The 57,434-nt window shown below is 60.7% G+C and carries 49 protein-coding genes and 1 riboswitch (1 of these 50 running past the window's edge); of the genes, 17 read left to right on the forward strand and 32 right to left on the reverse strand.

The window, feature by feature from the left end; translation table 11 throughout:
* Positions 1-160: 160 nt before the first annotated feature.
* From ACPYOP_RS19640 to ACPYOP_RS19665, 6 genes are all read right to left on the reverse strand, one after another.
* Positions 161-1,186 carry an aldose epimerase family protein gene (locus tag ACPYOP_RS19640; RefSeq protein ID WP_481412014.1) on the reverse strand — a complete coding sequence of 342 codons (1,026 nt, stop codon included), beginning with the start codon at positions 1,184-1,186 and terminating at the stop codon, positions 161-163.
* Positions 1,187-1,319: 133 nt separating this feature from the next.
* Positions 1,320-1,811, reverse strand: a complete 492-nt coding sequence (locus ACPYOP_RS19645; RefSeq protein WP_481412015.1) for a hypothetical protein — start codon at positions 1,809-1,811, stop codon at positions 1,320-1,322.
* A gap of 305 nt (positions 1,812-2,116) precedes the next feature.
* The gene (locus tag ACPYOP_RS19650; protein ID WP_481412016.1) at positions 2,117-2,977 is read right to left on the reverse strand and encodes a tetratricopeptide repeat protein; all 861 of its coding nucleotides are present in this window, start codon (positions 2,975-2,977) and stop codon (positions 2,117-2,119) included.
* Between the two features lie 130 nt (positions 2,978-3,107).
* Positions 3,108-4,301 (reverse strand): vWA domain-containing protein, encoded by a 1,194-nt coding sequence (locus tag ACPYOP_RS19655; RefSeq protein WP_481412017.1) that lies wholly within the window; start codon positions 4,299-4,301, stop codon positions 3,108-3,110.
* Between the two features lie 3 nt (positions 4,302-4,304).
* Entirely contained in the window at positions 4,305-5,231 is a 927-nt protein-coding gene (gene metA / locus ACPYOP_RS19660; protein WP_481412018.1) for a homoserine O-acetyltransferase MetA, read from the reverse strand.
* 49 nt (positions 5,232-5,280) lie between these two features.
* A riboswitch (SAM riboswitch) is annotated at positions 5,281-5,358 on the reverse strand.
* Between the two features lie 305 nt (positions 5,359-5,663).
* Complete coding sequence (locus ACPYOP_RS19665; protein ID WP_481412019.1) at positions 5,664-6,506, reverse strand: AAA family ATPase; 843 nt, start codon at positions 6,504-6,506, stop codon at positions 5,664-5,666.
* A 165-nt stretch (positions 6,507-6,671) separates the two neighbouring features.
* Here ACPYOP_RS19665 and ACPYOP_RS19670 point away from each other — a divergent pair, with 165 nt between their 5' ends.
* Positions 6,672-8,522: an ABC transporter ATP-binding protein/permease gene (locus tag ACPYOP_RS19670; RefSeq protein WP_481412020.1), complete on the forward strand. Its 1,851-nt coding sequence runs from the start codon at positions 6,672-6,674 to the stop codon at positions 8,520-8,522.
* Positions 8,523-8,677: 155 nt separating this feature from the next.
* Here the strand turns inward: ACPYOP_RS19670 and efp are convergent, their stop codons facing one another.
* Entirely contained in the window at positions 8,678-9,247 is a 570-nt protein-coding gene (gene efp / locus ACPYOP_RS19675) for an elongation factor P (RefSeq protein WP_430763542.1), read from the reverse strand.
* A 151-nt stretch (positions 9,248-9,398) separates the two neighbouring features.
* Between efp and epmA the strand changes: the two genes are divergently transcribed.
* The 7 genes from epmA (at position 9,399) to ACPYOP_RS19710 (ending at position 17,746) form a co-directional block, all read left to right on the forward strand.
* Entirely contained in the window at positions 9,399-10,463 is a 1,065-nt protein-coding gene (gene epmA, locus ACPYOP_RS19680; RefSeq protein ID WP_481412021.1) for an EF-P lysine aminoacylase EpmA, read from the forward strand.
* Entirely contained in the window at positions 10,460-11,512 is a 1,053-nt protein-coding gene (locus ACPYOP_RS19685; RefSeq protein WP_481412022.1) for a lysine-2,3-aminomutase-like protein, read from the forward strand. The genes epmA and ACPYOP_RS19685 overlap by 4 nt, the downstream gene beginning before the upstream one ends.
* A gap of 363 nt (positions 11,513-11,875) precedes the next feature.
* A complete protein-coding gene (locus ACPYOP_RS19690; protein ID WP_112336202.1) occupies positions 11,876-12,127 on the forward strand; it encodes an acyl carrier protein in 252 nt (83 codons plus the stop codon).
* The gene (locus tag ACPYOP_RS19695; RefSeq protein ID WP_481412079.1) at positions 12,127-13,320 is read left to right on the forward strand and encodes an acyl-CoA dehydrogenase family protein; all 1,194 of its coding nucleotides are present in this window, start codon (positions 12,127-12,129) and stop codon (positions 13,318-13,320) included. The genes ACPYOP_RS19690 and ACPYOP_RS19695 overlap by 1 nt, the downstream gene beginning before the upstream one ends.
* A gap of 5 nt (positions 13,321-13,325) precedes the next feature.
* On the forward strand, positions 13,326-14,234 hold the full coding sequence (locus tag ACPYOP_RS19700) for an amino acid--[acyl-carrier-protein] ligase (protein ID WP_481412023.1): 909 nt from the start codon (positions 13,326-13,328) through the stop codon (positions 14,232-14,234).
* Between the two features lie 8 nt (positions 14,235-14,242).
* Positions 14,243-15,202, forward strand: a complete 960-nt coding sequence (locus ACPYOP_RS19705; RefSeq protein WP_481412024.1) for a DUF1839 family protein — start codon at positions 14,243-14,245, stop codon at positions 15,200-15,202.
* A gap of 75 nt (positions 15,203-15,277) precedes the next feature.
* A complete protein-coding gene (locus ACPYOP_RS19710; protein WP_481412025.1) occupies positions 15,278-17,746 on the forward strand; it encodes a glycoside hydrolase family 2 protein in 2,469 nt (822 codons plus the stop codon).
* Positions 17,747-18,052: 306 nt separating this feature from the next.
* Here the strand turns inward: ACPYOP_RS19710 and ACPYOP_RS19715 are convergent, their stop codons facing one another.
* The 6 genes from ACPYOP_RS19715 to ACPYOP_RS19740 all read right to left on the reverse strand — a co-directional run bounded on the left by ACPYOP_RS19715 (position 18,053) and on the right by ACPYOP_RS19740 (position 24,488).
* The gene (locus tag ACPYOP_RS19715) at positions 18,053-19,132 is read right to left on the reverse strand and encodes an ABC transporter ATP-binding protein (RefSeq protein ID WP_481412026.1); all 1,080 of its coding nucleotides are present in this window, start codon (positions 19,130-19,132) and stop codon (positions 18,053-18,055) included.
* A 44-nt stretch (positions 19,133-19,176) separates the two neighbouring features.
* Positions 19,177-20,247: a Gfo/Idh/MocA family protein gene (locus tag ACPYOP_RS19720; RefSeq protein ID WP_481412027.1), complete on the reverse strand. Its 1,071-nt coding sequence runs from the start codon at positions 20,245-20,247 to the stop codon at positions 19,177-19,179.
* A gap of 7 nt (positions 20,248-20,254) precedes the next feature.
* A complete protein-coding gene (locus ACPYOP_RS19725) occupies positions 20,255-21,280 on the reverse strand; it encodes a Gfo/Idh/MocA family protein (RefSeq protein ID WP_481412028.1) in 1,026 nt (341 codons plus the stop codon).
* 74 nt (positions 21,281-21,354) lie between these two features.
* Complete coding sequence (locus tag ACPYOP_RS19730) at positions 21,355-22,239, reverse strand: carbohydrate ABC transporter permease (protein WP_481412029.1); 885 nt, start codon at positions 22,237-22,239, stop codon at positions 21,355-21,357.
* A complete protein-coding gene (locus tag ACPYOP_RS19735) occupies positions 22,232-23,143 on the reverse strand; it encodes a carbohydrate ABC transporter permease (RefSeq protein WP_481412080.1) in 912 nt (303 codons plus the stop codon). The genes ACPYOP_RS19730 and ACPYOP_RS19735 overlap by 8 nt, the downstream gene beginning before the upstream one ends.
* Before the next feature lie 61 nt (positions 23,144-23,204).
* Positions 23,205-24,488 (reverse strand): ABC transporter substrate-binding protein, encoded by a 1,284-nt coding sequence (locus ACPYOP_RS19740; protein ID WP_481412030.1) that lies wholly within the window; start codon positions 24,486-24,488, stop codon positions 23,205-23,207.
* Positions 24,489-24,667: 179 nt separating this feature from the next.
* Between ACPYOP_RS19740 and ACPYOP_RS19745 the strand changes: the two genes are divergently transcribed.
* The 3 genes from ACPYOP_RS19745 (at position 24,668) to ACPYOP_RS19755 (ending at position 28,721) form a co-directional block, all read left to right on the forward strand.
* Complete coding sequence (locus tag ACPYOP_RS19745; RefSeq protein ID WP_481412031.1) at positions 24,668-25,363, forward strand: TetR/AcrR family transcriptional regulator; 696 nt, start codon at positions 24,668-24,670, stop codon at positions 25,361-25,363.
* 431 nt (positions 25,364-25,794) lie between these two features.
* Positions 25,795-27,216 carry an enolase-like domain-containing protein gene (locus tag ACPYOP_RS19750; RefSeq protein ID WP_481412032.1) on the forward strand — a complete coding sequence of 474 codons (1,422 nt, stop codon included), beginning with the start codon at positions 25,795-25,797 and terminating at the stop codon, positions 27,214-27,216.
* Between the two features lie 239 nt (positions 27,217-27,455).
* The gene (locus ACPYOP_RS19755) at positions 27,456-28,721 is read left to right on the forward strand and encodes a Gfo/Idh/MocA family protein (protein WP_481412033.1); all 1,266 of its coding nucleotides are present in this window, start codon (positions 27,456-27,458) and stop codon (positions 28,719-28,721) included.
* A gap of 27 nt (positions 28,722-28,748) precedes the next feature.
* Here the strand turns inward: ACPYOP_RS19755 and ACPYOP_RS19760 are convergent, their stop codons facing one another.
* From ACPYOP_RS19760 to ACPYOP_RS19775, 4 genes are all read right to left on the reverse strand, one after another.
* Positions 28,749-29,336, reverse strand: coding sequence for a transglycosylase SLT domain-containing protein (locus tag ACPYOP_RS19760; protein ID WP_481412081.1), 588 nt, complete (start codon positions 29,334-29,336; stop codon positions 28,749-28,751).
* A 216-nt stretch (positions 29,337-29,552) separates the two neighbouring features.
* Positions 29,553-30,578 carry a hydroxyacid dehydrogenase gene (locus ACPYOP_RS19765; RefSeq protein ID WP_481412034.1) on the reverse strand — a complete coding sequence of 342 codons (1,026 nt, stop codon included), beginning with the start codon at positions 30,576-30,578 and terminating at the stop codon, positions 29,553-29,555.
* Positions 30,575-32,431 (reverse strand): DUF2264 domain-containing protein, encoded by a 1,857-nt coding sequence (locus ACPYOP_RS19770; protein ID WP_481412035.1) that lies wholly within the window; start codon positions 32,429-32,431, stop codon positions 30,575-30,577. Before ACPYOP_RS19770 ends, ACPYOP_RS19765 begins: the two co-directional genes overlap by 4 nt.
* 40 nt (positions 32,432-32,471) lie before the next feature.
* Positions 32,472-33,494 carry a LacI family DNA-binding transcriptional regulator gene (locus ACPYOP_RS19775; protein ID WP_481412036.1) on the reverse strand — a complete coding sequence of 341 codons (1,023 nt, stop codon included), beginning with the start codon at positions 33,492-33,494 and terminating at the stop codon, positions 32,472-32,474.
* Positions 33,495-33,644: 150 nt separating this feature from the next.
* On the opposite strand from ACPYOP_RS19775, the gene ACPYOP_RS19780 reads away from it, so the two are divergent.
* Positions 33,645-34,940 carry an ABC transporter substrate-binding protein gene (locus tag ACPYOP_RS19780; protein WP_481412037.1) on the forward strand — a complete coding sequence of 432 codons (1,296 nt, stop codon included), beginning with the start codon at positions 33,645-33,647 and terminating at the stop codon, positions 34,938-34,940.
* 241 nt (positions 34,941-35,181) lie between these two features.
* On the opposite strand, the gene ACPYOP_RS19785 is transcribed toward ACPYOP_RS19780, so the two are convergent.
* The 10 genes from ACPYOP_RS19785 to ACPYOP_RS19830 all read right to left on the reverse strand — a co-directional run bounded on the left by ACPYOP_RS19785 (position 35,182) and on the right by ACPYOP_RS19830 (position 46,081).
* A complete protein-coding gene (locus ACPYOP_RS19785) occupies positions 35,182-36,042 on the reverse strand; it encodes a 5'-nucleotidase, lipoprotein e(P4) family (RefSeq protein WP_481412038.1) in 861 nt (286 codons plus the stop codon).
* A gap of 207 nt (positions 36,043-36,249) precedes the next feature.
* A complete protein-coding gene (locus tag ACPYOP_RS19790; protein ID WP_481412039.1) occupies positions 36,250-37,980 on the reverse strand; it encodes an ABC transporter substrate-binding protein in 1,731 nt (576 codons plus the stop codon).
* A gap of 69 nt (positions 37,981-38,049) precedes the next feature.
* Complete coding sequence (locus ACPYOP_RS19795; RefSeq protein WP_481412040.1) at positions 38,050-38,337, reverse strand: DUF2160 domain-containing protein; 288 nt, start codon at positions 38,335-38,337, stop codon at positions 38,050-38,052.
* 12 nt (positions 38,338-38,349) lie between these two features.
* Entirely contained in the window at positions 38,350-39,222 is an 873-nt protein-coding gene (locus tag ACPYOP_RS19800; RefSeq protein ID WP_481412082.1) for a carbohydrate ABC transporter permease, read from the reverse strand.
* Between the two features lie 47 nt (positions 39,223-39,269).
* Complete coding sequence (locus ACPYOP_RS19805) at positions 39,270-40,142, reverse strand: carbohydrate ABC transporter permease (protein WP_481412041.1); 873 nt, start codon at positions 40,140-40,142, stop codon at positions 39,270-39,272.
* Between the two features lie 2 nt (positions 40,143-40,144).
* Positions 40,145-41,215 (reverse strand): ABC transporter ATP-binding protein, encoded by a 1,071-nt coding sequence (locus ACPYOP_RS19810; RefSeq protein ID WP_481412042.1) that lies wholly within the window; start codon positions 41,213-41,215, stop codon positions 40,145-40,147.
* Positions 41,216-41,224: 9 nt separating this feature from the next.
* Complete coding sequence (locus ACPYOP_RS19815; RefSeq protein ID WP_481412043.1) at positions 41,225-42,307, reverse strand: ABC transporter ATP-binding protein; 1,083 nt, start codon at positions 42,305-42,307, stop codon at positions 41,225-41,227.
* 759 nt (positions 42,308-43,066) lie between these two features.
* Positions 43,067-43,708, reverse strand: a complete 642-nt coding sequence (locus tag ACPYOP_RS19820) for a ThuA domain-containing protein (protein WP_481412044.1) — start codon at positions 43,706-43,708, stop codon at positions 43,067-43,069.
* A gap of 24 nt (positions 43,709-43,732) precedes the next feature.
* Positions 43,733-44,833 carry a Gfo/Idh/MocA family protein gene (locus ACPYOP_RS19825; protein WP_481412045.1) on the reverse strand — a complete coding sequence of 367 codons (1,101 nt, stop codon included), beginning with the start codon at positions 44,831-44,833 and terminating at the stop codon, positions 43,733-43,735.
* A 42-nt stretch (positions 44,834-44,875) separates the two neighbouring features.
* Positions 44,876-46,081: an ROK family protein gene (locus ACPYOP_RS19830; protein WP_481412046.1), complete on the reverse strand. Its 1,206-nt coding sequence runs from the start codon at positions 46,079-46,081 to the stop codon at positions 44,876-44,878.
* Positions 46,082-46,302: 221 nt separating this feature from the next.
* Between ACPYOP_RS19830 and ACPYOP_RS19835 the strand changes: the two genes are divergently transcribed.
* From ACPYOP_RS19835 to ACPYOP_RS19850, 4 genes are all read left to right on the forward strand, one after another.
* Entirely contained in the window at positions 46,303-47,604 is a 1,302-nt protein-coding gene (locus tag ACPYOP_RS19835; RefSeq protein ID WP_481412047.1) for an ABC transporter substrate-binding protein, read from the forward strand.
* 306 nt (positions 47,605-47,910) lie between these two features.
* Entirely contained in the window at positions 47,911-48,849 is a 939-nt protein-coding gene (locus ACPYOP_RS19840) for a carbohydrate ABC transporter permease (RefSeq protein ID WP_481412048.1), read from the forward strand.
* On the forward strand, positions 48,842-49,690 hold the full coding sequence (locus tag ACPYOP_RS19845; RefSeq protein ID WP_481412049.1) for a carbohydrate ABC transporter permease: 849 nt from the start codon (positions 48,842-48,844) through the stop codon (positions 49,688-49,690). Before ACPYOP_RS19840 ends, ACPYOP_RS19845 begins: the two co-directional genes overlap by 8 nt.
* Before the next feature lie 122 nt (positions 49,691-49,812).
* Positions 49,813-50,883: an ABC transporter ATP-binding protein gene (locus ACPYOP_RS19850; RefSeq protein WP_481412050.1), complete on the forward strand. Its 1,071-nt coding sequence runs from the start codon at positions 49,813-49,815 to the stop codon at positions 50,881-50,883.
* 53 nt (positions 50,884-50,936) lie between these two features.
* On the opposite strand, the gene ACPYOP_RS19855 is transcribed toward ACPYOP_RS19850, so the two are convergent.
* From ACPYOP_RS19855 to ACPYOP_RS19875, 5 genes are all read right to left on the reverse strand, one after another.
* The gene (locus tag ACPYOP_RS19855; protein ID WP_481412051.1) at positions 50,937-51,314 is read right to left on the reverse strand and encodes a DUF427 domain-containing protein; all 378 of its coding nucleotides are present in this window, start codon (positions 51,312-51,314) and stop codon (positions 50,937-50,939) included.
* 284 nt (positions 51,315-51,598) lie between these two features.
* Positions 51,599-52,303 carry a TetR/AcrR family transcriptional regulator gene (locus ACPYOP_RS19860; protein WP_481412052.1) on the reverse strand — a complete coding sequence of 235 codons (705 nt, stop codon included), beginning with the start codon at positions 52,301-52,303 and terminating at the stop codon, positions 51,599-51,601.
* A gap of 102 nt (positions 52,304-52,405) precedes the next feature.
* The gene (locus ACPYOP_RS19865) at positions 52,406-54,238 is read right to left on the reverse strand and encodes a peptidoglycan DD-metalloendopeptidase family protein (RefSeq protein WP_481412053.1); all 1,833 of its coding nucleotides are present in this window, start codon (positions 54,236-54,238) and stop codon (positions 52,406-52,408) included.
* 147 nt (positions 54,239-54,385) lie between these two features.
* Positions 54,386-55,744 carry an Nramp family divalent metal transporter gene (locus tag ACPYOP_RS19870; RefSeq protein ID WP_481412054.1) on the reverse strand — a complete coding sequence of 453 codons (1,359 nt, stop codon included), beginning with the start codon at positions 55,742-55,744 and terminating at the stop codon, positions 54,386-54,388.
* A gap of 407 nt (positions 55,745-56,151) precedes the next feature.
* Positions 56,152-56,901: a tryptophan 2,3-dioxygenase family protein gene (locus tag ACPYOP_RS19875; RefSeq protein ID WP_481412055.1), complete on the reverse strand. Its 750-nt coding sequence runs from the start codon at positions 56,899-56,901 to the stop codon at positions 56,152-56,154.
* Between the two features lie 149 nt (positions 56,902-57,050).
* Here ACPYOP_RS19875 and ACPYOP_RS19880 point away from each other — a divergent pair, with 149 nt between their 5' ends.
* Positions 57,051-57,434: the 5' portion of an Lrp/AsnC family transcriptional regulator gene (locus ACPYOP_RS19880; protein WP_481412056.1), read on the forward strand. 87 nt of this gene lie beyond the right edge of the window; 384 of the gene's 471 nt are visible here — the first part of the coding sequence; it begins with the start codon at positions 57,051-57,053; its stop codon lies beyond the right edge, outside the window.

Below are 57,434 nucleotides of genomic sequence, written 5' to 3' on the forward strand. Positions count from 1 at the left end.
TTGAACGCCCGGCCGATTCTCAAGAGAGCGGGACATGCCTCAGAGCGAATTCAGATTTTAGGTCTGTTCGGCCTAAAATCTGAATTCGCTCTGGAATCAAGGAAGTAGAGCATGATGTCGTCCGAAAACCGCTTCACACTTTTCGGCATCATGCTCGGCTTTAGTTCTTGGTGAAGATATAATCCGTTTCCTGCCGCAATACCTCGCCCGGGCGGAGCACGGCATTGGGGAAGCCTTCATGGTTGATGGCGTCCGGCCAGACCTGCGTTTCCAGGCAGAAACCGGCAAACGGGCCGATCTTGCGGCCGTCATGGCCGGGAACCGGCACGTCGAGCTTGAAGCCGGCATAGAACTGCACGCCGGGCTCGGTGGTGCGCACTTCGAGCGAGACGCCGGAATTGACGCTGCGGGCGAGCACGACGGAACGCTTGGCGGTGCGTTCGCTGGAGAGACAGAAATTATGATCGTAGAGCGCCTGCTCACTTCCTTCGAAGCGCTTCATCGGCGACATCTCGCGGAAGTCGAACACCGTGCCGTCGACCGAGCGAACTTCACCCGTCGGGACCTGCTTGTCATCGGTCGGTGTGTAATGGTCGGCGGCAATCATGATGTCGTGGCCGAGCGCGTCGTCGCGGCCGTCGAGGTTGAAATAGGCGTGCTGGCAGACATTGGCGAGAGTGGGCTGATCGGTGGTCGATTCGTAGGTGATCGACAGTTCGCCATTGCCATGAACCCAATAGGTTGCCTGGATCGTGCAATTGCCGGGATAGCCGGCGCGGCCATCGGGATCGACGATCTTCAGGACGACGCGGTCGGTATCGTGCTCGACGATGGTCCAGTTGCGCTTGGCGATATTGTCCTTGCCGCCATGCAGATGGGTCACGCCCTTTTCATTGAGCTCCAGCTGATACTGCTTGCCGTCGAGTGTGAAGCGGCCGGCGCCGATGCGGTTGGCGCAGCGGCCGGGCGTGGCGCCGAAATAGGAGGAATGAGCGGGATAATCGGCGAAATTGTCGAAGCCGAGCAGAAGCGAGGGCCCGTGGCCGTCAAGGCGCAGATCCTGGATGACCGCTCCCCAGGACATGATATGGGCGGTCAGGCCGCCACCTGATATCTTGATGCGATAGACGATATCTCCATCCGCCGTCGTCCCAAAATGTTCCCGCTGCAAAGTGCTTTCCGTCATATCAGCTCATCCATTGCTTTTGAGTATGCGAGGTCAGACCCTGCCTCCATTCGCGCCGTTCCGCAACCGGTTCCCTGGCGAAATTTAGGGGCGGGCGGAAAGGGGGCAAGGTCTGATTAGGCTTTGCCCATAGCTAGAACACTGACACATTATGTTGTGAATGTGAGGAGCATAAGAACGATGGTCGATTTCGTCCTGATCCGTCCGGCTTGTCGTGAAGAGAGCTGGCTGTCCGTCTGCTGAAAAGCGTGCGAATTAATTGGTTCGACCCATCCGCTTTTTCGGCCTCCATGATCACCATCAACCTGTCGCCGCGAACGGCGAGAAGGATATAGAACGCTTTTTGACTGTATTTTTCCACATAGGAGCTCCAGCGTCCCATACCTGCCGCGTAGCCGGCGTTTGCATAACTGCTCGTCTCCGCGGTAGCGCTCCAGCCATTGCTGGTGCTGATCCTCATAAACCTGCCCTGCCTGATTATTCCCATGCGGCACTTTTCACCGACGCTGGCATTGGAGTCGATCCGTTCCCATTGTCCGGAGAAGCCCCCATCTTCGGATCTTGCCTGCTGCGAGGCGAACAGAATGGTTGCGATGAAGAAAAGTAATTTTAAAGCGTGGCGCACGCATATCTCCACCGGTTTTCGCAGCGAGTCGGGGCGATATCTGCTGCACTTCTCCTTCTACAAATGGTTGTGTCTATTTGGTGGCGCTACGGCATGCAAATGCTGATCGCTCAGCGCGATAATTCCCGGGTCGCCTTTTCCAGCCCGCCGAGGGTCAGCGGATACATGCGGTCGCTCATCAGCCGGGACATCGTCGAGATCGAGGTCGTATAAATCCAGTGATTTTCCCGAACGGGTTGGCCAGACCCATTTGCGGAGGTGACTTTATGTAGCGTACTTTAATCGGAGGCACTGTGCCACCAAGACTATTGTAGCTTACGCAGCTTGGCTTCGGCCTCTTTTTTCGCATTCGGAGCGATGAACTGATCAGGAAAGGCGAGGGCGGCGTTATAGTCTGCTATCGCCTTCTCGGTGTTGCCAGTTTTGGCAAAAGCACTCCCGCGAGCGATCAGGCATTCGGGGCAGATCGGTCGAGTGGAGAGGGCAAGATCATATTGAGAAAATGCTGAATCGGTCATGTTTTTGTTCAAATATGCATTGCCAATCCCGATCATCGCATAAACATTCCCTGGCTGCAGCTTGAGGCAATCTTGGTAGTCTTGGATCGCGCGATCTGGTTCGCCTCTGGTCAATAGGAGGTCAGCCCGTACACGCAGGGTGAGCGGCTTCGCAAATTTGTCTTTCATCGCTTTGTCGAAATCCGCAAACGCCTCTTTATCTTTGTTCAAAGCGGCGTAGGCCTGTCCCCGACTGACAAAATCCGTGCTGAGTTTTGGGTTTAAATCCAATGCCTTTGTATAATCCGCTATCGCCAGCTCATATTTGTTCATAGCAGAATACACACCCGCTCTGTTTTGGTAATATGTGGGGAGCATAACACCGTCGGGTTCAGCGAGCTGTATAGCGCTAGTGTAATCGGCTACAGCCTTGTCATATTGCATCGCAAAGCCATATGCTCCCGCCCGGTTGCCGAAAGCGTCTGACGATTTCTGCTTAGCGAGTTCAGCAGTACATAGGGTAATCGCCTCTTCACCCCTTGCTGAAAAACACGTCGCTTCTGTCGCGGTTGTAGTGAGCGCGAGGCTGGAAGCAAACGTCATGTCAGGCCAGGTAGATAGCACCAACATCATGATTATAGCCGTGAAAGCGTTGGTATTAATTTGCATTTGCCTGCTCGCTTTTTTCAAACTTCGTATCTAGCAGATATCGAAAGATCATCTTGATGAATCCGGATCAAGTTGGATAGGCTATGCAAGCTCAATTTTTCCGCTGTTATATTGAACCAATTTATGACGCTCAGTGCGACAGTTCCCGCGTCGCTCTTTCCTGCCCGCCGAGTGTCAGGGGATACATGCGGTCGTTCATCAGGCGGCGGATCATCGAGATCGAGGTTGTATGGCCCCAATAGCTTTCCGGCACCGGATTGATCCAGATGCATTTGCGGAAATGGCCGGTCATTCGGGCGAGCCAGGTCTCGCCGGCCTCCTTGTTCCAATGCTCCACCGAGCCGCCCGGCTGAGAGATCTCGTAGGGGCTCATGGATGCGTCGCCGACGAAGACGACGCGGTAGTCGGGACCGAAGGTGCGGATGAGATCCGTCGTCGCCGTGATGTCGACGCGCCGGCGGCGATTGTCCTTCCACACGCCCTCGTAGAGACAGTTGTGGAAGTAGAAATACTCCATGTGGCGGAACTCCGCGCGGGCGGCAGAGAAGAGTTCTTCGACGACGCGGATATGGTCGTCCATCGAGCCGCCGACATCGAAGAACATCAGCAGCTTGACGGCGTTGCGGCGCTCCGGCCGTGTCTGGACATCGAGATAGCCATGCTCGGCGGTGGAGCGGATGGTGCCGGAAAGATCCAGTTCCTCGGCTGCCCCCTCGCGAACCCAGCGGCGCAGGCGCTTCAGCGCCACCTTGATATTGCGGGTGCCAAGCTCTACGCCGTCATCGAGGTTCCTGAAGTCGCGCCGGTCCCAGACTTTTACCGCGCGGCGATTGCGCGAGGTTTCCTGGCCGATGCGCACGCCTTCGGGGTTATAGCCATAGGCGCCGAAGGGCGAGGTACCCGCCGTGCCGATCCATTTCGAGCCTCCCTGATGCCGGCCCTTCTGCTCGGCCAGTCGCTCGCGCAGCGTCTCCATCAATCTGTCGAAGCCACCGAGTGCCTCGATCTCTAGTCTTTCCTCTTCGGTCAGATGCCGCTCGGCAAGTTTGCGCAGCCATTCGTCAGGAATGGCGGAAGGCTCCAACGCTTCTCCATCGGCATTACCGCTGACCGCCTCGACGCCGCGAAAGTAATCGGCGAAGATCTGGTCGAAACGGTCGATGAAGCGCTCATCCTTGATCAGCGTCGCGCGCGCCAGATAGTAGAAGGCCTCGACGTCGTAATCGGTAATCCCTTCTTCCATTCCCTCAAGCAGCGACAGGAACTCCCGGAGCGTCACCGGAACCTTCGCTTGCCTCAGCTTCAAGAAGAAGGGAATGAACAAGCCTCAAATCCTTTCCTGGCCGATCTCCTCCAGATCATACGGCGTGGTCTGGTAGATCTCGTTGATCCAGTTGCCGAAGAACAGATGCGCGTGGCTGCGCCACCGGTTCTGCGGCGGAATTTCCGGATCGTTATGCGGGAAATAGTTGTGCGGCATCTTGATCGGCACGCCCGCATTCACATCCCGGAAATACTCGTCCGCCAGCGAGGTGGAATCATATTCCACGTGATTGAACATGTAGAGCCGGTTGCAGGCCTGTTCATGCACGAGGCAGACGCCCATCTCGCTCGAATCCATCAGGATCTGCAGGCCCGGCACCTTCTCGATGTCGGCGCGCTTCACCTCCGTCCAGCGCGAGACCGGAATGGCGAAATCGTCGGAGAAGCCGTTGAGATAGACCGAGGAGGGCTTCAGGTTCTGGTGGCGATAGACGCCGAACGCCTTCTCCGTCAGCGTATATTTCGGCACCTTGTGGAAGTGATAGACGGCGGCCATCGCGCCCCAGCAGACATTCAGCGTCGAGTGGACATTGGTGGCCGTCCAGTCGAAGATCTGCCGCATCTCGTCCCAGTAGGTGACATCTTCGTATTCGAGCAGCTCGATCGGCGCTCCCGTGATGATGAAGCCGTCGAACTTGCGGTGCTTCACCTCTTCCCAGGTCTGGTAGAAGGCGAGAAGGTGCTCTTCGGAGGTGTTCTTGGCCTTGTGGGCGCCGATGCGCACCAGCGAAAACTCCACCTGCAGCGGCGATGCGCCGACCAGGCGCGCCATCTGGACTTCGGTCTTGATCTTGTTCGGCATGAGGTTGAGAAGCCCGATCTGAAGAGGGCGGATATCCTGACGGAACGCCACCGTTTCGGTCATCACCCGCACACCCTCGTTCTGGAGGGTTTCAAACGCGGGCAGCGTATCGGGAATTTTGATGGGCATCGTTTCACTCGACCAAATACAAAAAAACCGGCCGCGATCATGAATCGCTACCGGTCCGCACGCGGCCCTTTAGCGACTTATTTAACGTGGCTGCAAGCCGGCCGGCCAAATCACCACAAGGAGAAATGCATAAACCTGCTATTCATGCGGGTCAATGGGCAACCGGCGGCGGGCTGGGTCCGTTTTTGACGTGAGCAAATAGGCTCCGGGGCTGCCTCTCCCTTCGAGGCATTGACGCTTGCGCTGACGCTTCAGCGCCAAGGCACCTCAGGGTGAGGCAGAGAAGGTTCGTGCTATGGCGCAGGAGATCAGACCTCACCCTGAGGTGCGCAGGCCGAAGGCCGGAGCCTCGAAGGGCGAGGGCGGGTGATGCGGCTCTCCTATTTTTAAAGACGCCCGCAGTTCCGTGGGCGGAAAGCACAGCAACTGTTGTTACTTCCCTTGCCCGCGCGCCATGAAAGCCAGCCGTTCGAAAAGATGCACGTCCTGCTCGTTCTTCAGCAGCGCACCATGCAGTTTCGGCAGTGCGTTCTTCGCATCGGCGCGCAGCGTTTCCGGATCGATGTCGTCGGCGACCAGCAGGCGGATCCAATCCAGCGCTTCGGAGGTCGAGGGCTTTTTCTTCAGGCCCGGCATGTCGCGAATTTCAAAAAATTGCGTCAGCGCCGCATGCACGAGCGACTGCTTGATGCCGGGATAATGCACCTCGACGATGCGCTTCAGTGTTTCCATGTCGGGGAAGCGGATATAGTGGAAGAAACAGCGGCGCAGAAAGGCGTCCGGCAATTCCTTCTCGTTGTTCGAGGTGATGATGACGATCGGGCGGATAGCGGCTCGGATGGTCTCGCCGGTCTCGTAGACATGGAACTCCATGCGGTCGAGTTCCTGCAAGAGATCATTGGGGAACTCGATGTCGGCCTTGTCGATCTCGTCGATCAGCAGCACGCATTTTTCCGGCGAGGTGAAGGCCTGCCAGAGCTTGCCCCGGCGGATATAGTTGCCGACATCGTGAACTCTGATGTCGCCGAGCTGGCTGTCGCGCAGGCGTGAAACGGCATCATATTCGTAGAGGCCCTGCTGCGCTTTCGTCGTCGATTTTACATTCCATTCGAGGAGATCGAGCCCGAGGGCCGCGGCCACCTGACGGGCGAGCTCGGTCTTGCCCGTGCCCGGTTCGCCCTTTACGAGGAGCGGGCGCTCAAGCCTTATGGCGGCGTTGACGGCGACCATCAGATCCTTGTCGGCGATATAGTCCGCAGTTCCCTGAAATTGCATCGGAAGGCTTTCTCAATCATTCATGTGCAAGCTAATTTCTGGCCGAATTCGGTTCAAGGCGTGAAACCGTGTATATAGCAACGTGATCGCATTGATCTATTGCAAGGATGGACATGGGGGCGGGGCATGGTTAATTGACGGGATGTGCGTCGCAGGGAAGTGCTGATGGCAGTTGAAGCGCAAGCCAAGCCGAATATCCAGGGAAACGAGCAGGTCGGGTACGATTTGAGCCTTTTCTTCCGGCTGAGAATGATGTTCTCGGCTTTCTGGAATTCGCCTGTCCGCATCAAGATCATTTCGCTTACCGTCGCGCTCTTCCTGATCATCATGGTCACGGCCTATGTCCAGGTGCTGCTCAATAGCTGGAACGCGCCCTTCTACGATTCGCTGGCAAGGCGCGATATCACCGCCTTCTTCCATCAGCTCGGCGTCTTCGGCATCATCGCCGGCTCGCTTCTGGTCCTCAACGTCGTCCAGGCCTGGCTCAACCAGATGACCGCGCTCTACATGCGCGAGGGCCTGGCGCGGGATCTGGTCAATCAGTGGCTTCAGGCCAAGCGCGCGCTTCGTCTCGCCTCCTCCGGGCTGATCGGCGTCAATCCCGATCAGCGCTTGCATGAAGATGCCCGCAATCTCGCCGAAAGCACGACCGGGCTTGCCATCGGCCTGGTGCAGGCGACGATCCTGCTCCTGAGCTTCATCGGCGTGCTCTGGGAGCTGTCCAGCGGCATGGTGTTCAAGGTCAATGGCGCGAGCTTCGCGATCCCCGGCTATATGGTCTGGGCGGCGATCCTTTATGCCGGGTCGGCCTCGTTCCTCAGCCAGTTCGTCGGCCGCCGGCTGGTGCGATTGAATGCGGACCGCTATTCGAAGGAAGCTGAGCTACGCTTTGCGCTCATGCATGCCAACGAGCATATGGCGGCGATCACCATTGCCGGTGGCGAGGAGAACGAACGGCGGCGGATCAATCTCGATATATCAGCCGTCCTCGGCGTCATCCGCCAGCTTGCCATCGCCAATACCAATCTGACCTGGGTCTCGGCAGGCTATGGCTGGTTGGTGCTGATCATTCCGATCCTCGTTGCGGCCCCGGCCTATTTCTCCGGTGGCCTGACCTTCGGTCAGCTCATGGTGGCCGTCGGTGCCTTCAATCAGGTCAATTCGGCATTGCGCTGGTATGTCGCCAATTTCGGCCCGATCGCCGAATGGCGCGCCACGCTGATGCGCGTCACCGATTTCCGCAAGGCACTGACGGAAATGGACGACAAGACGCCGATGCCGCATACGCTCGTCTTCGAAAAGGCGGCGCCCGGCACGATGGTGTGGACCGATCTGGAAGTTTCCACCAAAACCAATGACGAGGCCACGGAGAACGGTTTCTCGATTGCCGAGGGCACCGTCACCATCCATGCCGGCGAGCACCTGATGATCAACGGCGATCACGGCGTGAACCGCAGGCTGCTGTTCGAGGTGCTGGCGCATCAATGGTACAGCGGCTCCGGCACGGTGAGCTTGCCGCCGATGGACGATATGCTGTTCATGCCGCATACGCCCTACGTTCCAAGCGGCACGTTGAGAGAGGCGATCTGCTTTCCGGAGGATCGCGATGCCTATGACGATGCCGCCGTCGATGCCGTCATGGACAGGGTGGGTCTCGGCCGCCTCAAGAGCCGCCTCGATACGCAGGCCCGCTGGGATCGATTGCTGGATACCGAAGAGCAGAAGGCCATCGGCTTTGCGCATCTGCTGCTGGCAAAGCCGAAATGGGTCATCATGGACGATGCCCTGGAAGGCCTGGAGGCCGAAGTTCAGGTGAAGGCCTGTGCCTTGCTGGCCGAATTACCCGATGCGACCTTGATCTATATCGGCCGCTCCGAGGCCTTCATGCAGGCCATGTCGCCGCGTCTCCTGCATCTGCAGACCTTGGCTCCGCATGAGCACAGCATCGAGATCGATGCGTCGTCGGACGCGGTCGATGCGGAGCCGACGGATCAGAAAAGGGTCAATAGGCAATAGGCAATAAGGCGATCTGGTGATGTCGCGCGCCTTGGCGAGGTTGATTTGATTTCCATTCGCCCGAAATGCAAAACGCCCCGTCATGGAGACGAGGCGTTTTCTCATGCGATGAAGTGGCTGATCGGAAAAGCGCTCAGCACTTTTCCTGGAATTGCTCAGTCCTTGGCGCGCTCGACGTAGGAATTGTCTTCCGTGGCGATGACGACGCGGGTGCCGGCGTTGATGTGCGGCGGCACCATGGTGCGCACGCCGTTCGACAGCATGGCGGGCTTGTAGGACGAGGATGCCGTCTGGCCCTTCACAACCGGTTCCGTCTCGGTGATCTCGAGCGTGACATGGCGCGGCAGTTCGAGCGCCAGCGGAATGCCTTCGTGGATCGACAGGATGCAGGTCATGCCTTCCTGAAGATAGGCCTTCTGGTCGCCCATGGTGTCGACGTCGACCACGACCTGATCGTAGTTGGCCGGGTTCATGAAGTGGAAGCCTTCGCCATCTTCATAGAGGTACTGGAAGTTCACGTCTTCGACGAAGGCGCGCTCGACCTGCTCGGTGGTGCGCCAGCGCTCGGAGACCTTCACGCCGTCGACGATGCGGCGCATGTCGACCTGGGTGACCGGCGTACCTTTGCCCGGATGAAAGTTCGCGGCGGTGAGAACGACGTAGAGCTTGCCGTCGACGTCGAGAACGTTGCCCTTGCGGACGGAAGAGGCGATGACCTTGACCATAAGACTTCCTTGTAACGCTGCGTTTTGCGTCGTAGAGGGACTGTCGAAATGCTCTCCGAGACGCAGCTTTTGTTTGCTTGGGGGCGCAACTACCCTAAATCAATGGAAATTGCCACCCCTAAGGCGGCTGGTGTCCTGAAGAAAGCTAGGAATGAAGCCGAAGACGAGCAAAGCGTCCCCCTGGTGGACCCGCAATGTCCATGCGGACCGGCGGCCGTTCCTTATTGGCCGCAATGCAATCCAGGTGGCGCTGCGGGCTTTCTTCGCGCGCAACGACTTCATCGAGGTGGATACGGCGACGCTGCAGGTGTCGCCCGGCAACGAGGCGCATCTGCATGCCTTCGAGACCGAGGCGCTGACGACCGACGGAAGGGCGCTGCCTCTTTATCTGCATACCTCGCCGGAATTCGCCTGCAAGAAGCTTTTGGCGGCCGGCGAGGAGCGTATCGCCTGCTTCGCCCATGTTTACCGCAATCGCGAGCGCGGGCCGCTGCACCATCCGGAATTCACCATGCTCGAATGGTACCGGGCAGGCGAGAGCTATGAGATCCTGATGGCCGATTGCGCCGCGCTGCTGGGACTTGCGGCGGAGACGGTCGGGGCGAAGAAATTCAGCTATCGCGGCGCGGAGACCGACCCGTTCCTGGCGCCGGAGCGCATCAGCGTGGCGGCCGCTTTCGAACGTTATTCCGGCATCGATCTCTTTGCCTCCATCGGCCTCGATGGATCGACGGATCGCGAGCGTCTGGCGGCGGATATGCGCCAGGCGGGCATTCGCGTTGCCGACGACGATCTGTGGCAGGATCTCTTCAGCCGGGTGCTGGTCGAGAAGGTCGAACCCAATCTCGGCTTCGGCCGCGTCACGATCCTCGACGAATATCCCGTTTCCGAGGCGGCCCTTGCCCGGCCTTCGGCCAGGGATCATCGCGTTGCCGAGCGCTTCGAACTCTATGCCTGCGGCGTCGAGCTTGCCAATGCCTTCGGCGAGCTCACCAATGCCAAGGAGCAACGCCGCCGTTTCGAGATCGAGATGGCGGAAAAGCAGCGCGTCTATGGCGAGACCTATCCGCTGGACGAGGATTTTCTGCAGGCGCTTGCCGTTATGCCTGACGCAAGCGGCATCGCGCTTGGCTTCGACCGGCTTGTGATGCTGGCGACGGGTGCCTCGCGGATCGAGCAGGTGCTGTGGGCGCCGGTCGCGGAGTATGACGCATGAACGTGATGCGCCCGATCCGGACCATCGGCGAGCTTGAGCGCGCCGGGCTGATCGATGCCGATCAGGCGGTCGCGCTCGAAGCGGTGGCGGAGCGTTATGCCGTCGCCTTGACGCCGACCGTTACGCGTTTGATCGATCCGGCCGATCCGGCGGATCCCATCGCCCGGCAGTTCGTGCCCGATGCGGCCGAATTGCTCGTTACGTCCGAAGAGAGGGCCGATCCGATCGGCGATCATGCGCACAGCCCCGTCGAGGGCATCGTGCACCGCTATCCGGACCGCGTTCTCCTGAAAGCCGTGCATGTCTGCCCGGTCTATTGCCGCTTCTGCTTCCGGCGCGAGATGGTCGGGCCACAGGGGCTCGGGACGCTGGATGGCGATGCGCTTGACGGTGCCTTTGCCTATATCCGCGAGCATAAGGAGATCTGGGAGGTCATCCTGACCGGCGGCGACCCGCTGGTGCTTTCCCCGCGGCGGCTGGAAGACATCCTCAGGCAGCTTGCCGATATCGATCACGTGAAGATCGTCCGTTTCCACACGCGCATTCCGGTTGTCGATCCCCTGAAGGTCGATGCGGCGCTGATTGCGGCGCTGAAGGCGAGCGGCAAGACCGTCTATGTAGCGCTGCATGCCAATCATCCGCGTGAGATGACGGATGAGGCCCGTGCGGCCTGTGCCCGGCTGGTCGATGCCGGGATCGTGCTCATCAGCCAGTCGGTTTTGCTGAAGGGCGTCAATGACGATCCGGAGGTGCTGGCGGCGCTGATGAAGGCTTTCGTCGAAACGCGTGTAAAGCCCTATTACCTGCACCATCCCGACCTCGCGCCCGGCACCAGCCATTTCCGCCTGACGATCGCCGAGGGCCAGGCGATCGTCGCGGCACTGCGCGGCCGTATTTCCGGTCTCTGCCAACCAACCTATATTCTCGATATCCCCGGCGGCTACGGCAAGGCGGATATCGGGCAGATGTCGGTGCGGGAGCTGCGCGAAGGCTGCTATTCGATTTCGGACTATCGCGGCGGTGAGCACGTCTATCCGCCGGAAGGCTAGGGACGGCTTTTGTCCTGCAGGCCTATACTTCCACTGACGCTCTGATTGTTATGACGTTTTTTGAATGAAACGTGGTGGCGAATTTTGGTACGTTAACCTTCTTTCACACCTCAACATTCCAAAAATCGCCATTCCTTAATATTAGTGATTCTCGATATTTATGCTTGAGTCGCGTGTTAGATGGCTTACGCTTGGTAAATTTCAATCAGGTAAGTATCGAATATAGCAATTTTCAACGAAGTATAAGCTGGTTGTATTTACCACGTCGCTTAGCGGAATGTTCTATTTTACCTGTTACTTCTTGGCCAACGATAAGACGGCATGACTTCGGTTGTGCTTGCCATTGCCAGAAGGGACTAGACTATGAACAAGACGATTCGCGATTTGCTGGCCAAGTTCGGTACGCTTCCCGTTGCTGTCGATCAGATCGAAGACGATGCCGATCTTTATGCTGCGGGATTGTCCTCCTTCGCTTCCGTGCAGCTGATGCTCGGCATCGAGGAAGCCTTCGACATCGAATTTCCGGACAATCTGCTGAACCGCAAGTCCTTCGCCAGCATCGCCGCGATCGAAAGAACCGTCGGCATGATCCTGGACAGCAGAAAGGTCGCATGATGAGTGTGGCGGTCGCTCTGCTTGAGGTTGGGACGGGCGAGGGGGCGGCGGTGCGTGCTGCGCGCGTCGCAGCGATCGCCAGCCAACACGCCGATGCCGTCGATGCCGAGGGCCGGTTCCCACGTGAAGCCGTCGACGCCATGCGCGCCGAGAAGCTGCTCTCCATCCAGATCCCCGCCGATCTCGGCGGCGAAGGCGCGTCGATGACCGAGATTGCCGAGCTCTGCTCGATCCTCGGTCAGGCCTGCGCCGCCAGCGCCATGGTCTTCGCCATGCATCAGATCAAGCTTTCGAGCCTGGTCGAGCATGGCGCCGACAGCGACTGGCACCGAGACTTCATGCGCCGCATCGCCCGGGAACAGCTGCTGCTCGCTTCGGCGACGACCGAAGGCGGGATCGGCGGCAACCTGCGCAACAGCATCTGCGCCATCAAGGTCGAGGGCGACACCTGCACCCTCGAAAAGGATGCGACCGTCATTTCCTACGGCGCCCATGCCGATGCCATCCTGATTACCTCGCGCAGCCATGCCGAGGCGGCGTCCTCCGATCAGGTGCTGACCTGCTTCCTTAGGGATCAGTACGAGATCAAGCGCACGGTCGAGTGGAACACCCTCGGCATGCGCGGCACCTGCTCCGACGGCTTCCTGTTCAAGGGCGAGGCTCCGGCCAAACAGATCCTGCCGAAGCCGTTTGCAGAGATTGCCGCGCAGTCGATGCTGGCCAGCTCGCATCTGCTCTGGAGCGGCGTCTGGTACGGCATTGCGGCCGACGCGGTGTCCCGCGCCCAGGCCTTCGTGCGTGCCGCTGCCCGCAAGTCTCCTGGTGCGCCACCGCCCGGCGCGCTGCGTCTGGCTGAAGCCTCCAGTATGCTGCAGATGGTGAAATCCAATGTGGTTGCCGGGCTGAAGGCCTATGAAGAGGCGAAGCTCGACGCAGACCGCCTGTCGTCGATGGGCTTTGCGGTGGCGATGAACAACGTCAAGATCGCGTCGTCGGAGATGATCCTGCCGATCATCAACCACGCAATGCTTATCTGCGGCATCATGGGCTACAAGAACGGTACGCCCTATAGCCTCGGCCGCCACCTGCGCGACGCGCACTCGGCACAATTGATGATCTCGAACGACCGCATTCTCGGCAATACGTCGACCATGCTGCTCGTCCACAAACAAGATACCAGCCTGTTGGGGTAACCGTTATGGATATGCAAACATCGTTTCTCGACCGTCTTTTCGATTCTGGCCTGTTGATCGACACCGGCGTTGATGGTCTCTACGGCCGCAGCGGCCAGTTCGAAGACGTGATTTCCGCTTTCGAGCGCTTGATCGACACGTTCGGCGGCGCCGATGGCGCCGAAGCCATTCGCTTTCCGCCCGGCATGAACCGCGCCTTCTTCGAAACGAGCGGCTACATGAAGAGCTTCCCGCAGCTGGCCGGCACGGTGCACAGCTTCTGCGGCAACGAGCTCGACCATATGAGCCTGTTGAAGTGCATGGAAGTCGGCGACGACTGGACGAAAGACCAGCAGGCGACCGATATCGTGCTGACGCCGGCGGCCTGCTATCCGCTCTATCCGACGGTTGCCAAGCGCGGTGCCATTCCGGAAAACGGCGCGCTCTATGATCTGCAATCCTATTGCTTCCGCCATGAGCCCTCCAAGGATCCGGCCCGCCAGCAGCTATTCCGCATGCGCGAATATGTCTGCATGGGCAGCGAAAAGCATGTGACGGATTTCCGCCAGAGCTGGATGGATCGTGGTGTCGAGATGATGAAGGCCGTTGGTCTCGACGTGACGATCGATGTCGCCAACGACCCGTTCTTCGGCCGCGCCGGCAAGATGCTCGCCAACAACCAGCGCGATCAGAACCTGAAGTTCGAGCTACTGATCCCGATCACGTCCATCGCCAATCCCACAGCCTGCATGAGCTTCAACTACCACCAGGATGCCTTCGGCACGAAGTGGGGTCTGAACTTTGCCGATGGCCGCGTCGTGCACACGGCCTGCGTCGGCTTTGGCCTGGAGCGCATCGCGCTGGCGCTGTTCCATACCCACGGTCTCGACACCAAGGAATGGCCCGAGAGCGTGCGCAAGACGCTGTGGGGCTGATCGCACTCATGGCTGCCGTGTTTCAGGGACTGGATCCTGCCGCCTACAAGCCACATGCGCTGCACGACAGCGAGCGCATGTGGCCCGAGACCAACTGCTACATCGATCTCTGGATCGAAGTGCTTTCGAGCCTGAAGCTGCCGCCGGAAGCCATGCTCGGCTTTACGCTGACACAGGATTTCGAGGGCGATCAGTTCACCTTCTTCAAGGTGCCGCTCGAGGATCTGGAAGCGCTCTATGGCGTGCGCTGCACCGAGCTTGCGATCTACGACAAGGTTCAGAACCATGTCGCCGAGCAGATCGGCCGCGGCCGGCTCTGCCTGGTCGAGATGGATTCCTTCTTCATGCCGGATACTCAAGGGGTCGGCTATCGTCGCGAACACGGCAAGACGACGGTGGCGATCAACCGGCTCAACATGGAGGGCCGGACGCTCGATTACTTCCACAATGGCGGGTTCTTCCGGCTGTCGGGCGAGGATTTCGACGGGCTCTTCCAGCTGCATCTGACGGATGAGGACCTGCCCTTCCTGCCCTATACAGAATTTGCGAAATTCCCGGAGAAGGCACCGGCCGAAGCCGCCATCCGCGAGACGGCTCGGCAGCTTCTCTCCTTCCATTTCCGCCGCCGGCCGCAAGCCAATCCAATCCGCGCCTTCGCCGAGATTTTCCCCGCGCAGGTGGAGGCGATCGCCGAACGGCCCTTCGGTTTTTTCCATAAATACGCGTTCAACACGCTGCGCCAGCTTGGCGCCAATTTTGAGCTGGCCGGCAGTCACTTCGATTGGCTCTCGGCCGATCTGTCCGAAACGGCGGGTGAGGCACGGAAAATCTCCGAAGCGGCAAAGTCGGTGCAGTTTCAGCTTGCCCGCGCCATCACGCGCAAGAAATTCGAGCCATTGCGCACAGCGCTTGATCCGGCCGCCGATGCATGGGATGCCATGATGAGCGAGCTCGAACGGAAGCTTTGACGGGCTTGCGTTCGATTGCGATACGGCTGGGTCATTCTGGAAATATTGGGGCGGGGGAAATCCCCGGAAGATGTCATGGGCGGGCGCTTGGCGGATCTCGGCGGCGGAATGCGGCTGAGCGAGGGTTGGAATCTGGTATTGACGGACGCGGGCACCTGCATCTCGCCATCCGATGTGCCGCTGACGTCAGGCTTCATCCCGGCACCGGTGCCGGGCACTGTGGCGGAAGCGCTGGAAAAGGCCGGGCGTTTCGACCGGACGAGGCCCCAGCCTCTCCACGACCGCGATGCCTGGTACATCTGCCGTTTGGTGGACGCCGAGGCCGGCGATGCGGTCCTGCGACTGGAGGGGCTCGCGACGCTTTGCGAAGTCTTTCTCAACGGCCAGCAGATTGTTGTTTCCGAAAGCATGTTCGAGGCTCATGACATCGACGTCACCCTGCTTGGCGGCGACGAACTGGCGCTCTGCTTCCGCGCGCTGGAGCCGAAACTCTCAGAACCTGGACCTCGCGCCCGCTGGCGGCCGCAGATGATCACGCCGCAAGGGCTGCGGATGGTGCGCACGACGCTGCTTGGCCATATGCCTGGCTGGTGCCCCGAGGTTCAGGCCGTCGGTCCCTGGCGGCCGATTTCGCGGCTGCGGCCGAGCGCGCCCGTTATTCGTGATCTCTCGCTGCGGCCGGACCTGCTCGAAAATGGCGAGGGTAGGCTTTATGCCTCGCTTTCGATCGAGGCCGATATCAATGAGCTGGTGCTGAAGTGCGGAGAGGCGGAGCAGGCTTTCGAGAAGGCCGGTGCGGGCCGCTATACGGCAATCCTGAAAATTCCCGATGTGGCGCCCTGGTGGCCGCAGACGCATGGCGTGCCGCAGCTCCATGATGTCACGCTTGTCGTCGATGGCATCGAGCATGCGCTCGGGCAGACGGGTTTTCGCCGGCTGTCGGTCGATCGCGGTGCCGACGGGCGGGATTTCGCCCTGATCATCAATGGCGAGCGGATTTTCTGCCGGGGTGCTGTGTGGACTACCGCCGATATCGTGCGCCTGCCCGGTGGTCGCGACGATTACGAAAACTGGCTGCGGCTGGCGGTTGACGCCGGCATGAACATGATCCGCATCGGCGGCACCATGGCCTATGAGACGCCCGAATTCTTCCGCCTTTGCGACGAACTCGGCCTGATGGTCTGGCAGGATTTCATGTTTGCCAATTTCGACTATCCGAAGAACGACAAGGCGTTCAACGCCCATGTCGAGGCCGAGGTTGCGCAGCTTCTGAGCCGCACGCGTTTGTCGCCGTCGCTGGCTGTCCTTTGCGGCGGCAGCGAGATCCATCAGCAGGCGGCCATGATGGGCCTACCCGAGCAGTTCTGGAAAAGCCCTGTTGTCGAAGAGATCATCCCGCCATTGGTGCAATCGCTGCGGCCGGATGTACCCTATGTCGTCAATTCGCCGTCCGGCGGACCGATGCCGTTTTCGCCGAATGCTGGCGTGACGCATTATTACGGCGTCGGCGCCTATATGCGGCCGCTTGCCGATGCCCGCCGCGCCAACGTCCGCTTTGCCGCTGAGAGCTTGGCTTTCGCGCATGTGCCGCAAGCCCGCACGCTTGGCCAGCATCTGCCGGTCCCTGCGGTTCATAGCCCGCTATGGAAGGAGCGCGTGCCGCGTGATCGCGGCGCATCCTGGGATTTCGAGGATGTGCGCGATCATTATCTTCAGGAGCTTTACGGCTTCGAACCTAGCCGATTGCGGCGGGAGGATTCGGATCTCTATCTCAACCTCTCACGCGCCGTGACCGGCGAAGTGGCCGAGGAGACCTATGCCGAGTGGCGGCGCCAGGGCTCCGGCTGCAACGGCGCGCTTGTCTGGACGCTGCAGGACCTGCTTCCCGGCGCCGGCTGGGGCGTTCTCGATTCGACCGGGGAGCCGAAGCCGGTCTGGTACGCGCTGCGGCGCGCCTTCCGGTCGGTGCAGGTGCTGCTCATGGATGAGGGCACCAATGGTCTCGATGTGCATGTCATCAATGAGAGCGATGCAGCGCTTGACCTGACCGTCGAGGTCTCCTGCCTGCGCGACGGTCGCCAGATCGTCGTCGGTGGTGGCCGCGATCTGGTGCTCGAAGCTGGTGGCAAGCAAAAGATAGCCTGTACTGAACTTTTCGGCGCCTTCTTCGACACGACCTATGCCTTCCGCTTCGGCTCGCCGTCGCATGACGTCACGGTGGCGCGGCTGACAGCATCGGCGACCGGCGCCGTCATCGCTGAGGCCTTCTATTTTCCGCTCGGGCGCACCAAGGCGTTCCACGATGCGGAGATCACGGCGTCGGCGGTGTTGGAAGGCGAGGACTGGTTTCTCGAGTTGAGCAGCGATCGGTTGGCGCAATCGGTGCAAATCGATCTGGAAGCCTATCGCGCCGAAGATGACTGGTTCCATCTTGCACCGGGCAGCCGGCGGCTTCGGCTGTACCGACGGGAGGGCGTTCCGGCCGATGTCATTCCATCCGGCCAGATCCGCGGGATTGGCAGCCGTCGGATCGTCGAGGTTTGAGGGGGGCATCTCGCCCTTGGCGGGCGAGAAAGCAATTTCACTGGTTTAGGAATTGCGACACTGGAGGCTTAGCGTGCTCAAAAGCTCAGCGCAATTTCTAAGCCATTGAAATTGCAAGAGAGGGGGGTCCGTTTCTTGCACCAATAAACTGGACGCTGATTGCGTCCATGCCTACCCCCGCTCTTGTACAAACTAAGAATTAGACGAGGGACGAGCCCTCGCCTAATCCTAAGTTTTTACTTTCTCGCCCGCCCCTTTCGGCAAGCTCAGGACGGCGAGATAGGCCCTACCCGCTTCAACATGCTCCTACAAAGTCACCCCATCCGGCCCGAACAAATGGCAGCGCTCGGGATCGATATGGATGCTGACCGTTTCGCCGGCGCGGATGCTCTGTTGATCTTCAAGCGCAACCGTCAGCGCCTGACCGCCATGCAGCGTGACATAGAGGATCGTCTGGCCGCCGAGGTGCTCGACGAGATCCACGCGGGCGTTGCCGAGTGCTAGACCGCGATCGCCGACATTCAGATGTTCCGGGCGGGCGCCGAGGGTCACGGGCTGTCCGGGCTGGAGTCCGCCCAGCCGGCGCGGCAGGCGGACCGTCTGGCCGGCGAGATCGATGACAGCGGAGCCGTCGTCGGAAGCGACGACTTTCGCGTCGAGGAAGTTCATTTTCGGCGAGCCGATGAAGCCGGCGACGAACTTGTTCTTGGGCTTGTTGTAGAGATCGAGCGGCGCGCCGACCTGTTCGATCTTGCCGCCATTGAGCACAACGATCTTGTCGGCCATGGTCATGGCCTCGGTCTGGTCGTGGGTGACGTAGATCATGGTGTTGCCGAGGCGCTGGTGCAGGCGGGCGATCTCGACGCGCATTTGCACGCGCAGTTCGGCGTCGAGGTTCGAAAGCGGCTCGTCGAAGAGGAAGATGTTGGGCTCGCGCACGATGGCGCGGCCGATGGCGACACGCTGGCGCTGGCCGCCGGAGAGCTGCTTCGGCTTGCGTTGGAGAAGCTGGGTGATCTGCAGGACCTCGGCCGCCTTTTCGACACGCGGCTGGATCTCATGCTTCTTCATGCCGGCGGTTTCGAGGCCGAAAGCCAGGTTCTTGTAGACGCTCATATGCGGATAGAGCGCATAGGACTGGAAGACCATGGCGATGCCGCGCTTGGAGGCGGGGACATCGTTCATGCGACTGCCGTCGAGATAAAGCCCGCCGCCGGAAATCGGCTCCAGCCCGGCGATCATGCGCAGGAGCGTGGACTTGCCGCAGCCGGAAGGGCCGACGAAGACGGTGAACTCCCCCGGCTCGATTTCCAGGTCGATGCCATGAACCACCTGAAGCTCGCCATAGCGCTTGATGACCTTCTGCAGCGAGACGCTTGTCGCCATGGGTGCTTCCTCCTTATTGGTCCTGATGGCTCGCGGGGCAACGTTCATGACGGCCTCCAGCTCTTGTATTTCTTGGCTTCCGGCCCGACGGGGAAGCGGACTTCGGCGCGCGTTTCCGACGATTCATAGAAGGCTGTAACCAGTTCCAGCGCCTGGCGTGCATCGGCGGTCGTCACCGGCAGCGGTCCGCCCGACACCAGCGCTTTGTGGAACAGCTTCATCTGCGTGTTGAAACGGTTGGGGATCGGCGACCAATCGGCGAGCAGTGCATCGATCTTCGCGCCGATCTCGTCATTGGCGGGGACAATCTTCCATGGGTCCTGACCGGGGCTGTAGGGCTCGTGGTTGCTTTCGATAAGCACGTTTTCGAAGGCGAGGCGCAGGCGGCTGATCTGCTCCTGCGAGCCGAGCGTGGCGCTGATGGTGGCGAGCGCACCGTTCTCCATCAGCAAGCTGGCGCTGGCGCAATCCTCGACCTCGATATCGTTGACGCGGGTGGCGACGCGGCCGAAGAGGCCTGCGATCGGCCCCATCAGATAGGTCAGCATGTCGTGCAGATGGATGGAGTGCGTCATCAGAACGCCGCCGAGTTCGGTGTCCCACTTGCCGCGCCAGGGGACAGCATAATAGTCGGCGCCGCGCACCCAATGCGTCTCCGACGTGGCAACATAGGGCTTGCCGGCAATACCCGAAGCGATGATGCGCTTCGCCTTCTGAATACCGTCGCCGTAGCGATACTGGAAGATCGGCATCAGCCGGCCCTTGGCTGTCTTTTCGGCGGCGATAACGGCATCGACATCGGCCAGCGATCCCACGAGCGGCTTTTCGCAGACCACATGCTTGCCGGCTGCAAGCGCCTGCATGATCAGCTGGAAATGCGAGCCGGGCGGCGTGCAGATGTCGATGATGTCGATATCGGGCATGTTAAGGACTTCGGAGAAATCCTTGAGGCGTCTCGCGATGCCGAATTCATCGCCGACGGCGTTCAGGCGTTCCTCGTTGAGATCGCAGAGAACCGCGACCTCGAAACGGTCAGAATGCGGCAAATAGCCTTCGACGATGTGGGAGCGGCCGATGCCAAGACCGATGATCGCGACTTTCTTTACGTCGGACATATCGCAATTACCTTTGAATGCTGTTGAGCGATGTTGCCTCGGCGAGCGCCTGCGCCTTCAGCGCCAGCTCCATGGCCTTGAAGCAATGTTCCTGGCCCATCGCCGTTTCGGTACGGTCTCTTATGTCGGCGACAAGCTGGCGGCCATAGGGCAGGTCAAGGCCGCTGCAATCGATATGCTGCATGCCCTTGCGGTCGGTGAGGAAGAGATGATCGGTGCCCGGCCGGCCGGCGACGTCGATATATTTGCGCAGCTCGATCGTGCCTTCGGTGCCGACAATGAAGAGGCGGCCGTCGCCCCAGGTGGAAAGCCCGTCCGGTGTGAACCAGTCGACGCGGACATAGCCGGTGACATCAGGCGTCCTCACATGGAAATCGCCGTAGTCCTGCAGCCCCGGCGTTTCCGGATTGGCGCGGTTGGAAACCGTCGCCGACAGCACTTCGGCTTCCAGCGAGTCCGCGAAGAACAGGAACTGTTCGCATTGATGCGAGGCGATATCGGCGATGATGCCGCCATAGCGCTTGCGATCGAAGAACCAGTCCGGCCGGGTCGGTTTGCGGAGCCTATGGGGTCCGAGGCCCGTCGTATGGATGACCTTGCCGATGGCGCCGGCCTTCACCAGCTCGCCGGCCTTGACGGTCGATGCCGTCTCGAAATGTTCGGAATAGAGAATGGAGACGATGCGCCTGGTCTCGGCCTGTACTTTTCGCACCTCTGCCAACTGGTCGAGCGTCACCATGCCCGGCTTGTCGAGCATCACGTCCTTGCCGTGGCGCATGGCCTCGATGGCAAGGCCGGCGCGCTCGCTGGAAATCGCGGCGCTGACGATCAGCGCGATGGAGCTATCCTCGAGGATTTCCCTTTTTTCGACAACGCGTCGTGCCTGCGGGAAACGCTCGGCGAAGACAGCGGCGAGATCGTCTTCCACTGCATGGAAGGCGACGAGTTCGGCGCCGGCCCGCAGCATGACGTTGACCTGCCCGTAGATGTGATCGTGATTGAGGCCGATGGCGGCGAAGCGCAGCGCGCTCATGCGACATTTCCTTTCAATGGATTTCTTTGGTTACGATCCCGAACCTTGGGTACTCGGGACCGCAGGGTTCATAATCAGCGCTTGAGGCCGGCGGTTGCGATGCCGTCGATCAGCAGTCTCTGGAAGAAGAGGAAGATCAGGAAGACCGGGATCAGCGACAAGCTCGACATGGCAAACAGGCTGCTCCAGTCGGAACTTCCGGTGGAATCCACGAAGGAGCGAAGACCGAGCTGTACTGTGTAGGTGTTGATGTCGGAGAGGTAGATCAGCGGCCCGAAGAAATCGTCCCAGGTCCAGATGAAGGAGAAGATGGCGGCCGTCGCAAGAACCGGAAGCGACAGGGGCAGCATGATGCGCCAGTAGATGCGCCATGGGCTGCAGCCGTCCATCATCGCGGCCTCGTCCAGCTCGCGCGGGATGCCGCGAAAGAACTGCACCATCAGGAAGATGAAGAAGGCGTCGACCGCGAGGAATTTCGGGACGACGAGCGGCAGCATGGTCTTCACCCAGCCGAGCTTCAGGAAGAGGATATATTGCGGGATCAGCGTGACGTGATAGGGCAGCATCAGCGTGCCCAGCATCAGGGCGAACCAGAAATTCTTGCCCCAGAAATTCAGCCGCGCGAAGGCATAGGCCGCCAGCGAGCAGGAAATCACGTTGCCGATGACCGAAAGCACGGCGATGACCGCGGAATTCCAGACGAATTTGCCGAAGGTGACCTGGCCGCCGAACCAGCCGCGGGCATAGGAGCTGAAATCGAAGTGCGAGGGGATCAGCGATGCCGTGCCGAAGATCTCGTTCTGGTCCTTGATCGAGCCTGAAAGCATCCACAGCAGCGGATAGAGCATCACGATCGACGCGGTGATAAGGGCGATGTGGATGAGGACGGAGAGGAACCACGGGCGTTCGCGCGGCGGCTTCATGTCCTCGGCAAAATGGGTGAGCTTCGCGTCAGTCATCGTAGTGGACCCAATAACGAGCGGAGAGGAAGGAGAAGGCGGTGAAGATGGCGATGATAGCAACCAGGACCCAGGCGAGGGCCGCGGCATAGCCCATACGGAAATAGCCGAAGGCTTCCTGGTAGAGGTAGAGTGTGTAGAACAGCGTCGAATCGATCGGCCCGCCAGTGCCGGAGGAAATCACATAGGCCGGCGTGAAGGCCTTGAAGGCGTCGATCGTCTGGACCACGGCATTGAAGAAAATGACAGGCGTCAGAAGCGGCAGGGTGATCTTGAAGAAGATCCGCGCCTTGGAGGCGCCGTCGAGACTGGCGGCCTCATAGAGATCGGTCGGGATCTGGCGCAGGCCGGCCAGGAAAATGATCATCGGCGATCCGAACTGCCAGATGGCGAGAATGACAAGCGTATAGAGCGAATAGTCCGGATTGGAGATCCAGCTCGGGCCGTTGATGCCGAAGGCGTACCAGAGCAGGGTGTTGACGATACCGTCGGCATCGAAGATTTGCCGCCACAGCACGGCGATCGCGACGCTGGAGCCTAGCAGCGACGGCAGGTAGAAGATGGCGCGATAGACCGGCAGACCCTTAATGCCGCGGTTGAGCAGCAGCGCCACCAGCAGTGCGAAGGCGAGCTTCAGCGGCACGGAACAGACGACATAGAACAGCGTCACCTTCATCGACGATAGGAATTTGTCGTCCGCCGTCGCGATCCGCACGTAATTGTCCAGCCCGACCATGTTCGGCGCCTGGAGAAGATTATAATCGGTGAAGGACAGATAGAGCGAGGCGATTGCCGGCCCGAGGGTCAGTCCGAAGAAGCCGATGAACCACGGCAGAAGGAAGAGATAGCCGGGTGCGTTGCGCGAAAACGCGCTCGGCGCCTTATAGGCGGTTTCCACGCGCAACGGCGCGCGCGCGCCGACAGCCAAGCCGCCGGCAACGCTCTTGCTGTGTGTACCCACGGTATCAGCCTCGCGTAATGTTTGCTGCTGCCTGTTCGGTGAATTTCGCGCCAGCGTCCTGTGTGCTGGTCTTGCCGAAAGCCGCCTCCTCGGCGATCTTCTTCAAAAGGAATGAATTCTCGCCAGCGCCGTTGGGTGGAGACGGCGGCAGTGCTCCGACACGCGACGTCAGCCGGCCGATATAATCGACCACCTTCTTGCTTGTCTCATCCAGAGCGGGCGTCAGCAAATCGCGGATCTTCGGTGAGGCGGGAACGCCGCGCTCGACGCCGAGCGTCTTGGCGCCGTCCGGGTCCTCCACCAGGAAATTGACGAAGGCGACGGCCGCATCCTTGTTTGCCGAGGTTGCCGAAACCGACATCAGCATCGACGGCTTCAGATACTGGCCGGGCTTGCTGTCAGGGTTGCTCGGATAGGCGACCAGGTCGATCTTTTCCTTGACGAGGCCCTGGATGGCGACGAACTGGTTAGAGTGAGCGTAGCTGACTGCCGCCTTCCTGGTCACGAGCATGTCGGTTTCGAGGGTCTGTTGATCCAGCGCCTGGACGTCGGCCGGCACGCAGGCGCCCATCTTGCGCATATGACCCCAGAAATCGAACCAGTCGGCGGCATCCTTGGCCTCAAAGGCGAGCTTGCCGTCGGCGGTATAGAGCGCCTTGCCGCGCTGGCGCAGCCAGCATTCGAAGGCCGGCTCCCCGCCGCTTGCATCCGCCGTGCCGTAGAAGCCGCGGCGTTTCTTGGCTGATGTCACCTTGGCGCAGGCATCGCCGAGCTGTTCCCAGGTCATGCCGTCATGCGGCGGCTCGACGCCGGCTTCGCTCCAGGCGGCCGTATTGACCACCACCATCGAGGAATTCACGCCGAGGCTGACGCCGTAGATCTTGTTGTCGACCTTGCCGGAATCGATGTTGGCAGGGCCGAAATCCTCGATCGCCAGGCTCTTGCCGAGATAGGGCGTCATGTCGAGCAGCGCGCCGCGGCGGGCATATTCGAAGATGTAGCGATAATCCATCTGGATGAGGTCGGGCGCATTGCCGCCGCCGGTCTGGGTGGCGAGGCGCGTCCAGTAGCTGTCCCAGCCGAAGGATTCGCCGGCGATGGTGATGTCCGGGTTCTTCGCCTGATAGGCCTTGACCGCTGCAAATGTACGGTCGCTTCGCTCCTTCGATCCCCACCAAAGAAGGCGCATCGCGGTTGCCGCATTGGCGCGGGAAAGCCCGATGCCGCTGAAAGCAAGTGTGGCTGCCATGCCGGCTAGCAACTGCCGGCGGTCGATCGTCAACGTCATCCTGGTCTCCTCCCCAGTGAACCGATGATTTACGAACTGCTTTGCATGATATAACTATTTGGTTACAAGTTGGATAGAAACGTGACCGCTGTCAAGCGCCAATCGCGTCACAATCAAAACGGGCCTATGCGCGGCGGCGGCTTCTATTGCCGTAACCCCGATCGGGAGGGAGATCGTCGATGGCGGCCAGGGCGAGACAACAGACTGAAAATAAAGCAGAAGCCGACGTCGACAAGACCGGAAAGACGCGATCGAGGAAGGTATCGCGCAATCCGCAACGCACCCATGCGACGATCCTGGAAGCAGCGACGGAGGAATTTGCCGCGCATGGTTTCGGCGGTGCCCGGGTGGATGCGATCGCGGCGCGGGCACAAAGCAACAAGCGGATGCTCTATCATTATTTCGGCGACAAGGAGGGGCTCTATCTCGCCGTGCTGGAGGCGACCTATGCGACGATCCGCAATGCCGAGAAGCAGCTCGACCTCTCGCGTCGCCATCCAGAGGAGGGAATGCGGGAACTCGCCCTGTTCACCTGGCGGCATTTTCTCGCGCATCCCGAGTTTCTAAGCCTGCTTGCCACCGAAAATCTGCATCACGCGCATTACCTGCAACGGTCCGAGAAGGTCTCGGCCATGCATTCGCACCTGATCGACGAACTCTCGGACGTGCTGCTTCGCGGCGAGGCGGCCGGCATCTTCCGTCCGGCGGTCGATCCGGTCTCCGTCTATCTGACGATCGCCGCGCTCGGCTTCTTCTATTTGTCGAACCGGCACACGCTGTCGACGATTTTTGCGCGCAAGCTGACGAGCCAGGATGCGCTCAATGCCTGGGGCGAGCATATCGTTGCCGTCACGCTTGCTTCGATCCGGGCGTAGATGATTCTGACTTGGTGGTTTGGAGAAATTTTCAAAAGGTGATTGACAAGCCTTAAGGGAAAGCGCGATCTTGTAACCATATGGTTACATTGCTTGGATGGCCAGGCATTGCTTTTCCTGGTTCTGGAGGGAACCGGGCATGGAGGAGATAGCGTGAAGCGTGTTGGCCACAATGTATGACGTGGTCGGCGATGTGAAGAACTTCTTCTGCAACTATCCAAATGGCCCCTCACCCCAGCCCTCTCCCCGCTGAAACGGGGAGAGGGGGCGACAAAGCAAGCCAGTTGGCCGTTACCGGTTTCGAACTGGACCTGGCGCAGGCCGGAAAACTCCCTCTCCCCGCATGCGGGGAGAGGGCTGGGGTGAGGGGCCATTTGTACCAATGCCTGCGCAAACAGACTTGCCTGACCATAACAGGAGCCGCCTAAACCATGACCGATCCATTGAAAATCAGGCTTGTCGCGGCCGAGACATTCGAGCGCCCTGTCAAGCTGCGGCTTCCCTTTCGTTTCGGGGCGGCGACCTTGCGGGAGGCGCGGCAGATTTTTTTGCGCGTGCGCATCGCGGATGAGAAAGGGCGCTCTGCCGAGGGCATGGCGGCCGAGCTGATGGTGCCGAAATGGTTCGACAAGTCGCCAGAGCTTTCCAATGCCGACAATGAAGACCAGCTGCGCCGTTCGCTGGCTCTGGCCCTCGATGCGCTGAGGAGCGCGGGGTCGGAAACGGCTTTCGGTCTGCACGCAGCCATCGAGGCGCCGCATCATGCTCGGGCGGCGGCTGAGAAGCTGAATGGCCTCGTCGCCTCCTTCGGTTTGGCGCTTGCCAACCGGGCTGTTCTCGATGCCCTCTGCCGGCTGGAAGGGCTGACGGTCGCGCAGGCGATCAAGGCGAACCGCCCCGGCATCGATGCCTCCACCGCGCGCGATCTCTCGGGCTTCGACCTCTCCGGCTTCCTCGCGACCTTGCAGCCGGCAGCGAGCCTTGCCGCCCGCCACACGGTCGGTCTGGTCGACGCCATCGCAGCAGGCGATATTCCGGCAAACGAGCGCCTGAACGACGGCCTGCCGGAGAGTTTCGAAGAGGCGATCGATGCCTATGGCCTGACCTTCTTCAAGGTCAAGGTTTCCGGCGCTCCGGAGCCCGATATCGATCGTCTCTGCCGCATCGCTGCCGTTATCGATGCCAAGGTGCCCAGCTACTCGGTGACGCTTGATGGCAATGAACAGTTTTCATCCGCCGAGGCCGTCGCCGATCTGCTTTCCCGCGTGAAGGATGAGCCGAGACTGGCAAGATTTGCGGCCTCGATCCTGTTTGTCGAGCAGCCGATCGCCCGCGCCCATGCTTTCGAGAAGCCGGTGAAGGCGCTGGCCGCCTTCAAACCGGTGGAGATCGACGAATCCGATGCGGATATCGATGCCTTCGTCACGGCGAGGCGGCTCGGCTATACCGGCATATCCTCGAAATCCTGCAAAGGGTTCTATCGCTCGCTATTGAACCGGGCGCGCGTCGCCAAATGGAGTGCCGAAGACGGTATTCTCTATTTCATGTCGGCGGAGGACCTGACGACGCAGGGCGGCCTTGCCGTGCAGCAGGATCTGGCGCTCGCTTCCCTCATCGGCATGACGCATATCGAACGCAACGGTCATCACTACGTCGACGGCATGGCCGGCGCGCCCGAGGCGGAGCAGGCAGCCTTTGCCGAGGTCCATTCCGATCTCTACCGCGTCAGCAATGGCCGCACGCGGCTGCGGATCGAGGCGGGGCAGCTTGCCATCGGTTCCGTTATCAGTGCTGTCGGTCTCGGTTCGTCGGTCGAGCCGGATTGGGCGGCAATGGAGAGGTCGCCGAGATAAGTACCCGGCTAGGAATAGGCTGCTCCTATCGAGCGCTGCCCCTCACCCTAGCCCTCTCCCCGCTCGCGGGGAGAGGGGACGACGGAGAAAAATTCGAGCTTACGACCCAACGGCGCCGATTGGTGGAATAGCCCCTCTCCCCGCGAGCGGGGAGAGGGTTGGGGTGAGGGGCTTTTGCCGAAGTAAATTCCAGCCGGCGAGGCCTTACATCGTCATTTGCAGACTCTGGAGGAAGAGACATGCAGTCGTCATCGAAGAAACGCTACGCTCTGGTCGGCACGGGAAACCGTGGCGCGACCATGTGGGGCAAGGATCTGGTTGAGCGCTGGAGTAACGAGGTCGAGCTCGTCGCGGTGTGTGATCTCAACGCCATGCGGGCAAAGCGGGCGCTCGACTATATCGGTGCATCGGTGCCCATCTATACCGATTTCGACGAGCTGCTGCGAACGGAAAAGCCGGATCTCGTCATCGTCTGCACCCGCGATTCGACCCATGACGATCTGATCGTCAAGGCGATGGAAGCCGGCGCCGATGTCGTCAGCGAGAAGCCGATGACGACGACCGTCGATAAGATCAAGCGCATCCTCAATGCCGAGGCGCGCACCGGCAAACGGCTGGATGTTTCCTTCAACTACCGCTTCGCGCCGACGGCCGCGAAGATCAAGGAGCTGCTCAATTCCGGCGTCATCGGCGACGTCACGTCAGTCGACTTCCACTGGTATCTCGACACCAGCCATGGTGCCGATTACTTCCGCCGCTGGCATGCTTACGTCGAGAATTCCGGCAGCCTTTTCGTTCACAAGGCGACGCACCATTTCGATCTTCTGAACTGGTATCTGGATTCCGATCCGGAAACGGTGGCAGCCTTTGCCGATCTCAAGCATTACGGCCGCAAGGGTCCCTTCCGCGGCGAGCGCTGTCGCACCTGTCGCTACAAGGACGAGTGCGACTATTATCTTGATATCAGCGCTACGCCGCTGCTCGAAAGTCTCTATGAGGAACCGTCCGCCATCGACGGCTATGTGCGCGATGCCTGCGTCTTCCGCGAGGACATCGATATTCCGGATACGATGGTCGCATCCATCCGTTATCGCAACGGCGTCAACGTTTCCTATTCCCTCAATACCTATATGCCGATCGAAGGACACCACATCGCTTTCAACGGCCACAAGGGCCGCATCGAGCTCAGGCAGTATGAGAAGCAGAACTGGACGACGCCGCCGGCGGACGAGATCGTCATCATGAAGAATTTCGGCGATGTCGAACGCATATGGGTGCCGCATTCGTCCGGCGGCCATTATGGCGGCGACGATCGGCTGCGCAACATGATTTTGCGCTCCGGCCCGAACGACGAGCTGAAGCAGCGTGCCGGTTCGCGCGCTGGTGCGATGTCGGTCCTGTGCGGCATTGCCGCGCTGCAGAGCAGCCGAACCGGCCAGCAGGTGTCGATTGCCGATATATGGGGCGAGGATGATGGCCTGAATCTTTTGGAGCCGCGGCCTTAGGGCTTGCGGCGCCAGCCATCCAATCGATCAGCTGCAGCTCGGCAGCTGCTGTGCGTAGATCCTGGTCATGCCATTGAAGCGCTTGGCGCCGGCGAGCGCCGTGCCATTGCCGCGCCACGATCCCTGCAGATAGCCCTTGGCGCCAGAATAATAGGCGAGATAGAGATCGTAGGAATCGTTCAGCGCAATGCCGGTCTGCAGGTGGGTCTGGTAGTGATACCAGCCGACGAAATCGATGGCGTCGGAGAAATTGGTGCGGCTTGCCGTCCAGTTGCCGGTCTCGCGCTTGTACTTGTCCCAGGTGCCGTCGAGGGCCTGCGAATAGCCATAGGCCGTCGTCGGGCGTTTCCAAGGAATGAAGCCGAGCAGATAGCGTCTCGGTGGCCGCGCGCGCGGCCGGAAGCCGGATTCGGTATAGATCGTCGCCATGAGGATCGGCACCGGCACGCCATATTTGCGTTCCGTGCGTTCGGCAGCTCGCTGCCAGTTGTTGAACCAGCCATCACGCTGGTCGAAGATCGCGCAGATGTTGCGGGTGCGCGACGGTGCGGTGGCGCAGCCTGCCAGCACGCTAAGCAGCATTACGGCCAGAATGGAAAGGACGCGGGTACGCATTACTAGAACCTCTTCATTGCTGCGCCGTGCGTCTTTCAGTGGCACGAGATACGCAGCAACAACCTGCCGGCGCATGATCCTTTCCAAAAGTTCGAGACCGAGCTTTTGGCGGACCCACGCTTATGAGATTGCTAGCGCGGAATGATTAAAAACGGGTTGTTTGCCTGTGCCGAAATGGGGCGATTTCAGGGTGTTTTCATGGTTTGCTGCGCCGCGTCATGCCATCAGCGCCATATCCTCGCGGCGGATTTCATAGAGCAATGGCTTGCCCTCGATGAAGCGGACCGCTTCATCCACCGCCATCTCGCCGAGGCGGGTCCGTTCCAGCCCGACGGCGCCGGCGATATGCGGTGTCAGGAAGACATTCGGCAACTCATAAAGCACCGAGGTGGCCTCCGGAATTTCCGGATCGGTGACGTCGATGATCGCGTCGATGCGGCCGGTCTTGAGAATGGCGATCAGGGCGGCTTCATCGACCAGCGCTCCGCGTGCGGTATTAATGAATGTCGCCCCGTCCTTCATCAGCGAGAGGCGTTGCTCGTCGATCATGTGCCGTGTGGCAGGCAGCGAAGGCGCATGCAGCGAGATGATGTCGGCTGTTGCCATCAGGGCGTCCAGTTCGGCTTTCTCCACGCCTAACCCGGCCGCCTCGGCGTCACTGACCATCGGGTCGTAAAGCAGGATGCGGTAGTCGAAGGGGGCAAGCAGCTCGATTACGCGACGGCCGATTCTCGAGGCGCCGATGATGCCGACCGTGCGGCCGTAATTGCCGATGGCCTCGGCATTGATCGGCTGCGTCCGCTTGCGGTTGCGATCGGCAACATAGAGATCACGAAACTGAAAAACCTTCTTGCCGGCAAAGATAATGGCGGCAAGCGTGAATTCGGCGACCGGCAGGGCGTTGGCCTGGGCGGCATGACTGACCAGGATGCCGCGATCGAACAGGCTATCCCCGAGCAGGCCCTTCACCGTGCCGGCGGCGTGGACCACCAGCTTCAGATGCGGCGCCTGGGCAAGCGCGGTGGCGTCGATCGTCGGCGAGCCCCAGCCGGTGATCAGGATTTCGGTTTCCGCCAGCAGCTTGGCCGCACGTTCGTCGCTGAAGTTCTGCATCGGTGCGGCGTCGAGCACGTGGCCGGTGGTTTCGAGGCGCCGGATGAGCGTGTCCGGCAGGACGTGCTGCGTGCGTGATGGCTGCATGGCGAAGGCGATGGCTGGGCGGCCGGAAGCAAATTGCGTCATGGCAGGCGACCCGGCGCCTCGATAGCGCTGACCGTGATACCCTTGTCTTTGACGAGGGCGCGCAGGGCATCGATATCGGGCTTGGTAGGCGGTTTCCTCCACGCATTATCAATGGCGGATGGGTCCTTCTCCGCGAGCACGGCCGAGACCAGAATGGTCTCGCCCGCTGGGACCGTGCCTCGCAGCTGCGGCACCAGGGTCTTCGCGACGATGAGATTGGTGTTCGGCGGTGCCTTCTGCGCGATGCCGTCGCGCTTGATCGTCGAGCCAAGGTCGAGAATGCCGCTGAAATCCTCTTCGCCGATGGCATAGGCGGCATCGGCTTCGGAAGAGAGCGTATCGGCTTCGAAATCGCGCCTTGCGATGGCGAAGCCGCCTTCGGCTGTCTGCAGCGGACGCGGCGTGATGATCTTGTGCAGGCGGATATGCCAGGGCGAGGCGGGGATGAGCCATGTCTCCACCGTCACGTCGGGGTATGGCGACCATTTGGCGTAGAGCGTATCGCCGGCGAGCTTCGCTTCCTGATTGGTTTCGCGCACGCGGTAGTGCAGGCCGTCATCGCTGAAGGCGAGCACGCTGTCGAAGGCGCCGCCGGCAAAGATGCGCTCATCGCTTTCGATGCTGAAGCCATAGCGGGCGGAATAGGCGAATTTCGAATATTTCTCCGCGCCGAAGCGCATCTGCTGGTTTTCCTGGCCGGAGGAAAGCGCGACGACATCGGCCTTGCCGCGCATCAGGACCATGCCGGGATGCTTCTGCGGGATGATAGCCGGCTCATTTTCTGGCGACTTTTCTTCGGCGGCCCAGAACGGATGCGTCTCGGGCAGCGCCAGTGGCAGGAAAGCCTTGAAGGCCCAGTAGGGCGAGCCGGCGGAATTATAGTTCTCCGACATCAGCAGGTTGGGATAGGCAAAGCCGATAGGCAGGGTGCCGTCGCGATGGGCGATCGGCTTGTCGGCCCACCAGCGCAGGTGTCTGAGGCACAGGCCCTTGATTTCGCCCCATGGCAGCGCCTCGACATCGGCGAAGGCGAGCGCCGACCAGAAGCCGGCGCAGGCGAAGCGGTAGGTCAGGCTGCGGCCGAAGGGGATGGCGGCGCCATCGGGCGCGAACCAATGGCGGAAATCCTTGGCAAATAGCACGGCGCGCTCGCGGTAGCGCTCGGCGCGATCATCATCCACCAGCTTGGAATAGATCAGCCCGTAAAAATGCATGGCGAAGGGGATATAGTGATCGATGCGCCTGATATTGCCGTCGCGATACCAGCCATCGGCAATGTAGAAGCCGTCGAGTTCGTTCAGGTAGTTTTCCGTCAGGCTGCGGTCGAAGGAGGCGCCAAGGCGGTCAAGCGCGATGTCCACGAAGATGCGGAAGAATTTCCAATTGTTGTCGGCGTAGTCGAAGGTGCGGGCATGCTTGAGATAGGCGATCAGATTGTCGCGCGCGCGCTGATCGAGCGGCTCCCAGATCTTTTCCGGCACGAGGGCAAGCGCGAAGCCGAGGGCGGCGAGCTCGACCATGCGCTGATCGCGGCCGTTGACCGTGCCCCAATATTCCGGATGTTTCGGGTCGACGCCGTTGGCGAGGCCCTCGGCATAACGGTCCCAATGGGTGAAGTCGCCGCCGCCGGCGCCGAGCGGCGCAAGGCCCCAGAGCGGACGGGCGAAACCTTCGAGATCGGCGGCGGCGCGATCGAAATGCGCGCCCGCGGCATCGATGCGGACGCGGGCATTGCCTTCAGAGAAATAGGGGAGCAGTGGATCGAACAGGTCGGTCAGCGCGCGGCGCATGTCGGCAAGGGTCTTCAGCGGGTTGCCGGCGAGCGGATTGGTGCTGGCGGGGTCATAGATCATCGGTTCGGCCTTCTCGATCGTTTCCGCGGCGGGATTGGCTTCAGGTTTCGGGTGGCAGCGTGCCTCCGGCGACCGGTGCAACGCCGTGGCAAATCTGGCGTGCCGGCGCATCGCGGTCGCGGAAGCGCGCGATCATCAGACCGATGGCTTCCCGGCCGAGGGCTGCGCGGTCGACGCGCATGGTTGCCAGCCGGGGATTGGTCATCAGGGCGCAGGGCAGATCGTCGAAGCCGACGACGGCGAAATCTTCCGGCACGCGCAGGCCGGCTTCGGTCACGGCGTCGAGCACGCCGACGGCAATGAAATCGTTCATGCAGAAGGCGGCGGTGAAGCCGCGTTTTTCGGCGAGGATCGCGGTCGTGGCGTCGTGAGCTTCCTGGCTGGAGCTGCCGCGAAAGTTCATCGGTACGATGCGGCCTTCCGCACCTTCCACGGAAGCGACCGCCGCCTCGAAACCACGGATGCGCTCGCGGATCGTCTGGCGATGCGAGCCGGTCAGATGCAGGATGCGGCGGTGACCGGCATCGAGCAGGCGCCGGGTTGCGTTATAAGCGCCGAAGAAGTTCGCGGGCGAAACGCCGTCGAAGATCAGTTTCGGGTCGGTACCGTTGACGAGCACGGTCGGCGTGCCGCTTGCCTCAAGCCAGCGGCATAGCTCTTCCGACGGGTCGATGCCGACGAGAAAGAGGCCCTCGGCGCCGGCGGCCTGCAGATATTCCTTCACCAGCTCCGGCTCGGTCCTCGCCTCGCGGACGAGACGGATGTCGAAGCGCATGCCGCGCTCGGCAGCGCCGGCGCGCAGGCCCTCCAGAATGCCTTCGTAGAAAACGCTCAGACCCCCGGTGACGCTGTCGCTGGCGATCAATGCCAGTCCGCCTGAGGTCGCCTCGGCCGCCGTCTTCAGCGGATAGCCGAGATCGCTCGCGACCTTGAAGATGTGCTGACGGATCGTCTCGCTGATGCCGGGCTCGTTGGTGAGAACCCTCGACACCGTCGAGACGGAGACGCCTGCGGCGGCGGCAATATCGGCCTGCCTGATACGTTTGGTGCGAATATCGTTCATGTGCAAACGCTATGCAAAATCACGCAAATTTGCAATAAAAAGATTTTTTATTGCGCAGCGCAATGAAGTTGCATATCTTCAAGCCACCTTGTTCGCGAAAGGCGTCGGGGAGATCGCCGCGGATGACAACGCAAGAGAAGGAGGAATCTCATGCGCATGAATCGCCGTTCGTTCATGATCGGAACCGCCGGAGCCGCTGCGGGTCTTGCCTTCGGCGGAGGAGCGATGCCGGCATTTGCCGATGCGACGCAGCTCCGGGCGATGTGGTGGGGCTCGCCCGATCGTGGCAAGCGCACGGTCGCCGTCGCCGAGCTGTTTCACAGCAAGAATCCCGATCTTTCGGTCATCGGGGAAAGCATTAGCGGCGAGGGTTACTGGGCCAAGCTCGCGACGGGAATGGCCAGCCAGAACATCGCCGACGTTTTCCAGCTCGAGCCGAGCACGATCTCGGATTATTCGAAACGCGGCGCCTGCATGCCGCTCGACCAGTTCGTGCCCTCGACGCTGGATATCGACAGCTTCGGCAAGGACGTGCTGAAGCTGACCACGGTCGACGGCAAGCTTTATGGCGTTGGCCTCGGGCTGAATTCCTTCGCGATGTTCTATGACGAGGACATGTTCAAGAAGACCGGCCTGACGCCGCCCGGTCCAACCACGACATGGGCCGAATATGCCGATCTCGCGGTAGAAATGACCAAGGCTGCCGGCAAGCGCGGCTATTGGGGCAGCCCCTATGGCGCACGCTACAATTATGTGCTCGACGTCTGGCTGCGCCAGCGCGGTAAGAGTCTCTTTACCGAGGAGGGTGGGCTCGGCTTCGGCGTCGACGACGCCAAGGAATGGTATAGCTACTGGGAAGAGCTGCGCAAACGCGGCGGCACGGTCTCCGCCGATGTCCAGACGCTCGACCAGAACGTCATCGAGAGCAACTGCCTGGCGCTCGGCAAATCGGCGATCGGCATGGCCTATTCCAACCAACTCGTCGGCTACCAGCTCGTGGTCAAGGGCAAGCTCGCCGTCACTATGCTGCCGCGCGAGAAGAAGGACGGCCCCTCCGGCCATTACTATCGCCCGGCGCTGATCTGGAGCGTGGGCGCCACCAGCAAGAACGGTGAAGCGGCGGCGAAATTCATCAATTTCTTCGTCAATGATGTCGATGCCGGCAAGGTCCTCGGTGTCGAACGCGGCGTGCCGATGTCCCCCGCCGTGCGTGCCGCCATCCTGCCGACGCTCAATCCGGTCGAGCAGCAGACGGTGCACTATATCGAACTGCTGAAGGATCAGGTCGGCACCTATCCCGTGCCGGCGCCGCTCGGCTCCCAGGAATTCGACGCGAACGTCGCCCGCCCTGTCGCCGACCAGCTCGCCTTCGGCAAAATCACGGTCGCTGAGGCGGCGAAGCGGCTGGTGGAAGAAGGTGCGACGAAATTGAAGCGGAAGAGCTGATCAAAGGCACTGAACCTGCAGGGCGTTCACCCCCCTCTGTCACTTTCGTGACATCTCCCCCACAAGGGGGGAGATCGTTGGGAGTTCGCAGCCGTTTTCGTTGGTGCAATGTGCTTCAGTCTCCGCGGATACAGTATTGGTTTGAGGTGAGTCGGTGCCCTAGGTTACTAATCTCCCCCCTTGTGGGGGAGATGTCACGGAGTGACAGAGGGGGGTATCGCGCCCTCCTCGAATTCTGCTGTCACTTCCCATCCCAAGGCGTCAAAGCATCCTGCTTCATCCGGCGCTGTTCTTCCGGCGGCAGCTTGTAGTCGCTCTTGTAGGGCGCGCTTTCGAAGGAGCCGTAGGTCGGGTTGGCGATGGCGATCCAGTCGTGGCCGAAATGCGCCTTGTTGGCTTCGAAGGCCTTCTGGCGCTCCTCGACGCTACCCTTGTAGTCATCGGTAAAGTCGCCGAAATTATCGCCAAACATCAGAAGAATACGATAGCTCTTGGCGATGAAGGCGCGGCGGGTGCCCTTGGCCGAACCCCAGTCCGGTTGTTCCTTGGCGCTCAGGAAGGTGTCGACATTGTCGCCCATCGGAAAACCAAAGCGCTTCATTTCCTCGACGGTCGGGCCTTCTTCATCGGCAGTGCGGTTGGTGACGTAGAAGACCTTCACGCCTTTCGAAGCGGCATATTGGGTAAATTCTACCGCACCAGCGATCGGCTTGTCCTGCTGGGCATTGACGTATTGTGTCCAGCTCTGCGGCGTGAAGCTGGTGCCGGCTGTGATATTGTGCGCCTGGTAGGCAGAGGTGTTGAGGACCGTGTCATCGACATCGAGGATGATAGCTGGCGGAAAATCCTGGAAATTGCCCGTCTGCTCCACCGGTGCGGCGGTCCAGCTCTTGTCGGCCAGGGCCTCATCGAGCTTGATGCGGCCGAGCGCGTAGGCGCCGAGCGCGTTGGCCTGCGCCTCGACCGATGTCTGATCCCATAGAACGGCATTAAGATTATCGTCGGGCAATGGAGCCGGCAGATCGGCACCGAGAGCCGGCAGGGCGGCGGCAAGGCCAATGGCGGTGATGAGCGTCCTGCGCCCGAAATATCCGTTTCTCACGCTGTTCTCCTTATGCAGAAATCCATTAGATATCAATGGGTTATGATGTGTCGACATCATGATCCGGATAAGGATAGTTCGTGCTCGCGGGAAATGTGTCAAGCCTGTGACAGTCATCGCAGCGTTATTTTTACGAGACTTTCAATCTGACGAAAAATGCCGGAGCCCTTTCGAGCCCCGGCATCCATCTAGCATCATGAGCCTGGTTTATTTCGCCGCGTCGGCCCAGCTCTTGACCAGCTCGTCGTAGTTGACGGTGACCGGCTTTTCCTTCTCGTTGGCGATCTTCAGCTGCGGAGCGAGATGGCCGTTCTTGACGGCATCGGCGTTCCAATAGGCAAGATCGTGCTCTTGGGCGAGCTTCGGGCCGATATCGCCCTGAACGCCCGCGCGTTCGATGCGCTGCATCACCTTTTCCTGGTCGGCGCAGAGTGCATCCATGGCGCCCTGGGCATCCTTGGCACCCGATGCGGCATCGCCGATCGCCTGCCACCACAGCTGTGCCAGCTTCGGATAGTCCGGAACGTTGGTGCCGGTCGGCGACCACTGCACGCGGGCCGGCGAGCGATAGAACTCGATCAGGCCGCCGAGTTCAGGCGCACGCTTGGTGAAGCTCTTGTCGCGGATGGTGGATTCGCGGATGAAGGTAAGGCCGACATGGCTCTTCTTCACGTCCACCGTCTTCGAGGTCACGAACTGCGCATAGAGCCATGCGGCCTTGGCGCGGTCGACCGGGGTCGACTTCATCAGCGTCCAGGAGCCGACGTCCTGATAGCCGAGCTTCATGCCATCCTTCCAGTAGACGCCGTGCGGAGACGGCGCCATGCGCCACTTCGGCTTGCCGTCGGCGTTCATGACCGGCAGGCCGGGCTTGACCATGTCGGCGGTGAAGGCCGTGTACCAGAAGATCTGCTGGGCGATATTGCCCTGCGACGGAACCGGACCGGATTCCGAGAAGGTCATGCCCTGCGCTTCCGCCGGAGCGTAAGCCTTCAGCCAGTCGAGATATTTCTGGATGGAATAGACGGCGGCCGGGCCGTTGGTATCGCCGCCGCGCGCGACGCAGGAGCCGACAGGACGGGAGTTGGCATCGACCTTGATGCCCCATTCGTCGACCGGCAGGCCGTTCGGCAGGCCCTTGTCGCCGTTGCCGGCCATGGAAAGCCAGGCGTCGGTGAAGCGCCAGCCGAGCGACGGGTCCTTCTTGCCGTAGTCCATATGGCCGAAGACCTTCTTGCCGTCGACGTCGCGGCCGGTGAAGAACTGGGCAATATCCTCATAGGCCGACCAGTTGACCGGCACGCCGAGCTCATAGCCGTATTTGGCCTTGAAGTCCGCCTTGTTCTTTGGGTCGTTGAACCAGTCATAGCGGAACCAATAGAGGTTGGCGAACTGCTGGTCGGGAAGCTGATAAAGCTTCTTGTCCGGAGCGGTAGTGAAGCTGGTGCCGATGAAATCGGCAACATCGAGATTGGGATTGGTGACGTCCTTGCCCTCGCCAGCCATCCAATCCGTCAGGTTGCGCACCTGCTTGTAGCGCCAATGGGTGCCGATCAGGTCGGAATCGTTGACCCAGCCGTCATAGAGGTTCTGGCCGGTCTGCATCTGCGTCTGGATCTTTTCGACGACGTCGCCTTCCTGGATGACGTCGTGGGTGACCTTGATGCCGGTGATGGCGGTGAAGGCCGGTGCGAGAACCTGCGATTCATATTGGTGCGTGGTCAGCGTTTCCGAAACGACCTTGATTTCCATACCCTGGAAAGGCTTGGCCGCATCGACGAACCACTGCATTTCCTTTTCCTGGTCGGCGCGTGGGAGCGTCGAAAGATCACCGATCTCCTTGTCCAGGAATGTCTTGGCCTCGTTCATGCCGGCATTGGCCGTGCCGGCCAGGGCCAGCAGGGCGACAGCCGTCGTCGTCAAGAGATGTCTTCGCATATATTCCTCCCTACAGGTTGCGAGTGCATTTCGGAACGGCCGGATTCGCCGGCCGCCGTATCGGTTTGCTCAGACCAGACGGAAGACGCCGGCGGCGTAGACCACGGAAAGAGCAAGAGCCCACCACAGGCTGGGGCCTCCCAGGCCCAGCCAAGCGAGATGGATGAAGGCGGCGCCGAGCAGTGAGATGAACAGCCGGTCGCCGCGTGTCGTTTCGAAGCGCAGGATGCCGAGGCGCGGATTGCCGCCTGGCGAAAAATACTCCCAGACCGCCATGCCGATCAAAAGCAGCAGGATCGTCGCGAAGAACAGCACCGTCGGCAGCGTCCAGGCCATCCAGGAAAAGTCTGTATTCATGGCGGTTTTCCTCTAGACGCGGCCGAGCGCGAAGCCCTTGGCGATGTAGTTGCGGACGAAATAGATGACGAGTGCGCCGGGGACCAATGTCAGCACGCCGGCGGCGGCAAGCAGGCCCCAGTCCATACCGGCGGCCGATACCGTGCGCGTCATGATGGCGGCGATCGGCTTGGCGTCGGTCGTCGTCAAAGTGCGGGCGATCAGCAGTTCCACCCAGGAGAACATGAAGCAGAAGAAGGCGGCGACGCCGATGCCGCTTGCGATCAGGGGAATGAAGATCCTGATGAAGAAGCGCGGGAACGAATAGCCGTCGATATAGGCGGTTTCGTCGATCTCCTTCGGCACGCCGGACATGAAACCTTCGAGGATCCAGACCGCCAGCGGCACGTTGAACAGGCAATGCGCCAGCGCCACGGCGATATGGGTGTCGATCAGGCCGAAGGCCGAATAGAGCTGGAAGAACGGCAGGGCGAAGACCGCCGGCGGCGCCATGCGGTTCGTCAGCAGCCAAAAGAACACATGCTTGTCGCCGAGGAAGCGGTAGCGCGAGAAGGCGTAAGCAGCAGGAAGGGCGCAGCCGACCGAGATCACCATGTTCATGACGACATAGGTGATGGAGTTGATATAGCCCTTGTACCAGGACGGATCGGTGAAGATGATCGTGTAATTGCGCAGAGTCGGCTGATGCGGATAGAGCGTCAGGCCGCTGACGATTTCCTCGTTGGTCTTGAAGCTCATATTGACGAGCCAATAGATCGGCAGCAGCAGGAAGACGATATAGAGCGTTGGCACCAGCCAGGACCAGCGCCCTTTTTCGCCGTGGCGACGGATGACTTGCGCGCCCGTCGCGGTGACGGCATTTGCGGCGGCATCCGACGCTGCCATCTTGTGCATCGCGGCGTCATCGGCCGTGGTGGAGAAGGGTTTGCCGCTCATCGGCTTTCTCCCGCATCGTAATTGGTCATGACGGTGTAGAAGACCCAGGACAGCAGGAGCACGATCAGGAAGTAGATCAGCGACATCGCTGCTGCCGGGCCGAGGTCGAACTGGCCGAGCGCCACCTTCACGAGATCGATCGACAGGAAGGTCGTCGAATTGCCGGGGCCGCCGCCTGTCACGACGAAGGGTTCGGTATAGATCATGAAACTATCCATGAAGCGCAGCAGCACGGCGATCAGCAGGACGCGGTTCATCTTCGGCAGCTGGATATAGCGGAAGACGGACCAGCGCGAGGCGCCGTCGATCTTGGCGGCCTGGTAGAAGGCGTCGGGAATGGAGGCGAGGCCGGCATAGCAGAGCAGCACGACGAGGCTCGTCCAGTGCCAGACGTCCATGACGATGATCGTCGCCCAGGCATCGGCGGGATCGGAGACATAGTTGTAGTCGATACCGAGATTGACCAGCACATAGCCCATCAGCCCGATGTCGCTGCGGCCGAAGACCTGCCAGATCGTGCCGACGACGTTCCAGGGGATCAGCAGCGGCAGGGCCATCAGGACGAGGCAGACGGGAACGCCGATGCCCTTCTTCGGCATGTTGAGGGCGATGAAAATGCCGAGCGGCACCTCGATCGCCAGGATGACGAAGGAGAAGATCAGGTTGCGGATCATCGAATCCCAGAAGCGGCCGGAATGGAGGATCTCCTCGAACCATTGCGTGCCCGCCCAGAAGAAGACGTTGTTGCCGAACGTGTCCTGCACCGAGTAGTTCACGACAGTCATCAGCGGAATGACGGCGGAAAAGCCGACGAGCAGCAGAACCGGAATGAGCATGAACCAGGCTTTGTTGTTCCAGGTCATGTCCATGATCAGGCTCCCATCTCGATGCGCCAGGAGTCGGCGTAGATATTGATACCGGCCGGATCGAAGGCGATGTGCGGCTCAGCCGGCACCGTCTGGTCCTCGCCGATGACGGCGACGATATCCTGGCCGTCGAGCTTGGCGCGGACCACCTTGCGGCGGCCGAGATCCTCGACCTTGGTGACGGTGGCGGGCATGCCCTCGCGGCCGATGCGGACGAATTCGGGGCGAATGCCGAGCTCGGAACGGCCCGCGCGCTTTTCGCGCGGCGCGCCGGGCAGCGCGATCGTGCGGTTGCCGATGCGGGCGCTGCTGCCTTCGATTTCGACGGGCATGACATTCATGCCGGGCGAACCGATGAAGTAGCCGACGAACGTGTGGCGCGGGCGCTCGAACAAATCGTTCGGCGTGCCGATCTGCACCACTTCGCCATTGTACATGACAACCACCTTATCGGCGAAGGTCAGCGCCTCCGTCTGGTCGTGGGTGACATAGACCATGGTGAAGCCGAAGCGGCGGTGGAGCTGCTTCAGCTGCGAGCGCAGCACCCACTTCATATGCGGATCGATGACCGTCAGCGGCTCGTCGAAGAGGATGGCATTGACATCGGAGCGCACGAGGCCGCGGCCGAGCGAGATCTTCTGCTTGGCATCGGCCGTCAACCCGCGGGCCTTGCGGTGCGCGCTGTCGGAAAGGCCGATCATCTCGATGATCTCATCGACCTTGCGCTTCACTTCGGCTTCCGGAACATGCCGGTTGCGGAGCGGGAAGGCGAGATTGTCGTAGACGGTCATCGTGTCGTAGACGACGGGGAATTGGAAGACCTGCGCGATATTGCGCTCCTGGGTCGACAGCCGGGTCACGTCCTTGCCGTCGAAGAGGATGCGCCCCTCCGAGGCCTGCACCAGACCGGAAACGATGTTGAGAAGCGTGGTCTTGCCGCAGCCTGAGGGGCCGAGCAGCGCATAGGCGCTGCCATCTTCCCAGCTATGGTTTACTTCCTTCAGCGCGTAATCGGCGTCGGATTTCGGGTGGTCGTTGTAGGCGTGCCTGATGTGGTCAAGATCTATGCGGGCCATTGTCTCTCCTCAGGCGGCTTGTTGCAGGGCGGGAGTGACGGCGGCGCCTTCGGTGTCGAAGACCATGATGTGGCGCGGATCGATATAGACATCGATCGCATCGTCGACATCGATATCCTGCACGCCCTGGGTCAGCATCACCCAGCGCTGACCGGCAAAATCGATATGGATGAAACTTTCCGAGCCGGTGATCTCGGTCACCATGACTCTCGCCGGGGCGGCGACGGCTTCGGGCGTCTGCGGTGCAAGCGCGAGATGATGCGGCTGAAAGGCGATCGCGTAACGGCCGTCCGGCCGGTCTTCCAAACCTCTCGGTACGGGCAGGCGGATGTTGCTGTCGAGCACGAATTCCCGGCCGCGCTTGTCGAGCGTGATCGTGTTCAGCGGCGGATCGGCGAAGGTGGTCGCAGTGATGAGGTCCTTCGGATTGCGGAAGACGTCGATGGTCGATCCGAATTGCGTGATGCGGCCTTCCGACAGGGTTGCGGTATTGCCGCCGAGAAGCAGGGCCTCGGATGGTTCCGTGGTGGCGTAGACGAAGATGGCGCCGGATTCGGCGAAGATCTTCGGCAATTCGGCGCGCAGCTCCTCGCGCAGCTTGTAGTCGAGATTGGCGAGCGGCTCGTCGAGCAGGACCAGCCCCGCATTCTTGACGATGGCGCGGGCGAGCGCCGTGCGCTGCTGCTGGCCGCCGGAAAGGCTCAAGGGGAGGCGGTCGAGGAAGGGGCCGAGGCGCAGAAGATCGGCTGCCCTCTTCACCTCCTTGTCGATGGTCGCGGCGCTTTTGCCGCTCAGCCGCATCGGCGAGGCGATGTTGTCGTAGACGGTCATGGAGGGATAGTTGATGAATTGCTGGTAGACCATCGCGACGTTGCGGCGCTGCACCGGCAGGCCGGTGACGTCGGCACCGTCGACATGGATCGTGCCCGTGGTCGGCTTGTCGAGCCCGGCCATCAGCCGCATCAGCGACGTCTTGCCCGAAAGCGTCGGTCCCAGCAGCACATTCAGCGTGCCGCGCTGCAATGTCAGGTTCGTTTCTGCGATATGCGTCTCGCCGCCGACAGACTTCGATACGCCTCTAAGTTCAAGCACGATAAATTCCTTCCATGCGTCGCATATCGATGCTGCCGCGAGGATCGCGAAGAGACTGATCCGTCCGGAAATGCCGTCGCCGGGCGGTGTCTATTGCTGAGATTATGGTTGTCGGGAGGTGGATTGTGCCGATCTGCCTGCGGAAACATCGCGTCGGCGAGAATTGCGCCGCGCGACGTCAATGGCGGTGCGGCCGATGCCGCAAACCATGCCGTTTTCCGTATTGATCTGATTTTCGGACAATTATTCCTCCCCTTGTTTCGATTTGCATCCCTCACGCGAAAACCGAAACAAGAATGACGATAAATGAAGATAAAGGAATGTCAAACGAAAACTGGTCGCGTTTCAGCTTCGCTTCATGAATCTCGTCAGAGGCCTATTTTAGGGATAAATAACAAAACCGGTAACCGATTGATCGGTATTGGAAATGAAACCCGACGAGTCTTTCGTCGCGGCCCCGCCGTTTGCGCCCGTCGAGGCGCATGACCGCTCCCCGGCGTCTGCGGCGCGTGTGACCTGGCACCGAGTTAGCCGCTGGGTGCGAGGCTGAGAATTTGGAATGTCTGGAAATGGGCTGGGAGGATGGCTCGAAAGACTGAATGCCGCACGGTGTTTTCGCGGGAAATTATCGCGGCAGCCTGTTCTGGCTGGTATCTGCTCGTAGCAATGAGGCTGCGGTTGGCCGAGCCCGACAAGGATGCTTGTGCAGAGCCGCTCCTCAAAGAATGTGAGGAGCGGTTTTTTCGAAAGGCGTGGCGCTCAGCGTGCTGCCCAGTTGGCGCCGCGGCGGAAGATGGTCTTCATCTGCGGCACGTCGAATTCCTTGGCCTGGTGGCCGAGCGAAGAATAGAAGACGCGGCCCTTGCCGTATTTGCGCTTCCAGGCGACCGGCATGACGACGCCGTCGATCCAGTAGGCATGATCGCCGGTGAAGGTCGTGGTCGCCAGCACCTCGTTCGACGGATCGACATGCATGTAATATTGCTCCGACGTGTAGGGGAAATCGGTGATCCCCTCCATGATCGGATCGTCCGGCTTGGTGATGTTGACCGTGTAGTCGATGATGTTGCCGGGATGGGCGACCCACTGGCCGCCGACGATGAACTGGTATTCGACGCTTTCGCGAAACGAGTCGCCAGCACCACCATGATAGCCGGCGATGCCGACGCCGCTCTCGATCGCATCGGCAAGGTTCTTCACCTCTTCCTTCTCGATCTTCGACATGGTGACGATCGGCACGATCAGACTGAGATCGTGGATCGAGGGATCGGCGAAGGCTTCGGTGCTGTTTTCGAGGTAGACCTTGAAGCCGTCCTCCTGCAGCATGTCGCGGATGATATGAGCGCATTCCTGTGGTTCGTGGCCGCTCCAGCCGCCCCAGACGATAAGTGCTTCACGCATGATAGTCCTCCTGAACTAGCTTAATTAACGACCGATCTGTCCATCCACCAGGGATTCGGACAGAGGGGCCGGACGCTCCGTTTGCGTCGTGATGGTGACCGTGCGCCCGGTGTCGGAGGCCGTCTGGAAGGCTTCCATGACTTCGAGCACATGCAGTGCCAGGCTGCCATTGGCGCGGTGCGGCCGGTTCGAGCGGATGGCGTGCGCCATGTCAGCGACGCCAAGCGAGCGGTAATTACCGTCGGCATAGGGCGCGGTGACCTCGCGTCCCTCGAATTGGCCGCCCTTTTTCAGATATTCGACGGCGCCACCGAAATGGTTCGGATCAGGCACGATCAGCGTGCCTTCCGTGCCGTAGACTTCGAGCGGCACATGCTTGTGGCCGGCGACATCGAAGCTCATGCCGATCTGGACGACCGCGCCATTGGCAAAGGCCATGACGCCGGCGACATGCGTCGGCACATGCACGGGGATGTGCTCGCCATTGCGCGGCTCGCTGGTGATGATGCGCTCCTTGCGCGGCGCGACGGCAAAGCCGGCGACCTGGGAGACGGGGCCGAGCAGGTTGACGAGATCGGTGATATAATAGGGACCCATATCGAGCATCGGGCCGCCGCCGACTTCATAATAGAAAGCCGGATTCGGATGCCAGCGCTCGTGGCCCGGGCACATGAAGGTGGCGGTGCCGCCGACTGGAATGCCGATTGCGCCCTCGTCGATGATGGCGCGGGCCGTCTGGTGGCCACCGCCGAGAAAGGTATCGGGCGCCGCGCCTATGCGCAGGCCCTTGGCGGCAGCAGCATCCGCAAGCTTCTTGCCCTCGGCGAAATTGATGCCGAGCGGCTTTTCCGAATAGGTGTGCTTGCCGGCGTCCAGCGCCTGCAGGCCGACGGCGACATGCGCCTTCGGGATGGTCAGGTTGACGATGATCTCGATTGAGGGGTCAGCGAAGAGGGCAGCGATATCGACAGCCTTGAGGCCGAATTCTGATGCCTTTGCCTCGGCGAGCTCGCGATTGAGGTCGGCGACAGCTTTGATGTCGAGAATGGGAAAGGATTTCATCGCTTTGAGATAGGCGCCGGAAATGTTTCCGCAGCCGATAATGCCGATGCCGACCTTGTTCATAGATTTCCTCCAGATGAATTGTCTTTGCAGTCCGTGAAGGGCTCAGAGAGCCGGAGCCGGTCCCGTCGTTCCCCAGGGCGATTCGTAGAGTTCGCGCAGGGCCACGACCGCAGCACCCTGCGCCCAGGTCTCATCGGTCGACTGGTCGAAAACGAGTTCCGTCACGCCCTTGATCGACGGCGGGATGGCCAGCGAATAAGCCTCCCGCAGGCTGTCGAGGAAGGGCTGGCCGAGCGCCAGGCTCGACCCCACAAGAATGACGCGCGGCGGGGCGAACAGCGTGACGATATTGGCGAGCGCGGTCCCGCAGGCTTCGCCGGCGCGGATTGCCGCGCTGATCAGCGAGGTGTCTTCGGCGTCTATCAGCGTCTTGGCATGCGTCATTCCCCGGCCGAGGCGGATGGCTTCGGCGAAGCGACCGCCACCTGGCTGATCGCCGAGAATGGCGCTCTCGCCGGCAAGGCTCGCCAATCGGACGGTGCCTTGCGGGCCTATGCCAAGCACGAGGTCGCCGAGATTGTGACTGAGGCCGCCGGCGCCGCGAAACAGCTGGCCGCCATGCAGAACACCGAGCCCCAGCGTCTGTTCCAGCGACACGAGCACCATGTCGTCCAGATCTCTTGCCTTGCCGAACCAGTGATGCGCGAGCGTTATGGCATGTGCATCGCTCTCGACGATGGTGGTCACGCCCAGCCGCTCGGACATTTCCTTGGCGAAATCGACGCCCGTCTCGCGAAAGATCGGGCTGGTGCGAACATGGCCGGTGCGGTGCTCGATGACGCCAGGCAGGCCGAGGCAGACGGAATCGATCTCGTCCAGAGCCAGATTGGCATCGACGACGCAGCGGCGCACGCCATCCTCGATCAGATCGGCGATGACGCCGATCGGTTGCCGGTCGACGCGCAGCGCCAGCGTCAGCGTCGAAAGAACCTCGCCGCGAAAGTCCGTTACGACGAAAACCATGCGGTTGGCCGCGATTTTCGCGCCAACGACGCGTGCGGCATCCGGGTTGAGTTCGAGCATGACGCGGGGCCGGCCTCGGGCGGCCGCCTCGCGCAGGTCGCCTTCCGTGCGCGCCAGGATCAGCCCATCATCCAGCAGCGATGCGGTGATCGCCGACACGGTGGTGGTCGAAAGCTGGGTGCGGTCGCTGATTTCGATACGTGCGATGGAGCCCGCCCGCCGGATCGTATCCAGCACATTGAAGCGGTTTATCGCCCGCATAAGTTCGGGATCTGCTGTTTTCATGAAAATAGCGCCGAATGACGGACCCGCTCGGCTGCGGCCTGGTATTTTTAACGGAATGCGAATTAAATAACCTATGGTCAACACTCAATGTCAAGCCATTTTGCAGGCAATCTGCCGAAAATTTAGCGGTAGCGGTTGACATTTCAGCAAAGCTCCGTTGAATTATTCCGCATAAGGGAAAAAATATTGAGGCTCTTGGTTCCCTTGGGAGGAGAAAAATCATGATCCATCTACGTGGGGCCAAGGCCCTTCGCATCGCTGCCGTTGCCGCCACGACCGGCTTGGCGATCCTGGCCGGCGCGACGGGCGCTGCCGCCGAAACCGTCGTCAAATGGCTGCATCTGGAAACCGATCCGAACTATGTCGCCGTCTGGCGCAAGATCGTGGACCAGTACGAGGCCAAGCATCCCGGCACGAAGATCGAGATGCAGTTCCTGGCCAACGAGGCCTTCAAGGCGAAGCTGCCGACGCTGCTGCAATCAAAGGACGCGCCCGATTTCTTCTTCAGCTGGGGCGGCGGCGTCTTGAAGCAGCAGCAACAGACCGGCACGCTACTCGACCTGACAGCGGCGATGAATGCCAAGGATGGCGCCTGGCTGAAGAGCTACAACCAGGCAGCCGTCAAGGGCCTGACCTTCGACAACAAGATCAGCGCCGTACCCTACAAGCTCGGTACGGTTTCCTTCTTCTATAACAAGGCGCTGTTCGCCAAGGCCGGCGTCGATGCCAATGCCATCAAGAGCTGGGACGACTACCTTGCCGCCGTCAAGAAGATCAAGGCGGCCGGCATCGCGCCGATCGCCGGCGGCGGCGGCGAGAAGTGGCCGATCCATTTCTACTGGAGCTACCTCGTCATGCGCGACGGCGGTCAGCAGGTCTTCAACGACGCCAAGAACGGCAAGGGCAACGGCTTCAACGATCCCGCCATCATCAAGGCCGGCGAACAGCTTGCCGAGCTCGGCAAGCTCGAACCTTTCCAGCCCGGCTATCTTGGCACCACCTGGCCGCAGGCGCTCGGCGTCTTCGGCGACGGCAAGGCTGCGATGATCCTCGGCTTCGAAAATACGGTCGCCAACCAGCGCACCAATTCCGGTGACGGCAAGGGACTTGCAGCTGACAATATCGGCCGCTTTGCCTTCCCGGCCGTGACCGGCGGGGCAGGTCTTGCCACAGATACGCTCGGGGGCCTGAACGGCTGGGCCGTCACCAAGAAGGCTCCGCCCGAGGCGCTCGATTTCCTCGCCTATCTCACCAATGCCGAAAACGAGCGCGCCATGGCGCAGGCCGGCATGATCATCCCGGTCGCCGTCGGCGCTGAGGACGGCGTCAAGGGTCCGCTGATGCACGAGGCTGCCGACCAGCTGGCGCATTCGACGTGGCATCAGAACTTCTTCGATCAGGATCTCGGCCCCTCCGTCGGCCGCGTCGTCAATGATGTGGCCGTCGGTATCGTCTCCGGCCAGATTTCGCCAAAGGATGGCGCGCAGCAGGTCCAGGACGCCTTCGAACAGGACCAGCTTTGATGCCTAAAATCCCTTCGCCCCAACGGGGAGAAGGTGGATCGAAACGCTGAGCGAAGTGAAGCGGTGAGAGACGGATGAGGGGCGCGGCATATTCTGTACGACCCTTACGGTGCAACGCCCCCTCAACCTGCCCTTCGGGCGTCCTTCTCCCCGCGGGGGAGAAGGTGGAACGTGCCCCAGCGCCAATTTGCGGAATTCATCCGGATTTGGCGTGACGATCGACCGGGTGAGCCGGCCACCGAAACCGGCTCATCATCTCCAAGACGAACCTATGCTTCCCTGGAACGTCAGGGGTCAGGATCATCAATGACCGATGTCAGCGCCACGACCGCCATACCTTCCGTCGCAAGTGTAAGACCGGCCGCGGAACGAAAATCGCCCGCCGCGCGCGGCCGCCTGCCCGTCATCCTGCTGTTCCTGCCGCCGGCGCTGCTGCTCTTTACCATCTTCGTTATCCTGCCGATGGGGGAAGCGGCCTGGTACAGCCTCTATCGCTGGAATGGCTATGGCCCGCCGACCGAGTTCGTGGGGCTGCGCAATTTCCAGGTTCTGTTCAAGAACGGCGCCTTCCTGACGTCGCTGAAGAACAATGCGCTCATCATCCTGGTTTCGATCGCCATCCAGGTGCCGCTCGCCATCTGGCTCGCGACGATGCTGGCGCACCGCATTCGCGGCGTCGTGCTCTTCCGGCTGATCTTCTTCCTGCCTTATGTGCTGGCCGAAGTGGCCGCCGGCTTGATCTGGCGCTTCGTCTATGACGGCGATTACGGCCTGTTTGCCGCGATCGCGCATTTCCTCGGCACGCCCACACCCTATGTGCTCGCCGACAAGGACCTGGCGATGTATGCCGTGCTCGGCGTGATCGTGTGGAAATATTTCGGCTTCCACATGATGCTGTTCATCGCCGGCATGCAATCCCTCGACAAGAGCGTGCTCGAGGCGGCCGAGATCGACGGCGCCACCGGCTGGCAGAAGTTCCGCTATGTGACGCTGCCGCTGCTCGGCTCGACGCTGCGTCTTTCCGTCTTCTTCGCCGTCGTGGGATCGCTGCAGCTTTTCGACATGATCATGCCGCTCACCGGCGGCGGCCCGTTCAACTCGACGCAGACGATGGTGACCTTCCTTTACAATTTCGGCGTCACCCGCATGCAGGTCGGCCTCGGCAGCGCCGTCGGCGTCGTATTGTTCGTGATCTGCGTCACCCTCGCCTTCGGCTACAAACGGATATTTATGCGCAATGACTGACACGGCCTCATCCGTTCGACTGACTGTCGGCACGAAGATCTATCTCTATGTGGCGCTGACCGTTATCGCCGCCATCGTGCTGATCCCGCTGCTGACGACCGCGCTCGGCGGCTTCAAGACGCTCGGCGATCTCCGCACCAATCCCTTCGGCCTGCCGGCCGAGTGGCACTTTGAAAATTATACCGGCATCCTGTTCGGCGACCGCTACTGGCGGCAGATGATGAATTCGCTGATCATCGCCGTTCTCACCGTGTTCCTGACGCTGTCGGTCTCGGCCATGGCGGCCTTCGCCTTCGCGCATGTGAAATTCTTCGGTTCGAACTTCCTGCTCAATTATTTCCTCATCGGCCTGATGTTTCCCGCCGCCACCGCCATCCTGCCGCTCTTCATCCGCATCCGCGACCTCGGTCTGCTCAATACCTATTGGGGCGTGGTGCTGCCGCAGGTGGCTTTCGGCCTCGGCATGAGCATCCTTCTCTTCCGAAACTATTTTCGAAACCTTCCGGAAGAATTGTTCCAGGCGGCGTTCGTCGACGGTTGCGGCTATATCCGCTTCTTCTGGCACATCTCGCTGCCGCTTTCGCGGCCGATCATCGCGACCGTCAGTATCATCTCCTTCGTCGGTAGCTGGAACAGCTACATCCTGCCGCTGATCATGCTGAATTCGGATTCGATCTATCCCTGGCCGCTCGGCATGATGGTCTATAGCGGCGAATTCGGTACGGAATGGGAGCTGGTGCTTGCCTTCATCACGCTCACCATCCTGCCAACCGTCATCGTCTTCTTCCTGGCGCAGAAGCACATCATTGCCGGCCTTACCGCCGGCGCCGTGAAATCCTGAGCCTAGAGCGGTTCAGCTTTTCATGGAAACTCTGAACCGCTCTATCTCTTTATTTTCCAGCAATTCCGGACGGAAAACCGCTACGCACTTTTCCTGGAATTGCTCTCATCGGAGCAAAAAACATGGCATCCGTCGAACTGCATAACATCCACAAAGCCTATGGGGCGCTCACCGTCATCCACGATATCTCGCTTTCGATCGAGGATGGCGAGTTCATCGCGCTCGTTGGCCCTTCCGGCTGCGGCAAGTCCACGCTGCTGCGGATGATCGCCGGGTTGGAAGAAATCACCGATGGCGACGTGTCGATCGGCGGGCAGGTCGTCAACGCCATGACGCCGCGTGAGCGCAACATCGCCATGGTCTTCCAGTCCTACGCGCTCTATCCGCATATGACTGTTGCCGAGAACATGGGCTTCAACCTGAAGCTCTCGGGCGAGACCAAGCCGGTTATCGAGCAACGGGTCAACGAGGCCGCGCGCATGCTCGATCTTACCAAGCTGCTCGACCGCAAGCCGGCACAGCTTTCCGGCGGCCAGCGCCAGCGCGTCGCCATGGGCCGCGCCATCGTGCGCAATCCTGCTGTCTTCCTGTTCGACGAGCCGCTCTCCAACCTCGATGCGAAGCTGCGCGTGCAGATGCGCTCCGAAATCAAGGCGCTGCATCAGAAGGTGCAGACCACCTCGATCTATGTGACCCATGACCAGATCGAGGCGATGACGCTGGCCGACCGTATCGTGGTGCTGAACCAGGGCAAGATCGAGCAGCAGGGAACGCCGATCGAACTTTATCGCATGCCGGCCAATCTCTTCGTCGCCGGCTTCATCGGCTCGCCGGCCATGAATTTCCTCGACGGCGTGGTCGAAGGCTTCGAAGGCTCGCCGGCCGTGCGGCTGAAGGACAGCACGCCGATCCGCATCGCCGGGGAACGCAAGGTGAAGTCGGGCCAGAGCGTGAAGGTCGGTCTCAGGCCCGAGCACTTAAGCCTTGCCAGCGGCGGCTCGCCGCTGACCGGTCAGACGCTGCTGGTCGAGCCGACCGGCGCGCAGACCCATGTTCTGTTCGACCTTGCAGGCGAGCAGGTGACGGCGGTCGTCGATGGCGAAGCGCCGGTGCGCTACGGCCAGCCGCTGAACGTCTCGGTGAGCCCGGAGCAGGTCTATGTCTTCGACTCGTCAAGCGGCCTTGCTCTTTAGCGCATTTCCGCAATTCCGGACGGGAAATCGCTGCGCACTTTCCTGGAATTGCTTTAGGTGACGACGTCGATCGAATCGACGCGATCCGGATAGAAGGCCATGTGATCCTTGATCTGGCTGACGGAAGGATAGGGGTTTTCGTAGGTCCAGATGGCGTTCACCGAGCGCTCGCCGCCGGCCGGGATGCTGTAGTAGGAGCATTCGCCCTTGTAGGGGCAGTAGGTCTCGTGGTTGGTCCTTTGCAGCAGGGACATGTCGACATCCCTGCGGGGAATGTAGAGCACGGCCGGATAGGATGCTTCCTTGAGCGACAGCGCCTCATGCGTGTCGGCAATCACCTTGCCGGCGACGGAGACGGTGACATGCGCATGCTTTTCCTCGATCGTGATGGGATGATCGGGACCGGGTATTTTCACCAGCTTTTCGGACATTCTTGTTCTCCACAGCTTGGGTAATGGTCGGGTGAATTGGGTCTATCGTGTGCCTGGTGCCTGGCCCCTCACCCCAACCCTCTCCCCGCATTGCGGGGAGAGGGGCTTTACAGTGATTAAAGGCGCTCCCGTCCAGGCAAGGCAGCCTGTTGTCTTGCGCTGAGTCCCCTCTCCCCGCGTGCGGGGAGAGGGTTAGGGTGAGGGGCCATGCACGAAGCTGCAGCAGCGAGAAACTCGCCTGACGATCTCAGTTCAAAAGCATATAGGAAGCATCCAGCCGATTATCAGGCCTTTGGCGTCGGCAATTTCGGGGCGCCCCAGCGCAATCCATCCATCAACAGGCGCACGAGACGCTGGGCGCGATCGTGCCATTCCGGTGAATTGGGCATGGAATAGGCGCCCGACAGGGCATGCAGCACGTCCGTGCTGTCGACATCGGCGCGGATCGAACCGGCCGCGACCGCTCTTTCGATCAGGCCGGCAAGCGCGACGGGCACCTTGCCGTAGCTGTCGGCGAAGAGCTTCGAGTTGCTGTTGACGAGAATGCGAAGGCTGTCGGCCATGCCGCGCTTGGTGGCGAGATATCCAACGAAGCGATGCATCCATTCCTCCAGGGCCTGATCCGGGGCAAGGTCGCCGGAAAGCGTCTCGGCCGCGGCGCATAGCGCCTCGACCTCGTGACGATAGACCACCTCCACGAGATGCTCCCGGCTAGGGAAATGGCGATAGAGCGTTCCGATCCCGACATTCGCCCGCCGTGCTATGTCCTCCAGCGAGGCGGCGGTGCCGTGGCTGGCGAAGGCTTGTGCGGCGACTTCGATCAGCGTGTCGCGGTTGCGCCGCGCGTCGGCGCGCAGGCGTCTGTTTTCGCCTGGTAATGTATCCTTCGGTTCCGGCAACGGCTTGCGCGCCAATGTCTGCTCCTTGCGGATTGCCGTGGGAACGATTTCGGCGTGCCTATTCACACGGCGCGGCGATATCGTCTCCATTGGCGATGTATCGGAGGATTGTTATCGCATTCGGCGCGGAGGCGCCATTACCAGCCCGCTCGGATTGCAAAATGACGGCGCAGGCACCGGCTTTTGACCGGCTTACGGTGACGGCGCGCCGAAATGGTTCGGCCCGAAGCTTGGTCCGAGGCTCAGGCCCAAATTCGGCCCCTGATCGAAGTTGGCGAAGGGCGCGGGCTGATTGCCGTGGGCCAGCGGAACGTCGAGATAGCTCATGATGTTCTCGACGTGGCTGACCTGCGAGCGCAGGCTGTCGAGCGACTTGCCGGTGAGATTCGTGCCGGCCGGCAATTGTGTCGTCAGCGGGTTTTCATAGCGGCCGTTGACGCGCAGTTCGTAATAGAGATGCGGGCCGGTGGAATAGCCGGTCGACCCGACATAGGCGATGACCTGCCCCTGGGTGACACGCTGGCCGACGCGCAGCGTCTGCGGCGTTGCGGAAATATGGGCGTAGGTGGTCTCATAGCCGCCGTCATGACGAATGCGGACATATTTGCCGTAGCCGGTTTCCCAGGAAATCTTCTCGACGACGCCATCGCCGGCCGCCTGGATGGGGCTACCCATCGGCGCGCGGAAATCGACGCCGTTGTGGAATTTCTTCACGCCGAGAATGGGATGGATACGCCAGGCAAAACCATCGCCGAGCGTGCCGTTCGGCACGGGGCGGTGTACCAGCGACTTGGCGATCGAATGGCCGCTTTCATCGTAGAATTCCGAGGAGCCCTCGCTCCCGTCCTTATGCAGATAGAAGCGATGCGTGTCGCCATCGGCATGGAATTCGATGAACATCAGCTCATTGTGGCCGTCATCGGACTTTCGGAAGAGAAGGTCGACGCTGTCGGGAGCATCCTCGATGCTGGTCAGCGAAACGTCTTTGGCCTTGGCAAGCTTGATGAGCTGCAAAGCATATTCCTTGCTCAGGCCGGATCTCTCCAGCTTGGCGCTGACCGCAGCCTCGTCATTGCCATCGACGTTCCTGAGATCGACCGCGGCTACTTCCGAAGAGGACGGCGCGTCGGCCTGACTTTCGCTATAGAGCGTCGAAAACAGCCGGTCATTGGCCATCGGTACGAAGCCGTTGGCATCGTCGCGGGCAACGACCCTCTCCGGCATCCGGTCGCCGCTGAGGCGGGCCATGATCAGTTTCGGGCGGGCGTTCGGACCTGTCTTCTCGAGCAGCAGCTCCAGGCTGTCGCCCGGCGAAACCGTATCGGTCTCCAGGGCGCGCTGCAGCTCGTCGCCGGCATCGCTGCCGAGGCCCGCGGAAGCGAGGATGTCCTGCAGTTCCTGCTTGTCCTTCGGCATGGAGACCAGCCGGTGGAATTCACGACCCTGCTCGCCGGTCGTCGCCCTCGATACGCTGACGTTCAGCGGTACGCCGCGAACGGGGAAGCGGGAGCGGCGCACGGCATCATAATGCGTGGTTTGCGGATAAATGCCGTTGCGGATATCCGAAAGCGACGGTGGCGAGAATGCAAAATTGTCGGCACGCTCGCCGCCATAGGCGACATTGATGGCTTTAGCACTGTTGCGCGCGTTTCCGGACTCGTCGGATTTGAAGACCAGTGTTGTGCGGTGATAGGTGAAGATGCGGGTTTCCCCGCTGGAGAGCTTTTCCGCAACCTGAGCGAAGCGAGCGCCGTCGAAACGCTGTTTCGCTGCCAGCCGGCTGGCTTTGCGCATTGCAGGCTGGGGATGGGCCAGCTCTGCCGTGCGCACGGGCACGGCTTGTTCGATGGTGTGACGCGCCAGCAGCGGATAGAGCACGGTTGCCAGAAGACCGAAGGATGCAGTGCCCGCCAGGCCGATGGCGATCAGATGGCGCAGATGGGCGGAGCGCGGCAGAAAAGGAATGTGAAAATCATGATGCGGCCGCGCCTGGATGGCAGCCTCTGCAGGAAATTGAACGCGCAATGGACTTTCGGCCATGAAGTGAGGAACCCTGCAGACTGCGGTGGGCCCAAACTAGGGCAAATCGTGGCGAAATCTAGGCAAATATTACGAGTCAGTTAATTGTCGTGATCATCCACAGATCCAGATTTGCGCGTTCAAAATGATTCGTCAACCGAAGATGGTGTCGTAGAGCAGCTTGAAGTTCAGCAGCAGAATGATTGCCGCAACCGTCCAGGAAAGAATGGCAATGTTTCTGGAGACGGTGAAACTGCCCATTTTTTCGCGGTTCGTGACGAACTGGACCAGCGGAATGACCGCGAAAGGCAGCTGCATGGACAGAATAACCTGGCTCAGGACCAGCAAATCCGCCGTGCCTTTTTCACCGTAGATAGCGGTCACGAACACAACCGGAATAATTGCGAGGCCGCGGGTCAAAAGTCGTCTTGCCCAGTGCGGAATCCGCAGCCGGAGAAAGCCTTCCATCACGATCTGGCCGGCAAGCGTCGCCGTGACGGTCGAATTGAGGCCTGAGGCCAGCAGCGCCACGGCAAACAGCGTCGAGGCGATGCCGAGGCCGAGCAGCGGCGACAGCAGCTCGTATGCCTGGCCGATCTCGGCGACATCGGAGTGGCCGGTGCTGTGGAAGGCGGCGGCTGCGACGATCAGGATCGCGGCATTGACGAACAGCGCCAGCATCAGCGCGACGGTGCTGTCGACGGTTGCCCATTTGATGGCGTCGCGGCGTCCTTCTTCCGTGCGCTTGTAGGCCCGCGTCTGCACGATCGAGGAGTGCAGGTAGAGGTTATGCGGCATGACCGTCGCGCCGATGATGCCCATGGCAATATAGAGCATCTCGTGATTGGTGACGATTTCAGTCGACGGGATGAAGCCATGGAGGATCGCTGCAACCGGCGGGGAGGCGGCGGCAATCTGGATGGCAAAGCAGGTGGCGATGACGATCAGCAGCGCGATGACGAAGGCTTCGAGGTAGCGGAAGCCCTTGCTCATCAGAAGCAACAGCAGGAAGGCGTCGAGCGCGGTGATCAGCGCTCCGCCGATCAGCGGAATTCCGAAAAGCAGCTGCAGCGCGATTGCCGTGCCGATGACTTCCGCAAGGTCGCAGGCGATGATCGCGAGTTCGCAGGCAAACCAGAGCGCCAGGTTGACGGGGCGGGGATAGTGATCGCGACAGGCCTGGGCGAGGTCGCGGCCGGTGGCGATGCCCAGCCTTGCCGACAGAGCCTGCAGCAGGATCGCCATCAGGTTCGACAGCATGATGACGGCAAGCAGCGTATAGCCGAACTGCGCTCCGCCGGCGAGATCCGTCGCCCAGTTGCCGGGGTCCATGTACCCAACGGAGATCATATAGCCCGGGCCGACGAAGGCGATCAGGCGCCGGATCCAGCTGCCGGCATGGGGAACCTTAACGGTCGAATTGACTTCCGGAAGGCTCGGGCGGTCGTCCTCGTCACGGCTCGCGAACTTCCATGCGCGGTCTTGCGCGGCGGCTTCCTGAAATTGCGTCATGCGGGGCTCCGGGGGAGGATCGGATTTTGAAGTTACTAAGTAAATATGCCAGGGAACAAATTTATGCAATAGGCTATATTTCATGGTTTTTACATTTCATGGGTTGAAATCCCAACTTCTTACCGCCTTGCGGCAAGGCGGCATCGGTTTCCGGCGCCGGAGGCGATCGGGTGATTTGCTCGATGAGGAAAGGAGTGTGACCGATTTGGTCGTGACGATCAGAGAGAAGGTGTCCCTGCCGGCCTATACGTCCATCGATTGCAGACTGAATGCCGGGACGAGACTGCAATCGCGGCGCCCTTGGCGGCGTTTGCAGAGCGGCTAGAGGCTATCCAGGAGCCTAGGCCCGCCCGAGAAAGACCTTCCGCTGAAATCGGCGGCAGCGGAAGGCAGTTTCCAGTCAGCGCCTATTCGGCGGCGTCGTGGTTGGAAATGGAATCGCGGACGACGCCATATTCGCTGCCCCAGCGATCGGTCATCTCGTGGCGAACATCCCAGAGGTCGGGAAAGAAGCGATGGCGCGTGCCGGCCTGCAGCAGTTCGACCGGACGGCCTTTCAGCGATTTCGAGCCGAGGCCGATGGAGCGCTGGATCAGGTAGATATGGTTGGCGCGGAATTTCTGGAACAGCTCGTCATATTCCACCAACGCCTCAGCAACCACGTAGCTGTCGCCGTGATCATATTTGCCGTCATAAATGTCCGCGACCGTCAGGCCGGCCGCATCGAGATAGTTCGCCTTGAAGGCATGCCAGAGGTCCGGCGGCATGCGCAGCAGGAATTTGAAGCCGGGCGATTCCTGGCCGCTGCCATTGCCGAGCTGCAGTCGGATTTGCTGATATTCCTTCGGCGACATGGTTTCCAGAAGATCGAGCTGCGCCGTCATCATGCGCATGATTCGGTGCACGCGGCCCATCAGCGTGACGACGCGATGCGTGTTGTGCTCCTCCATGAAGGCGATGACATCGACCAGCGTGTAGGCCATGAGCTTCATCCAGAGCTCTTCCACCTGATGGACGATCTGGAACTGCAATTCGTCGCCATTGACCATGCCGCCAAGCGGCTTCTGACAGGCAAGCAGCTTGTCGCATTGCAGGTAAACGCCATAGTCGCGCATTTCGGGCGCTTCGATGCGCGCGTAATAGTCTTTCTTCTGCATCCTCGTTCCCTTTGTTCCGGCTCTTGGCCGCCAAGCATGTTTGCTTTTTTCCAGGATACGAAATTTTGGCCTGAACATTGTTCCTATTTGTCATTCAAAATCGCGGAAATAGAGTACGATCGGTCATCTTTTGCGCCATGGAGAGAACGATGGAATTGGACGCTTTGGATCACAAGATCATCGCGGCCCTTGAGGCCGATGCCCGCATCTCTTTCGCGGCGCTTGCAGATCACGCCGGTCTCAGCAAGACGCCTTGCTGGAAGCGGGTGAAGGCGCTGGAGGAGGCCGGCGTGATCAGGGGGTACAGGGCGCTTCTCGACCCCGCCCATCTCGGCTTCGGCCTGGAGGCCTTCGTGCAGGTCTCCATCGACGTGGAGCGCTTCGATGCTTTCGAAGCCGCCGTGCGCCGGCATCCGCTGATCTGGCGCTGTCATGCGACGACGGGGGAGGCGGATTATCTCCTCCATATCCTCGCCACCGACATGGCTGCCCTCGACCGGTTGTTGCGGCAGGAGCTGAATAGGCTGCCCGGT

Source organism: Rhizobium sp. KNZ2-6A (assembly GCF_056755475.1).

What these genes read in the sequence shown, in the direction of transcription:
- ACPYOP_RS19710 (WP_481412025.1), top strand. Translation starts at nt 15,278, where the DNA reads ATGGGCGGGCGCTTGGCGGATCTCGGCGGCGGAATGCGGCTGAGCGAG.
- ACPYOP_RS19750 (WP_481412032.1), top strand. Translation starts at nt 25,795, where the DNA reads ATGACCGATCCATTGAAAATCAGGCTTGTCGCGGCCGAGACATTCGAG.
- metA (WP_481412018.1), bottom strand. Translation starts at nt 5,231, where the DNA reads ATGCCCATCAAAATTCCCGATACGCTGCCCGCGTTTGAAACCCTCCAG.
- ACPYOP_RS19820 (WP_481412044.1), bottom strand. Translation starts at nt 43,708, where the DNA reads ATGCGTGAAGCACTTATCGTCTGGGGCGGCTGGAGCGGCCACGAACCA.
- efp (WP_430763542.1), bottom strand. Translation starts at nt 9,247, where the DNA reads ATGGTCAAGGTCATCGCCTCTTCCGTCCGCAAGGGCAACGTTCTCGAC.
- ACPYOP_RS19730 (WP_481412029.1), bottom strand. Translation starts at nt 22,239, where the DNA reads ATGACTGACGCGAAGCTCACCCATTTTGCCGAGGACATGAAGCCGCCG.
- ACPYOP_RS19800 (WP_481412082.1), bottom strand. Translation starts at nt 39,222, where the DNA reads ATGGCAGCGTCGGATGCCGCCGCAAATGCCGTCACCGCGACGGGCGCG.
- ACPYOP_RS19850 (WP_481412050.1), top strand. Translation starts at nt 49,813, where the DNA reads ATGGCATCCGTCGAACTGCATAACATCCACAAAGCCTATGGGGCGCTC.
- ACPYOP_RS19700 (WP_481412023.1), top strand. Translation starts at nt 13,326, where the DNA reads ATGGATATGCAAACATCGTTTCTCGACCGTCTTTTCGATTCTGGCCTG.
- ACPYOP_RS19745 (WP_481412031.1), top strand. Translation starts at nt 24,668, where the DNA reads ATGGCGGCCAGGGCGAGACAACAGACTGAAAATAAAGCAGAAGCCGAC.
- ACPYOP_RS19650 (WP_481412016.1), bottom strand. Translation starts at nt 2,977, where the DNA reads ATGCAAATTAATACCAACGCTTTCACGGCTATAATCATGATGTTGGTG.
- ACPYOP_RS19870 (WP_481412054.1), bottom strand. Translation starts at nt 55,744, where the DNA reads ATGACGCAATTTCAGGAAGCCGCCGCGCAAGACCGCGCATGGAAGTTC.
- ACPYOP_RS19715 (WP_481412026.1), bottom strand. Translation starts at nt 19,132, where the DNA reads ATGGCGACAAGCGTCTCGCTGCAGAAGGTCATCAAGCGCTATGGCGAG.
- ACPYOP_RS19770 (WP_481412035.1), bottom strand. Translation starts at nt 32,431, where the DNA reads ATGATCTATGACCCCGCCAGCACCAATCCGCTCGCCGGCAACCCGCTG.
- ACPYOP_RS19685 (WP_481412022.1), top strand. Translation starts at nt 10,460, where the DNA reads ATGAACGTGATGCGCCCGATCCGGACCATCGGCGAGCTTGAGCGCGCC.
- ACPYOP_RS19805 (WP_481412041.1), bottom strand. Translation starts at nt 40,142, where the DNA reads ATGGACATGACCTGGAACAACAAAGCCTGGTTCATGCTCATTCCGGTT.
- ACPYOP_RS19740 (WP_481412030.1), bottom strand. Translation starts at nt 24,488, where the DNA reads ATGACGTTGACGATCGACCGCCGGCAGTTGCTAGCCGGCATGGCAGCC.
- ACPYOP_RS19670 (WP_481412020.1), top strand. Translation starts at nt 6,672, where the DNA reads ATGGCAGTTGAAGCGCAAGCCAAGCCGAATATCCAGGGAAACGAGCAG.
- ACPYOP_RS19845 (WP_481412049.1), top strand. Translation starts at nt 48,842, where the DNA reads ATGACTGACACGGCCTCATCCGTTCGACTGACTGTCGGCACGAAGATC.
- ACPYOP_RS19855 (WP_481412051.1), bottom strand. Translation starts at nt 51,314, where the DNA reads ATGTCCGAAAAGCTGGTGAAAATACCCGGTCCCGATCATCCCATCACG.
- ACPYOP_RS19825 (WP_481412045.1), bottom strand. Translation starts at nt 44,833, where the DNA reads ATGAACAAGGTCGGCATCGGCATTATCGGCTGCGGAAACATTTCCGGC.
- ACPYOP_RS19665 (WP_481412019.1), bottom strand. Translation starts at nt 6,506, where the DNA reads ATGCAATTTCAGGGAACTGCGGACTATATCGCCGACAAGGATCTGATG.
- ACPYOP_RS19775 (WP_481412036.1), bottom strand. Translation starts at nt 33,494, where the DNA reads ATGAACGATATTCGCACCAAACGTATCAGGCAGGCCGATATTGCCGCC.
- epmA (WP_481412021.1), top strand. Translation starts at nt 9,399, where the DNA reads ATGAAGCCGAAGACGAGCAAAGCGTCCCCCTGGTGGACCCGCAATGTC.
- ACPYOP_RS19725 (WP_481412028.1), bottom strand. Translation starts at nt 21,280, where the DNA reads ATGAGCGCGCTGCGCTTCGCCGCCATCGGCCTCAATCACGATCACATC.
- ACPYOP_RS19765 (WP_481412034.1), bottom strand. Translation starts at nt 30,578, where the DNA reads ATGACGCAATTTGCTTCCGGCCGCCCAGCCATCGCCTTCGCCATGCAG.
- ACPYOP_RS19720 (WP_481412027.1), bottom strand. Translation starts at nt 20,247, where the DNA reads ATGTCCGACGTAAAGAAAGTCGCGATCATCGGTCTTGGCATCGGCCGC.
- ACPYOP_RS19795 (WP_481412040.1), bottom strand. Translation starts at nt 38,337, where the DNA reads ATGAATACAGACTTTTCCTGGATGGCCTGGACGCTGCCGACGGTGCTG.
- ACPYOP_RS19790 (WP_481412039.1), bottom strand. Translation starts at nt 37,980, where the DNA reads ATGCGAAGACATCTCTTGACGACGACGGCTGTCGCCCTGCTGGCCCTG.
- ACPYOP_RS19830 (WP_481412046.1), bottom strand. Translation starts at nt 46,081, where the DNA reads ATGAAAACAGCAGATCCCGAACTTATGCGGGCGATAAACCGCTTCAAT.
- ACPYOP_RS19780 (WP_481412037.1), top strand. Translation starts at nt 33,645, where the DNA reads ATGCGCATGAATCGCCGTTCGTTCATGATCGGAACCGCCGGAGCCGCT.
- ACPYOP_RS19695 (WP_481412079.1), top strand. Translation starts at nt 12,127, where the DNA reads ATGAGTGTGGCGGTCGCTCTGCTTGAGGTTGGGACGGGCGAGGGGGCG.
- ACPYOP_RS19755 (WP_481412033.1), top strand. Translation starts at nt 27,456, where the DNA reads ATGCAGTCGTCATCGAAGAAACGCTACGCTCTGGTCGGCACGGGAAAC.
- ACPYOP_RS19860 (WP_481412052.1), bottom strand. Translation starts at nt 52,303, where the DNA reads ATGGAGACGATATCGCCGCGCCGTGTGAATAGGCACGCCGAAATCGTT.
- ACPYOP_RS19760 (WP_481412081.1), bottom strand. Translation starts at nt 29,336, where the DNA reads ATGCGTACCCGCGTCCTTTCCATTCTGGCCGTAATGCTGCTTAGCGTG.
- ACPYOP_RS19705 (WP_481412024.1), top strand. Translation starts at nt 14,243, where the DNA reads ATGGCTGCCGTGTTTCAGGGACTGGATCCTGCCGCCTACAAGCCACAT.
- ACPYOP_RS19690 (WP_112336202.1), top strand. Translation starts at nt 11,876, where the DNA reads ATGAACAAGACGATTCGCGATTTGCTGGCCAAGTTCGGTACGCTTCCC.
- ACPYOP_RS19875 (WP_481412055.1), bottom strand. Translation starts at nt 56,901, where the DNA reads ATGCAGAAGAAAGACTATTACGCGCGCATCGAAGCGCCCGAAATGCGC.
- ACPYOP_RS19840 (WP_481412048.1), top strand. Translation starts at nt 47,911, where the DNA reads ATGACCGATGTCAGCGCCACGACCGCCATACCTTCCGTCGCAAGTGTA.
- ACPYOP_RS19810 (WP_481412042.1), bottom strand. Translation starts at nt 41,215, where the DNA reads ATGGCCCGCATAGATCTTGACCACATCAGGCACGCCTACAACGACCAC.
- ACPYOP_RS19640 (WP_481412014.1), bottom strand. Translation starts at nt 1,186, where the DNA reads ATGACGGAAAGCACTTTGCAGCGGGAACATTTTGGGACGACGGCGGAT.
- ACPYOP_RS19835 (WP_481412047.1), top strand. Translation starts at nt 46,303, where the DNA reads ATGATCCATCTACGTGGGGCCAAGGCCCTTCGCATCGCTGCCGTTGCC.